This is a genomic window from Pseudofrankia sp. DC12 (assembly GCF_000966285.1).
Lineage (GTDB): Bacteria > Actinomycetota > Actinomycetes > Frankiales > Frankiaceae > Pseudofrankia.
Genome location: NZ_KQ031391.1, coordinates 2097240 through 2154910, shown reverse-complemented (window position 1 = coordinate 2154910; position 57671 = coordinate 2097240). Strand labels below are relative to the sequence as shown.

Sequence of the window (57671 nt, the reverse complement as noted above, 5' to 3'; positions counted from 1 at the left end):
GGTCTTGACCCCGGGATCAGCGCTGGTAGCGAGGCCAGCGGCTACGGGCTTCCCGCGGGGACCGCAGATGGCCCACCGGTGGTGGTGGTGCTGCATGGCGCGGGCTCCGGCACCCAGACGCCGGTGCTGCTGCGGCTGGCCGAGCGGCTCGGCGCGGCGGGCATCACCGTCGCTCGGCTCGAGATGCCCTACCGCGTCGCCGGCCGCAAGGCCCCGGACCGCGCCGCGCGCCTGGACGCCGTCCTGGCCGCAGCCTTCGAGGCGCTGGGCCGCCCGCCCCGGCTGGCCCTGGCGGGGGCGTCGATGGGCTCCAGGGTGGCGGTACGGACCGCCCGCCAGGTCGGGGCGCGTGGCGTCGTCGCGCTCGGCTTCCCGCTGCGCCCTCCCGGCGCTCAGGCCTCGCCCGGCTCGGCGAAGCCGGACCGGGAGGTTCTCCGACAGGCGGAACTGTCCGGCGCCGGGGTGCCGGTCCTGGTCGTGCAGGGGGAGCGGGACTCCTTCGGCCGGCCGCTGGCCGATCCGGCCAGTGGCGTCGAGGTGGTCGTGATCGCGGGCGCCGACCATTCGTTCAAGGTCAGGGTCCGCGATGGCAGGCCAGCCGCGGAGGTCCTCGACGAGGCCACTGGCCTGGCGGCCGAGTGGCTGGTCCACCGCCTCGACGGCCGCCCGGGCCGCGCCGGCGGGTGATCGCGCCGGCCGGGGAATCCACCGGCGGCCCGGACGGTTGGCGAGTGTGCAAGCAGAGGTCACGGAGGTCTGACATTGACGCCTGAGAGCCAGCTGTACCGGCCGGTAGCCGCGCCGGTGATGATGGCGGGCGGCCTCGTCTCGCTGCCCGTCGCCGGGGGCGGTTCGCCGTCAGGCGCACTCCCGGTTGGCAGGGTATCGTCCCCGAGGAAGACCGGTGAGAGCCGCTCGGCGCAGCCGCTCGCGCGATGGGAAGACGTAACGGGCCAGAACGCCCCGACGGGGCCGGAGCTTCTGGCGGCCGAGGACATCGCGACGGTGACGGCGGCGAGCGGTCCGTGGGCCGCCCCGGCCGTTGACGCCAAGTCAGCCGTCCGGCGGCCCGCGACGCAGGTCCGGGGGGTCGTTCCCTCGGGCTCTCCGAGCGGTGAGGAAGTGATCCTGGTCGACGAGACCACCGAGGAGCGGGGCGCGCGGTTCGAGCGCGACGCCCTTCCATACCTCGACCAGCTGTACGCGGCCGCATTGCGGATGACGCGCAACCCGGCCGACGCCGAAGATCTCGTCCAGGAGACCTTCGTGAAGGCGTTCGCGGCGTTCCACCAGTTCCAGGAGGGCACCAACCTCAAGGCCTGGCTGTACCGCATCCTCACGAACACCTTCATCAACAGCTACCGCAAGCGGCAGCGCCAGCCGCTGCAGAGCCCGACCGAGCAGGTCGAGGACTGGCAGCTCGCCGAGGCGGAGTCGCACACGTCGACCGGTCTGAAGAGCGCCGAGGCCGAGGCGCTGGAGCACCTGCCCGACAGCGACATCAAGGACGCGCTGCAGGCGCTGCCCGAGGACTTCCGCATGGCCGTCTATCTGGCCGATGTAGAGGGTTTCGCCTATAAGGAGATCGCTGAGATCATGGGCACCCCCATCGGCACGGTTATGTCCCGGCTGCATCGGGGTCGGCGCGGTCTGCGCAACTCGCTGGAGGAGTACGCCAGGGAGCGCGGGCTGGTTCCCGCCGGCTCCACCGGGAGCGAGGGCGGTGTTTCGTGAGCTGCGGCGAACCGCACGAGATCGACTGTCGCAAGGTTCTCGACGCGGTGTTCCTGTATCTCGACAACGAGTGCGACAGCAGTCAGCAGAACCTGATCCGAGCTCATCTGGACGAGTGCTCGCCGTGCCTGCGCGAGTTCGGCGTCGAGCAGGAGGTGAAGCTGCTCGTTGCCCGCAAGTGCGGGGGAGAGCGCGCGCCCGACTCGCTGCGGGTGAGCCTGATGGCCCGCCTCCGCTCGGTCCGCGCCGAGGCTGCCTCGGGGCCGGCCGCCTCGGACCTGTACGCCGAGTAGCCCGAGTAACGACGAACGCCCCGCGGCCACAAGCCGGCGGGGCGTTCGTCGTTGTTGATGCCCGCCGGGCGGGCCCAGCGCCACCCAGCCACGATCCCGACCCTGGACAGGGCGGCCCCTGGACCTCCAGGGGCCGGAGATCGGGATTGGGGAGGGCGCTCTAGGCGCCCGATCCAGGCAGATCCGGGGTCCCTCCCGGATCGGCGAAGCCGATCTGGGAGGTCCGCGAAGGGCACTCCGGGCCCGGTTCCGGCCGATTGCCCTACGCGTTCGGGCGCTTGCCGTGGTTGGCCTTGTTCTTCGCCCGGGCGCGCCGCTTACGCTTCTTCTTCGCCATGCCGCGATCTCCTCTCTGAGTCGTCGCCGCCGTGTCGCTCGTCGCTGACATCAGCGGCCATCGTGCCACGCCGCGGCGTGGCCGTGACGCCCGCCGCCGGGCCGGCCGGCAGGGCGGCGACCGGCTCGCGACCACCGCGCGCCGTGGCTGGCCTGGTGCCCGGGTCGCCGTCGCCGTCGCCGTCGCCGTCGCCGTCGCCGTCGGCCTGCGTCTGGCGGCGGTCGCGGCGTCGATCGCGAGCCGCCCTGCGGGCCTGCAGGGTCCGGCTCGCCCGGACCGGAGCGAGCCCGGCGAAAAGCCCGACCCCGGACGCGATCAGCACGTCGCCGGCGCTGAGCGCCGTCGGTGCTCCCCAGAACGGGAACGCGATCACGTCCCCCAGATACGGCAGCCGGGTGTCGTGGTCCGCGAGCACGTAGTGGTCCGACCGGGCCACGTCGGCCCGGGTCATCCCGGCGGAGCTGATCGCCGCCGTCGAGACGGGCATGCGGCCGTGGTTGGCGCCGATCACGGCCACGTTCAGCGCGAGCCCGACGAAGACCAGGAACAGCCCTGGAATCCGCCGGTTGGCCGCGGAGAGGATGGCGGCGAGCAGGGCCGCGGCCAGCCAGCCGACGGTCTGGAACCGGGGCGCGACGACGGCGACCAGGAGCGCGAGGACGATGACGACGGCCAGCCAGGCGAGCCGCACCTGGACCCGCCCGAGCGCGTCCAGGGTCCCCCCGCGCAGCCGGGCGATCAGCAGACCGGCCAGCAGGGCAAGGACGAGGAGAACGAACACACCCGTAGTCTCCTAGCCCGTCAGCTACTACCCCGCATCGACTTGCCGTCGCCGCAGGTATTTGTCGGTTTTTCCCGGCACCGCCCGGCCGGCGGGCGCGGCCCGGGCGTCCCGCGGAGACCCGGGACGCGGTGGCCCAGAGCCCTGGCCGGATGATCTCTGCGTTCCCCTGTGCGCCTGGCGTTACCAGGGCGTGTCCGCCGATCGACGGGGATGGGGCTGATCTGACACACCGGCGCCACGGTCGGATCGGCGCGGGGGAGGCGGTCTACGCTGGCAAACGGATCGGCAGGGGTCCGGGGCTCCGCGGGACCGCCCAGCCGACCCGACCACGCTGATCCGGGTGACGCCGATCTGGGCGAAGGTCTGCCGGGCCATCCGCCCGACAGCCCCGGACGGGCCGGTTGAACACCCGAGCGCCCCGACCCGTGCGCGTCCCGCGCACCCGTGCCCCGGAAGGGATGACCATGGCCGAGGAAGTCCGCGCCGAGATGGTGGCGAACGTCTGGAAGGTTGTCGTCGGAGTGGGCGACGCCGTCGCCGCCGGGGACGCGCTGGTGATCCTCGACTCGATGAAGATGGAGATCCCGGTCATCAGCGAGGACGGCGGCACCGTCGCTCAGATCGCCGTTCAGGAGGGCGACGTCGTCCAGGACGGCGACCTCATCGCCGTCGTCGAGCCCCTGCCAGTCTGACGGCCGCCGGGCCCAACGTCCGGGCCGCCCTGCGTGGGATCCGGGCAGCGCGTCTGTGCGTCGGGCCGCAGTGCCCCGGGACCTGGCCTGGCCCTGCGCCGTGGTCGTGGTTTCTGCCCGGCCGGCGACCGCGAGGTAGGACTGATGTCTCGGAGGGCCGGCCTGCGGCCTGAGCCCTCCGGAAGCCGGCCGCGGCATCCGAAACCCGCGGCCCGGGGGCCGGCGCAGGTCAGCGAGGCGAGGTGCTGATGCCGTGCTCGGCGCAGCGGGCGGTCCAGCCGGTGGGGACGACCTGGACCACGAGCCGACGCCGGCAGATGGGGCAGTAACGCGGCGGCTCCAGCGCGCGGGCCGTGGCGCAGTCGTCGTGCGCGCCGGCCCCGGCCGGTTCGCCGCAGCGGTCGCAGAAGGCCGGGGTCGCCGGCGGCGTCGCCGTGGAGGCCGGTGTGTGGTGCTCGGCGGTCACCTGAGCTCGCTCCCGCGGCTAGAGGGTCGCCTGCAGCGACCTGATCGGCATCGAGAGCCGGTCGAGCATGGCCAGGTCGACGGTGGGGGACTGGCCCAGCGTGGTCAGGTAGTTGCCCACGATCACCGCGTTGATGCCGCCCAGCATACCGTCCTCGGTGAGGTCGCCCAGGGTGATCTCCCGGCCGCCCGCGTACCGCAGGATCGTGCGCGGCATGGCCAGCCGGTAGGCCGCGATCGCGCGCAGCGCGTCCTTGGCCCCGACCACCGGCAGGTCGCCGAAGGGGGTTCCCGGCCGCGGGTTGAGGAAGTTCAGCGGCACCTCGTCCGGCTCCAGCGCGGCGAGCTGCGCCGCGAGCTCGGCCCGCTGGGCCAGGGTCTCGCCGACGCCCAGGATCGCGCCGCAGCACAGCTCCATCCCGGCAGCGCGGACCAGCTGGCAGGTGTCGAGCCGCTCTTCCCAGCTGTGCGTCGTGACGACGTTCGCGAAGTGCGAGCGGGCCGTCTCCAGGTTGTGGTTGTAGCGGTGCACGCCCATGGCGACCAGCTCGTCGACCTGCTCCTGCGTCAGCATGCCCAGCGAACAGGCCACGTTGATCTCGACGGCCGCGCGGATTGCCGCGACGCCCTCGCGGACCTGGGCCATCAGGCGGGCGTCCGGGCCGCGCACGGCCGCGACGATGCAGAACTCGGTCGCGCCGGTGGCCGCCGTCGCCCTCGCGGCCTCGACCAGGCTCGGCACGTCCAGCCAGGCCGAGCGGACCGGCGAGTCGAACTTGCCCGACTGCGAGCAGAAGTGGCAGTCCTCCGGGCAGCCGCCGGTCTTGAGGCTGACGATGCCCTCGACCTCGACCTCGGGGCCGCACCAGCGCGTGCGCACCTCGTGCGCGAGCGCCAGCAGCTGCGGCACCGCCTCGTCCGGCAGCTCCAGCACGGCCAGGACCTGCGCCTCGTCGAGCCCGCGGCCTTCGACCAGAACCTGCGCCCGGGCGGTGGCGAGCAACGCCGCCACGTCGGCCGGTAGCTCGGTCGCCGGCTGCTGGGCCGTCGGGCTGACGGTGGTCACGGGAGGGGTCACAGGTTCACTCCAGCCGCCGGAACCGGCATTCGGTTCAGTGAGCATTGGGGTCAGTGGGCATTGGGGTCAGTGGGCATCGGGTCAGTGGGCATCGGGGCAGTGGCGGTACGTAAACGCGGGCGTCGGGACGTCTGGGAGCCGTGCCAGGCCCGCCCATTCTCCGGCCCAGCCCGGCCCTGGCGCGCGTTCCTTGGACGTGGTCTCTCGCACTCGCCTAGGGAAGGTGCCCGGCGTGGAAGGCGACGGGGTCGAAGGTGCCGCCCAGAGAGGGCGCGAGCGACCGGCGGGCCAGCGCCCGGAAGCCGGCGTGGTCGAGCTGGCCGGCGCCCGCCGGGAGCGCGCCGGCCAGGGGCCGGCCGGCGACAGTCTCCAGGTCGGCGAGGTTCGCGCGTTCGGCGAGCTCTGGCCGCACCGGCCAGCTGCCGATGACCACGCCGGCGAGCTCCAGCCCGCGGTGCGCGAGCGCCTCGAGTGTCAGCGCGGTGTCGCTCAGGGTGCCCAGTGCTGGTCGGGTCACGACCAGCACTGGTGCACGCAGCAGCCGTGCGAGGTCGGCCAACGTGCGGCCATCGTCGTCGTAGCGCACCAGCAGCCCGCCAGCCCCCTCGACCAGGACGAGCCGGTGATCGACCGACAGCTTGGCGACGGCGTCGGCGACGCCCGCGAGGTCGACGGCGGGAAGGCCGCCGCGCCGCGCCGCCGTCGCCGGTGCCAGCGGGTCCGGGTAGCGGGCCAGCTCGTGGAGCTCGGTGAGCCCGGTCAGGTCCCCGACCAGGTCGACGTCGCCCGGCTCGCCAGGCGCGACGCCGGTCTGCGCTGGCTTGACCACCGCGACCGAGCCGCCGGGATCGCCGCCGGCCACGCGCCGGCCGCGATCGAGCGCGAGTGCCGCCACGGCGGCCGTGACGACGGTCTTGCCGACCCCCGTGCCCGTGCCGGTGACGACGAGGACGCTCATGTCCGCTGCGCCGCCCGAGCGGCGGACAACGCCGTGGCGAACAGCGCCACGTCGTCGTCGGTCAGGTCGGCCCGCGCGGACAGCCGCAGCCGGCTCGTGCCCGGCGGGACCGTCGGCGGCCGGAAACAGCCGACGGCGACACCGTGCTCACGGCAGGTCTCCGCCGCCGCCACCGCCCGCTCCGGCTCGCCGAGCACGACCGACACGACGGCCGCCGCGGGTGCCGGCGCGTCGGCGATGCGGGCCAGCTCGCCCGCCCGCGCGCGGGCCCGAGCGGCCAGCGCCGGGGTGGCGACCAACAGCCGCAACGCACCGAGGGCTGCGCCGGCGGCGGCCGGCGCGAGCCCGGTGTCGAAGATGAACGTCCGGGCCGTGTCGATGAGGTGATCGCGGACCTCGATTGGCCCGAGCACCGCCCCGCCCTGGCTGCCCAGCGACTTCGACAGGGTGACGGTGGCCACGACGTCCGGCTCACCGGCGAGCCCGGCGGCCGCGGCCGCGCCCTCGCCGCGGGTGCCGACGACGCCGAGCGCGTGCGCCTCGTCCACCAGCAGCACTGCGCCGTGGCGACGGGTGGCCGCGTGCAGCTCGGCCAGCTGGGCCAGGTCGCCGTCGGCGGAGAAGACCGAGTCGGTGACGACCAGCGCCCGTCGGTAGGAGCGCCTGGCCAGCGCCGCGTCGACGGCGGTGACGTCCAGATGCGGGACGACCGCCACCTCGGCGCGAGAGAGCCGGCAGGCGTCGACGATCGAGGCGTGGTTGTGCTCGTCGGAGACGACGAGGTCACCGGCCGAGGCCAACGCCGTCAGTGCGCCCAGGTTCGCCGCGTAGCCGGAGGCGAAGACCAGGCCCGCGGCGAAGCCGCAGTGCGCGGCCAGCTCCGCCTCCAGCTCGGCGTGCAGCTCGGTCGTGCCGCTCACGAGCCGGCTGCCGGTCGAGCCGGCGCCCCAGGCGCGCAGCGCGGCCACGCCGGCCTCGATGACGTCGGGGTGCCGGGCCAGGCCGAGGTAGTCGTTGCCGGCGAGGTCGAGGCGGATCCGGTGGTCCACCGCGGGCCGGGGCAGCACCGACCGACGCAGGCCCGCGATGCGCCGGGCCTGGGCGTTCGCGTCCAGCCAGGCCAGCGGGGCGGGCGGCGCGCTCAGTCGCTCGTGCACGGTCACGTCCGCGACTGTATGTCGGCTTCGCTGGGGCACGGGTAGCGCGCCGGGCACAGAACAGCCGGGCCTTCGCTGTGCGGGACAGCCGTTGCCGGCGGATCCCGCCGCGGCCTCGGCAGCTGGCCCGGGGTGGGCGGGTTGCCGCTGGTCAGGCCCCGGGCCGGGCCGCCGGGCGCGGCCACCCGGTTCGACCAGGGGCGGCGTCGCCCCGTCGCGGCCGATCCGACCCGGCGCGGAGATCACCCGGCGGCCTTGGTTGTTCAAGAGGCGGGTTCTTCTGGCAGTCTTCCGGCCGTGGGAACCCTCGCTGACATGCTCCACGCGAGCACCGACCTCCGCGACGAGGACATCGACCACCTGCACGCACTGGTCGCGGACTGGGCGCTGCTGGCCGACCTGTCGTTCGCGGACCTCCTGCTCCTGGTTCCCAGCAGGACCTCCAGCACACGGGCCGGCCGGGGCGGCCAGACCGAGTTCCTCGTCGTCGCCCAGGTGCGCCCGACCACCGGCCCGACCGCTTACCACAACGACGAGGTCGGCAGCGTCGTGATCAACCGCTGGGTGGTGCGCAACGCCTGGCGGGAGCACCGGATCGCCCGCGAGGGCGAGCCGGAGTGGGACGGCGGAGTCCCGGTGCGCACCGAGGCGATCCCGGTGCGCCACGGCGACAAGGTGATCGCGGTCCTGGCCCGGGACACCAACCTGGCCACCACCCGCACCCCGAGCGCGCTGGAGTCGGCCTACCTGCAGGGCGCGAACAACCTGGCGCTGATGGTGGCCGAGGGCCTGTTCCCGTTCCGGGGCAGCCCGGCCGAGCTGCCCGAGTCGCCCCGGGTCGGGGACGGCATGATGCGCCTGGACGGGGCCGGGAAGGTCATCTTCGCGAGCCCGAACGCGCTGTCGGCCTACCGCAGGCTCGGCTACACCGGGAACGTCACCGGCGAGGACCTGCGCTCGGTGCATCGGGCGCTGAACCTGCCGGCCACCACGCCGGCGGTGTGGCACGCGATCGGCCGGCGTCGCCCGGTCGAGGTCGAGCTGGCCGTCGGTAGCACCGTGGTGCTGCTGCGGGCGATCCCGCTTTTCCCCGGCCAGACCCGCGAGGTCCTGGTCCTGGTGCGCGACGTCTCCGAGCTGCGCCGCCGCGAGGCGCAGCTGCTGAGCAAGGACGCGACGATCCGGGAGATCCACCACCGGGTGAAGAACAACCTGCAGACGGTGGCGGCCCTGCTGCGCCTGCAGATGCGCCGGACCAAGGTGGACGAGGCCAGGGACGCCCTCGGCGAGTCGGTGCGCCGGGTGACGTCGATCGCCCTGGTGCACGAGACGCTGTCCCAGACGCTGGGGGAGTCGGTCCCGTTCGACGAGATCGCCGACCAGATCACGTCGGTCACCGTCGATCTGGCGACCACGGGGTCCAGGGCGACGACGCGCCGGGTTGGCTCGTTCGGGATGCTGTCCGGTGCGCTCGCCACGCCGTTGGCGCTTGTGCTCTCCGAACTTTTGCAGAATGCTGTCGAACATGCGTTCGATGGTTCCGCGGGCTCGATCGAGGTCCGAGTGCGCCGCACGGCCAGCCGCCTCGACGTCGTCGTCGCGGACGACGGCGCCGGCCTGCCGGACGACTTCCAGCTGGAGCACTCGCCGCGCCTGGGCCTGCAGATCGTGCGTCAGCTCGTGCTCGGCGAGATGCAGGGGACGATCCGGCTGCAGGCCGGCGCCGGTCGCGGAACCGAGGCCCTGCTGTCGATTCCACTTTCTTCAAATTGAGTGTTTGGGGCTTGCGGAGCCGGGTATCCCTCGGCACGTGGAGTCTGTCGTCGATGAGCGTGTATCGCGCGCTCACGTTGCGTCAGGCTCTTCGCCGTTCCGAGTGACGGTGAGTGCTGTGCCGGTCGAGGTCGGCATCGAGCCTGCGCCGTCGGTTTTGCCCGTGGGTCGGACCCGGGAAAACGCATCGGCCGCTCCGTCCGTGGCGCGCCGCGCGGAGACGGCGGCCGTGCGGACAGAACGGCCGAGAGTGCCGGCGTCCGAGACGCACCGGACGGGTGCGCAGCGTGACATGGGCACGGATGCAACTACCGCTGTGCCGCTCACTTCCTCGGCCAGCGCTTCTTGCTCTCTGAAGCCGGGCTCGGCAGAGCACGGCGTTGTCGGGTTCCAGCCCGTGGGCCCGTCGGCCGTGGTTGCCTCGGCCTCGCGGGGAGGGCTGCGCCCTCGGGCTTGGATCGCGGCCTCGTCGCTGACTAGCGGCCAGCGGCTTGTGACCTCAGACTTCCCGGAACGGCGACGCCGCTCCGGTGGGAACCTTCACTCAGGCGGTACGGACCCGCAGCACCTGACGCTTGAGGGCACGTCGCTCGTCTTCGCTCAGGCCGCCCCACACACCGGCGTCCTGGCCGGTTTCGAGCGCCCAGTTCAGGCAGTCGGACGTAACAGAGCAACGTCGGCAGACGGCTTTGGCTTCGTCGATCTGACGCTCTGCGGGTCCGGTGGTCCCGATGGGGAAGAAGAGCTCGGGGTCCTCGTCACGGCAGAGCGCTCTGTGGCGCCAGTCCATGCGTCCTACTCCCTCTGTCGTAGCGGGCGACACTGCACATGAGACGGCTGGCCGGCCCTCCGGGTTGCGCCACGACCTGACGGTCTCGTGCAGAGGTTCTCTCTCTGCCTGCGGCGACTGACTCGGGTGTCGGCTGGCCGACTGTGTGCCTGACGACACGTGTGCAAGCGTGCGCCCGGGTGTATGTGGTCATCCACCTCGGACATTCGCCACCCTCCCACCGGAACGGGCAGGGGCGCAAGAACCTGCAGGCGCCTTCACACCATCTCTGGCCTGCACTTGTCCGCTGGGGACACGGGCGGACCACGACCGAAGGCACTCGGGATGACTAGGGACGGCCATCTCGATGCCTGATGGCTATGGGCTGTTGGCTCCATCGGTTGGGCGTTGTCGGGATAGTCCAAGTAGGCCATGCAGGATCATACGACAGGGTTCATGCCAACTAGGCATGGTCGGCAGTTTCGGATGGGCCGGTCTGGGCGAGGCCGCGGCGGCCCCGCGGCGGCCCTCAGGCGGCCGGACGGCGGCTCGATGACGATCGTCCGCACGTACTTGTTACACAATTCTTACCTCGCCCCGCTCGCGGCGGGGCGGCCGGGTGAGGCGGGTCTCGCGCCCGACGGCCGGTGCGGGGGGCGGAGGCCCGGTCGAAGCGTCCGGACGGCACGGCCGGCGCCCGCGGTGCAGGATGGCGTCGAGGGGCGTGGTTCCGGGCGTTCGGTGGGGGAGGCTCCGTGGAGGTACTGGGGCATCGCGGCAGCCGGGATCCCGGCCCGGAGAACACCGTCGCCGCCGTTGACGCGGCCTTAGCGGCCGGCGCGGACGGGATCGAGATCGACGTCCGCCGCAGCGCCGACGGAGAGCTCGTCGTGGTCCATGACGCACGGCTGCCCCGGCTGGGCGGGCGGGCCGTCCTGCGGCGCTCCACGGCCGAGCTGGGCGCCAGAGGAGTGCCGACGCTGCACGACGTCCTGGATGTGTGGGCCGGGCGAGGCCGGATCATCATCGAGATCAAGAACCAGCCGGGCCAGCCGGACTTCGACGCACCCCGGGAGCGGACCGCGCAGGTGCTCGTCGAGGTGCTGCGTGCCCGTGGCCTGACCGGCGCGGACGCAGGCGTCACCGTGTCGTCGTTCGACTGGTTCGCCATCGAGCGGGTCCGCGCGGCGGATCTCGGGGTGCCGACCGGATTCCTGACCATGCCCCGGATGGCGGTGAGCGGCGGCCTGGCCTACGTTCGCTCGGCCGGCCACCGGGAACTGCACGCCCACACGTCCGCGGTGCTGGCCGCCCCGGACGCGGCGGCGCTCGCCCACCGGGCCGGCGTCCGGCTGGTCACCTGGACCGTCACCAGCGACCGCGCCGCGCTGCGCCTGCGCGACGCCGGCGTCGACGCGGTGATCTGCGACGACCCCGCCGACGTCGTCCGCGCCCTGCGGCGATCGGCCGGAACCGGCGCTGGCGCACCTTCGGCCGCTTCACCTGCTTCGGGCGCTTTGCGCCCTCGCCCACGTGATTCTGGGCCGAAGGTAGACAACCGGCAGTAGCGCCGATCCAGGTCGGGACCTCTGGCCGCGCCAGCGACCCAGGGAGCGGAAGGCGACCCAGGGAGCGGAAGGCGACCCGAGGCCCCGATTCTGGACAAGCGCCCGCCTCCGCACTTCAGCCCCGCCCAGAACCACCTAGGCGAGGGCGCAAAGCGCCCGAAGCAGGCAAAGCCGGGTCCCTGCCGGATCGACGAAGCCGATCTGGGAGGTCTGCAGAGGCGCGGAGCGCCGTTTCTGGCCGCTGCCCTACGCGATGACGCGCAGGGCGGCGGGGTGGGAAGTCAGCGTCACCTCGGCGTGCTGGCCGAGGTACTCGCCGTCCATCTGGAACGGGGCCTGCGGGGTGGCCCGCAGCCGTATGACGTCGAGGTCATGTTCCAGCAGCATGTTGCGGCCGTGTGGCCCACGCTCGCCCGTGAGCATCTGGCTGGTGACGCGCAGCAGGCTCGACAGGTGCAGCCGGCGCAGCCCCAGGACGTCGAGGCCGGTGTCGAAGGACGCCTCCGGGCAGGCCCGGACCGGTCGGTCGCCGAGGTAGGTCCACGGGACGGTGTTGCAGACGACGACGACGTCGAGCTCGCGGTCCGGGCCGGTGGCCGCGTCCTCGCCGGCCGGTGGGCCCTCGGCGGCGGGCGCGGTAGCGGTGCGGTCGGGCTCTACGTCGAGGGTGATGCGCGGGTGGCCCCGGCCGGCGCCGGCGCTGTAGCGGGCCACTCCGCTGCGCAGGAAGAGCCCGGCGCTGTTGCCCCGGCCGCCCGAGCGCTTGCGCTCGACCCGCCCGACGACCTCCGCGTCCAGGCCCATGCCGGCGCAGAAGGTGAACCAGCGCGACTGGTCGGACCAGCGTGCGTGGCCGAGGCCGACCCGGCGGCTCGTGCCCTCGCGCAGATGGGCGAGCAGTTCGCCGGTGGCCTCGACGGGAGAGGCGGAATATCCCAGCGCCCGCGCGAAGACATTGGTACTGCCACCGGGGACGACCGCGAGCGCCGGCGCGTCCGGGTTCGGGCCGTCGCGCAGCAGGCCGTTGGCGACTTCGTTCACCGTGCCGTCGCCGCCGAGCGTGATGACGACGTCGATTCCGGTTTCGGTGGCGCGCTGGGCCAGCTCAGCCGCGTGGCCGCGCCCCTTGGTGATGACGGTTTCCACCGCGAGGTCGGCCGACAGGGCGGTGACCAGGACGTCCCGGACCCGCTCTGTGGTCGTCGTCGCGGCGGGATTGACGACCAGGAGCCCTCGCATGACCATCACGGTAGTACCGCGTCGCTTTCCGATGCTCGTATGCGGAATGTCTCACAATGTCGGCTACGTAACAGAATGTCGCGGGCTGGGCCAGCGGTCTTGACGTCATCTGCGTGCGGCCTACTCGTCAACTTCCCGAAACTGCCGGTTTGACTCGTGTCGGCTCGGGATTGACCGTCACGCCGATCTGTCCGTGCCCGCCACGGCTCGGGCCGAACCGGCAGCCGGGCCAGAACGCTGGAATCGGCGTGGATACGGGTGTGAGTGGGTCTCGCCGGGCCGTAGGGTCATCGGCATGGGAAGAGCCGAGACGCCGGGCGCCAGGGGCCGGGACGCCGGGTCAGCGCAGCGGGCCGACGCGAGCGCGGCCGGGCTGGTTCCAGCCGCGGCGGCACCGACCGACGTCCTGGCCGCGGTCCGGGCGACCTTCGTGGCCTTCGCCGAGGCGCCGCGGGCGCTCGCGGCGGCGGCGGTTCTGGTCGCCGCGCAGGGCCTGCTGCTCGTCGGGCTCGGGGTCTGGCAGGTGGTCCGGGGCTTCGGCCACCACATCGACAACCTGGGCCGCGCCGAGTTCGGCGGTGTGCTCTGCCTGGTCTGCGGCGTGGTCGTCATCGGGCTCGGCCGCGCGCGGGTGGTCCGGCGGACCTCCTCGAAGGCGCCGATCGTCGTGATCGAGCTCCTGTGCCTCCCCGTCGGCTGGGCCATGATCCAGAACGGCCTCCTCGCCTACGGCGTCCCCCTGCTCGCCGTGGCCGTAGCCACCCTGACCCTCCTGGCCCTCGCAGCCTCCCGTACACCCCCCGCCGAATAGAGCCGACGGAAGACCGCGAGCAAGCAACGCAACGAGCCGCCAACCGGGAAGCGGGACGCAACCCAGGGTCCCGACCAAGCGGGACGCGGCTCAAGGTCCCGACCCTGGACTGGTGCTGCCGCCGGATTCCTCCCGAGCCCAGAACCACATTGGGGAGGGCGCTCAGCGCCCGAACCCGGCGAGCGGCCGGCGGGCGCTCCGCGCCCGTTCCGGCCGCTCGCCCTGCAGCTAGTTGTCTTCGAGCAGTCCTCGGCGGAGCTGGGCCAGGGTGCGGGCCAGCAGACGTGAGACGTGCATCTGGGAGATGCCCAGCTCGATCGCGATCTGGGACTGGGTCATGTTCCCGAAGAAACGCAGCAGCAGGATGCGCTTCTCCCGCGGCGGTAGCTTCTCCAACAGCGGCTTGAGCGACTCCCGGTACTCGACGCCTTCCAGCGACTCGTCCGGGACGCCCAGGGTGTCGGCGACGGCCGGCGCCTCGTCGTCGCCCGAGTCGGGCGCGTCCAGCGAGACGGCCGAGTAGGCGTTGGCCGACTCCAGGCCCTCGAGGACCTCTTCCTCGCTCATCTGGAGGTGGGAGGCGATCTCGGCGACCGTGGGCGAGCGCCCCAGCGACTGGGACAGCTCCGAGGTCGCCTTCGTCAGCGAGAGCTTCAGCTCCTGCAGCCGGCGCGGGACCCGGATGGCCCAGCCCTTGTCGCGGAAGTGCCGCTTGATCTCGCCGACGATCGTCGGGGTGGCGTAGGTGGAGAACTCGACGCCACGCTCCGGGTCGAACCGGTCGACGGACTTGATCAGGCCGATCGTGGCCACCTGGACGAGGTCGTCCAGTGGCTCGCCCCGGTTGCGGAACCTGCGAGCGAGGTACTCGACCAGCGGAAGGTGCATCCGGACCAGCTGGTCACGGATGGCTGCGCGCTCGGTGTCGCCTTCGGGGAGCTCGACCAGCCGGGCGAACAGCGCGCGGGCATGGGCCCGGTCCGGCGACGAGGTCCGGTCGGCCGGGCGCTCGGTGTGCTCACCGGCGTCGGACGCTGTGGTGTCAGCCTGCGGCGCGGTCGCGGTGTCCTCGTTTGTGGTGCCGTCGATCGCGGCACCCGCCCGCTCGCCATCCGTGAGATCAGTCACGTCGGTGCCCGCGGACTCGGTGTCGTCGGTGAGCTCGGGCTCCGCCGCCCGTGCGGGGCCGGTCGCCGCGGTGCCGGGCGCGCCGGGGCTGCCCGCGGCCGGGCTCGGGCTGGCGGCCGGAGCGCCTGCCTTCGTGTCGGACCGCGACGCCGGCTGGGCTGGCCGCGACCGCCGGGAACCCGCGCCCTCGGGCGCGTCGGGCACGGCCTCATCGGGGCCGCCCGCGCGCTGGTTCAGACTGGAGAACCGGTCTCTCGGGGTGGTCGGGGTGCGTCCTGCCGAGGTCATGAGGTCCCCACGGCGCCGAGCTTCGCGCCCAGCTCGCTCGGCTCGGCGCTGCGGCTGCGGACGTGACCGGCCGGCGGCTCGCCCAGGTCGGCGCGGTCACCACGCCGCTTCGCCAGCTCGATCGTGACCCGGTGGCCCGGCCCGGTGGAGCTGGAGACCTCGCCCGCGAGCGCGCTCAGCACGGTCCACGCGAACGTGTCCTTGGACGGCGGCTCGCTATCCAGGCTGTCGACCGAGACGGTGACTCGCATGAGGCCGGGGGACAGGGTGAACACGCATTCCAGCGCGGAGCCGGGGACGGCGGAGACCAGCAGCAGCGCGGACGCCTCGTCCACGGCGATCCGCAGGTCCTCGATGTCATCGAGGGTGAAGTCCAGCCGGGCGGCGAGTGACGCCGTCGCGGTACGCAGCACGGTCAGGTAGGCGCCGGCGGCCGGAATTGTGAGCTGCACAACGTCGCGCAGGCCTCCACCGTGGACGCCGCTGGAGTTGCCCGTGCCATCGGCTGAAGGCGTCGGATCCACGTTCTACCCCCAGTGCTGCGTCGTTCCGGCGGCGAGACCTCGCCGCCGGCCGTGAGTTCGAGCTCTCGTCCCCCGGATGCACGTACCTAACGCCTACATCATCCGGCTCGGCGGCCAGCTCGTCGCGGCGGGCGCCCAGCGGTCCACGTACAGCCACCGGGCGGCCAACCGACGGCCGTGCGTGCGTGGCCCGCCTAGTCGATGCGCTGGCTCAGTCGGGCCTATCGGGTCACTGGGCGGCCGAGCGGGCGCTCGACCGCGGGGTCCGGGAGCAGGGGCCCCAGCTCGTCCGCGCGGACAGCCGCTGGGAAACCGACATCCCCGTCGCTCTGGCACGGACCGTCCTGTTGGCCGTCGGCGGGCGGCCGGCGGCCGAGCGTGCCCCGCCGCGCGACCTCCGCGTGCGGTGGCCGGTGGGGCGCGCGCTGTACCCACGGTACCCACGCGAGGCGGGGTGGCGCAGGTCGGCCGATCAAACGCCGTGGGCGCGGTGTTGTCGGCTAAGTGGGGATCCGGCGATCCGCGGCCGGGTCGGCGTCGGTCGCCGCGAGCGCGGCGATACCTTCAGCGCTGAGCCGCCAGGTCGTCCAGCCCTCCATGGGCGCCGCGCCCAGCGACCGGTAGAAAGCCTGCGCGGACGTGTTCCAGCCCAGCACGTCCCATTCGAGGCGCAGGTGGCCGCGGTCGCGCGCGGTCGCGGCGAGCCGTGCCAGCAGGGCGCGGCCGTGCCCGGCCCGGCGGTGCTCCGGCGCGACGAACAGGTCGACGAGGAACGACCCGGCTCGGCCGGTCCAGGTCGAGAACGTCTCGTGCCAGATCGCGAACCCTACGACGCCGTCCGGCGCCCCCTGGAGGCCTTCGCCGCCCGAGACGGCCACCAGCGCGCCCGCGGACGGCTTCGCGCCGAACAGCGCCTCGGTGAGGTCCGGCTCGGTCATCTTCACCGCGTCCGGCTCGCGCTCGTACTCCGCGAGTGCACGGACGAGCTGGAGCAACGCCGCGACGTCCGCCGGTTGGGCTGGTCGGATCATGGTCGCCTCCTGGGGCTGGCGGGAAAACGACGTCCCCGGGAGCCTGGGGCACCCGGGGACGTCGGCAGAGCAGGCGAGATCAGGCAGCGGCCTTGGTCTCCCAGAAGACCTTGGCGATCTCGTCGATCAGGTCGATCAGCTTCTGGCCGTCGGCCGGGTCGACCGAACCCTTGGCGCCGGCCGCGCCGGCGGCCTTGGTGGCCTGCCAGAACAGGTCGTGCAGCTGCGGGTACTTCTCCAGGTGGTTCGGCTTGAAGTAGTCGGTCCACAGCACCCACAGGTGGTGCTTGACCAGGTCGGCCCGCTCCTCCTTGATGGAGAGCGCACGCGACCGGAACACCGGGTCCTCGTTGCCCTGGTACTTCTCCTGGATCGCCTTGACCGACTGGGCCTCGATCCGGGCCTGCGCCGGGTCGTAGACGCCACAGGGGAGGTCGCAGTGCGCGCTCACCTGGGTCTTGGGATGCAGCAGGCTCATGCCGCCGTCCTTCCTCGCACGATCGTCGCGTCGGGGGCACGGGCGGTGCGCGAACCGAGCGCGCCTGCGCGGGCCGATCCGTGTTTCGCGCGCCTAGCCGGCCTCGCGCGTCGCGCGCGGCAGCTGGCGTGCGGGGGCGCCGGCCCGTGTCCCCACCTTCTGGCAACCTACCTCTGTGCGGCCTTGCATTCCCGTGCGGGCGGTCTCCGTCCGCGGTGCGTCGATGGTACCGACGCTGCGCGACGGCGACGCCTGCCTGGTCTGGTGGGGCCGGGCGGCGCAGCCCGGTGACGTGGTCGTCGCCCGGCTTCCCGGCGGTCGCGGGCTGGGCGTGAAGCGCGCGCAGTTCGCCGACCCGGACGGCAGCTGGTGGCTGCGCTCGGACAACGTCGGGGTCGGCACGGACAGCGCGGCCTTCGGCATGGTCCCTGGTCAGGACGTGCTCGGTCGCGTGCTGGTGCGTTACTGGCCGAAGCCGGCCTGGCTGCGCAGGTCGGCGTAGAACGCCTGGCAGGCGGCGTACGAGGGCAGTAGCCCCGCGGCCTCGGCCTCCTTGAGTGTGGGGGCGGCCGCGTCCTTGTCCGACAGCAGCGGGGCCAGGTCGGCCGGCCAGGGCAGCGCGAGGTCGGGGTCCAGCGGGTTGATGCCGCGCTCCCGGCCGGGGGTGTATGGCGTTGAACACAGGTAGGAGACCTGCGCGCCGTCGGTCAGCGCGATGAACGCGTGCCCGAGGCCCTCGGCGAGGTAGACCCCCTTGCGGTCGACGTCGTCGAGCTGGACGGCGGCCCACTGGCCGAACGTCGGCGAGCCGACCCGGATGTCGATCACACAGTCCAGCACCCGGCCGGACACACAGGTGACGTATTTCGCCTGGCTCGGCGGCACGTCGGCGTAGTGCACCCCGCGCAGCGTCCCCGCCCTGCTGATGCTGTGGTTGCCCTGGGCCAGCCCGAGCGGGTGACCCAGGGCCTTCTCCAGCGCGTCGGCGCGGAACCACTCGAGGAAGGTGCCGCGGCTGTCGGTGTGCTGTCGTGGGGTGAAGACCCACGCGTCCGGTACGGACAGTTCGGTGACGTCCACGCTTGCGGACCGTACCGGTTCGCCCGCCTGGCCGTACGTCCAGGCCTCCCAGCGATCCGCGGGCGGCACCGTGGCTCAGAGCACCTTGGACAGGAAGGACTTCGTCCTGTCGTGCCGGGGGTTCACGAGGACCTGGTCGGGCGGCCCGGTCTCGACGACGACGCCGCCGTCCATGAACACGACGGTGTCGGCGGCCTCGCGCGCGAAGCCCATCTCGTGGGTGACGACGACCATCGTCATGCCCTCGGCGGCGAGCTGGCGCATGATCGCCAGTACCTCGCCGACCAGCTCCGGGTCCAGCGCCGAGGTCGGCTCGTCGAACAGCATCAGCTTGGGCCGCATCGCCAGCGCCCGGGCGATCGCCACCCGCTGCTGCTGGCCGCCTGAGAGCTGGGACGGGTAGGCCTCGCAGCGGTGGCCCAGGCCGACCCGGTCCAGCAGCGCGCGGGCGCGCTCCTCGACCTCCGAGCGCTTCTCCCGGCGCACCCGCAGCGGCGCCTCCATGATGTTCTCCAGCGCCGTCTTGTGGGCGAACAGGTTGAAGCGCTGGAAGACCATGCCGATCTCGGCCCGCCGCTTCGAGACCTCGCGCTCGCGCAGCTCGTGCAGCTTCCCGCCGTGCTCCCGGTAGCCGACCAGGTCGCCGTCTACCCACAGCCGGCCGGCGTCGACCTTCTCGAGGTGGTTCACGCACCGCAGCATCGTGGTCTTGCCCGAGCCAGACGGACCGATCAGGCAGAGCACCTCGCCGGGGTCGACCCGCAGGCTCACCCCGCGCAGCACGTGGTTGCGCCCGAACGACCGGTGGACGTCCTCGGCGAGCACCATCGGCGTGGTCCCGGCTGCCGTCTGGTCGGTCATGCCATCCCCCCGCTCGCGTCGTGGCTGCTGTACGCCGCGCTGACAAGGGCCGCCTGGCGCCGCGCGGCAGGGTCGTAGCGGCGTTCCAGGAAGTACTGGCCGACGCTGAGGACCGAGGTCAACGCCAGGTACCAGATGGCGGCCACGATCAGCAGCGGGATCGTCTGGTAGTTGCGGGCGTAGATCAGCTGGACCGAGTAGGTCAACTCGATGACCGCGATGACGCTGACCAGCGAGCTGGTCTTGAGCATCGAGATCGTCTCGTTGCCGGTCGGCGGAATGATGACCTTCATCGCCTGCGGCAGCACGATTCGGCGCATGGTGAGGCCGCGGCCCATCCCGAGCGCCTGCGCGGCCTCGATCTGTCCCTCATCGACCGCCGAGATCCCGGCGCGCACGACCTCGGCCATGTAGGCCGCCTCGTTCAGCCCGAGGCCGAGGATGCCGGCGACGATCAGCGGTATCAGCTTGTTCGAGTCGGCCGAGGCGAACTCGGGCCCGAACGGGATCCCCACGGCGATCCGTGGGTAGAGGGCGCCGATCGTGCCCCAGAAGATCAGCTGGAGGAGCACCGGGGTACCGCGGAAGAACCACGTGTACACCCATGAGACGCCGCTCAGCAGCGGGTTCGGCGACTGGCGCATGACGGCGAGCAGGACGCCCCCGACGATGCCGATGAGCATCGCGAAGAAGGTCAGGTAGACGGTCGCCCACAGGCCACGCAGCACCGGCTCGGTGAACAGGTGCTTCCAGACGATGTCCCACCGGAACCGGTGGTTGGTGACCAGGCCGTGGACGCCCATGGCGACCAGCAGCAGGACGACGGCCGCCGTGACCCAGCGACCCGGGTAGCGGACCGGGACCGCCTTGATGGCGGTGGCGGGCGTCGTTGGCGGGGCGCCGTCCTGGGGCGTGGCGGCTGCCGCCGCGTCGGGAACCGTGGTCCCCGACGCGGCGCCCGTCACGTTGTCAGCTGGTAGCGCCATTGATCTGCGGGCTGGTGATGGCCCCGTCCTCGACGCCCCACTTGGTGAGGATCTGCTTGTAGGTGCCGTCGGCGATGAGTGCCTTCAGCGCGGTCAGCAGCGGCTGGGCCAGGCCCGAGTTCTTGGGGACCGCGATGCCGTAGGGCGCGGTGCCGTACGGAGTGCCGACCAGCTTCAGCTTGCCCTCGGAGAGCTTCACCTGGTAGTCGGCGACAGGGCTGTCAGCCATCGAGACCTGTGCGCGGCCGGAGGTCACCGCGAGGTTCGCGCCGTTCTGGTCGGGGAACTGGCTGACGGTCACGCCCGGCTTGCCGGCGGTCTTGCAGGTGCCGTCCTGCGCGGTGGCGTCGTCGGCCTGGGTGGTGCCCTTCTCCACGGCGACGGTCAGGCCGCACAGGTCGTCGAGGGTCTTCACGGCGGCCGGCTTGTCGGCGCTGGTGAAGAACGAGGTGCCGGCCGAGAAGTAGGTGACGAAGTCGACCTTGGCCTCCCGCTCCTTGGTGTCCGTGAACGACGAGATGCCGATGTTGTACTTGCCGGCGTCCAGCGCCGGGATGATGTCGTCGAAGCCGACGTTCCTGACGTCGACCTTGGTGCCCAGCGCGGTGCCGAGCGCCTTGATCAGGTCCGCGTCCATGCCGATGACGGTCTTGCCATCGGTGTCGAAGAACTCGTTCGGCGCGTACGAGGCGTCCGCGGCGGCCGTGAGCGTCTTTCCGGCGAGGGCGGCCGGCAGCGTCGCCACGGCCGAGCTGGCCGCGCTCGGCGTGGTGTCGGCCGAGGAGCTGCTGCCGCTGCCGCCACAGGCGGCCAGCGCCGCCGCGAGGCTGACCACCGCGGTGGCGGCGAGCGTCCTGCGCACGGCGTGACGGCCGACGGCCAGCCCGCCGTCCAGGCTCCGGTGTTCTCGACTGCGCATGCCGATCCTCTCCAGATTCCAACCGATACCCGATCCGGACGGCTCCGCCGCGCCGGTCCAGACGGGCCGCCCGTGGCGGTGCGGCTCGCGGACCGTCAGGTCCCCGGCCGGCCGCCGGTGGTCGTTCGCTGGCTCGGCAGGCGCTCGGCTGCTCCCTCCCCGTCACGGCGCGCGGGCCGCGCTGCGCGGTCCTGCCAGGCCGTTTCTGGGGGCGGGCAGGCGACAGCGGCGGCGCACGTCCTGGGCAATCACCCAAGCCTGGTGGCGTGTCAGTGGTGCTACAGGGATGCTTCGTTCATGTTTCAAGACATTTCTCTTGCATGTCGTTCATGTAAGCGTCGGCCGCGGTCGGGCGATCGCACCTGCCGGGCCGGTCGCCAAGGAACGCCCACGACGTGCAATATTTGAACGGTGCCCCGGGCGACCCCCGGTTCCACCCCCGCCTCCTCACGCCGGAGGCGGCGGCTCCCGCTGCTCGCCGACCATCGGTCTGCTCCCCGGAAGCCGCGATGTCCATCCGGAGGGATGCCACCGGAACCCCGGAGTCGGGCCCGCCCGACCACGCTGGGCGACCCCCGGAATGACCGCACGAGCACCCGCCTTGTCAGTCGACGGGCGAGCTCAGCACTTCCTGGACCTCCACCAGCATTAGCCCCGAAGCCGCGCCAAGCACAGCTACCACGCCAGGCGACAGGGCGCCCGCAAACAGGAGCACTTCCGTGACAGCGACCGCAGACCACCAGACCTTCGACCAGATCTCCTCCTCCGTCGCCGGCGCCTCCGTCGCCGTCAGCCCGCGGGTGTCCGACGACGACCCGGTCTTCACGCTGCACCGTGGCGGCAAGATCGCTCTTGAGGTGACCTCCCCGCTGGAGAACGCCGACGACCTCTCGATGGCCTACACCCCCGGGGTCGCCCGGGTGTGCCTGGCGATCGAGGAGACGCCGGCGCTGGCGGAGGACTACACCTGGCGCGGCAACCTGGTCGCCGTCGTCACGGACGGCACCGCCGTGCTCGGGCTCGGCGACATCGGCCCGGCCGCGGCCATGCCCGTCATGGAGGGCAAGGCCGCGCTGTTCAAGCACTTCGCCGGTGTCGACTCGGTGCCGATCTGCCTGGACACCAAGGACGTCGAGGAGATCATCAACACGGTCGCCGCGATCGCCCCGAGCTTCGGCGGGATCAACCTGGAGGACATCTCCGCGCCGCGCTGCTTCGAGATCGAGCGCCGGCTGCAGGAGCGCCTGGACATCCCGGTCTTCCACGACGACCAGCACGGCACCGCGATCGTCGCGCTCGCCGCCCTGGAGAACGCGGCCCGGCTGACAGGGCGGGGCCTTGAGGACCTTCGGGTGGTCGTCTCCGGCGCGGGCGCCTCCGGGATGGCCGTGACCAAGATCATTCTCGCGGCGGGCATCGGCGACATCGCCGTCGGCGACCGCAAGGGCATGATCCACACCGGCCGGGCCGACCTGACCCCGGTCAAGGCCGAGCTCGCCGCGCTGACCAACAAGGCGGGGCTGTCCGGCTCGATCGAGGCGGCGCTGGCCGGGGCCGACGTCTTCATCGGGCTGTCCTCGGGCACGGTGGCCGAGGAGGCCGTCGCGACCATGGCGCCCAACTCGATCATCTTCGCGATGGCCAACCCCGACCCGGAGGTTCACCCCGAGGTCGCCCGCCGGTACGCCGCCATCGTCGCCACCGGGCGCAGCGACTTCCCGAACCAGATCAACAACGTGCTCGCCTTCCCCGGTGTCTTCCGCGGGGCGCTCGACGTGCGGGCGAGCCGGGTCACCGAGGGCATGAAGCTCGCCGCGGCCCGGGCGCTCGCCGACGTGATCGCGGACGAGCTGGCCGTGGACCACATCATCCCGAGCCCGTTCGACCGGCGGGTCGCTCCGGCGGTCGCCGCCGCGGTCGCCGCCGCCGCGAAGGCCGAGGGAGTCGCGCGGCGATAAGGCGAAGAGGCCAGAAACGGCGCTTCGCGCCTCTGGCCTCTTCGCCGGCTCGGGCGCTGAGCGCCCTCCCCAGCGTGGTTCGGGGGCGGGGCGGAGTGCCGGGGTGGGACCTTGTCCAGGGTCAGGACCTTGGCAGGGTGCGGGGTGAGTTGATCGCCGGGTGCCCGGCTCCTTCAGAGGAGCCGGGCACCCGGCGTTCTTCGTTGGGTGGACGTCAGACTCGGCCGCAGGCGGTGCAGGGGGCCTTCGCGGCTACGTCCTCGACCAGGCGCAGCGCGCCGCAGCCGGTGTAGGAGCAGGCGACGAAGTCGCCGTGCGGGACGACGAACACGGGCAGGCCGTCGTCTGAGTAGAGCCGCGGCTCTGGCGACGGCTCGTCGGCGGGCTCCCGGCGCCGCCAACGCGGGCCGCGCGCGCGCCGGCCCGCCGGCGCCGGGGGCGCAGAGGGCACCGTGGCGGGGCCGGTCACGGGCGGCACCGCCCTGGCGGCGGCTGGTCCGGTCGGGGGCGACGTCGGTTCAGGAGCCACCACGGTCACGAGTCCAGCACATCCGGCGCCGGGCCGCGACCGGCACCCCCCGAGAAGTCACGGGCCGCTGTGGCCGCGGCGTGGGCGCGCCGTGGCCGTCCGCCGCGGACGTTGGTCCAGGACGGCCTGACCTCCTGGCGTCCGCCCGAACGTGGCGCGTCTTGGCCGTGAGTGCTGAGGTGGCACCTGTAGGGCGCCGGCCGTAGGTTTTGTCCGTGCTTGCCGCCGCTGCAGTGTCCATCAACCCCGACGACCCACTGGCTGGCCTGGCCGTGGGGGAGCAGCCGGAACCGGCCGCCCCGGACGGCTGGACGACGGTCTCGGTCCGCGCCGCGGCGCTCAACCACCACGACCTGTTCAGCCTGCGCGGGGTGGGCCTGCCGGCCGAGCGGCTGCCGATGATCCTCGGCTGCGACGCAGCCGGTGTCACCGCGGACGGGACCGAGGTCGTGATCCACGCGGTGATCGGCGACCCGGCCGCCGGCGGCGGGGACGAGACGCTCGACCCGAAGCGCTCGCTGCTCTCCGAGCTGCACCCCGGCACGCTGGCCGAGCAGGTCGCCGTCCCGGCCCGCAACCTGGTGCCGAAACCCGCGTCGCTGTCGTGGGAGGAGGCGGCCTGCCTACCGACGGCATGGCTGACCGCCTACCGGATGGTCTTCACGAAGGCTGGCCTGCCCGCCGACGGTGGCGGCAGGCTGCTCATCCAGGGCGCCGGCGGCGGCGTCGCCACCGCCGCCATCCTGCTGGCCAAGGCCGCCGGCCATACCGTCTTCGTCACGTCCCGTGACGAGACGAAGCGCAAGCGGGCGCTCGACCTGGGCGCCGACGCCGCGCTGGAGACCGGAGCGCGGGTGCCGGCGCGGGTGGACGCCGTCATCGAGACGGTCGGCGCCGCCACCTGGGGGCACTCGCTGAAGTCACTGCGCCCTGGCGGGACGGTGGTCTGCTCCGGGGCGACCAGCGGCCCGAATCCGCCCGCCGACCTGACCCGGATCTTCTTCCTGCAGCTCAACGTCCTGGGCTCGACGATGGGCACCCGCGACGAGCTGGCCGCCTTGGTCGCCTTCCTCGACCGCACCGGTGTTCGCCCGCTGATCGACGACGTCCGCCCGTTGTCCGATGCTCGGGCCTCCTTCGAACGCATGGCTCAGGGCGAGCTCTACGGCAAGCTCGTGCTGACCGTCTGACCGAGAAGCCCGGCCGCCACGGCCGGCTCTCGGAACCGGTGGTCAGACGGGCGCCACGCGGATGCGTGCGTCGCCCGCGGCGAGGGCACTGAGATCGTCGGGGTCGCTGGTCGTGATCACTACCGGGCTTGCGCCCGCGACTCGCTCGGACCAGTTCGGTGCCGACCGGCGCCGGGAAGGTGCTGACCCGCCGACAGCAGCGCCGGTGCTCCTCCCGTCGTCGACTACGGCCGCACGAGGCCGAGCGGCCGCACGAGGCCCAGGTCGAAGTGCGTGACGAGGCCCGGCTCGGCGTCGCAGACGTCCGGGATCGAGTTGATGGCGGCCATCGCGGTCCAGGTGTAGCCCGGGTGGGCACAGGCTCCGTTCGGGCCGGGCATGCCTTCAAGAGTGAGCTCCGTCGACGGGTCGCCTTCGATGAGGATCCGGTAACGGGTCTTGCCGCAGTTCCAGCTGGGTTCGATGTCGTCGCTGAGTGCGTAGAACGCGTGGAACACCACCAGCGGCACGCCATCCGTCCACGCCGACCATTCGTGGTGCTGAGCGGCGACCGTGCCGGCCCGGACGACGCCCGTCTCGTGCGGGATGTCCTTCGTGGCAGTGGCGATCTCCAGCTCGGACGTCACCTTCTCGACCGTCTTCCCGAGCCCTTCCACGATCATGGCCATGGACTGGGCGAAGACGGGGACGGCCTGGCCTAACATGTTCGGCACCGAGAGGAATTCATCCGGGGTGTGGCCGAACCCCATGATGTCGACATGGTCCGAGGCGTCGGTGAGGACGTCGACGATCTCGTAGATCTCGATTTTTCTGATCTTGCTCGTGATCCGGGCCAGGGTGAGTGGGAGGAGGTCGCCCGCGTAGCCAGGATGAATGCCGGCGGCATGGAAGGACGTCCCGCCGTCTCGACAGGCGGCCTCGATCTTCTCGACGCCCGGCCGATTGCTCTCGGTCGGGTAGAAGTAGCTGCTGGTCGCGACGACGTTCTTGCCGGAGCGCAGGAGACGGCAAATCACGTCGATGTCGGCGCGCGCCGGTGTGTAGAAGACGCAGTCGGCCTGGAGCGCGATCGTCGCCGCCACGTCGTCGGTCGCGAGAACGCCCGTCGGGGCGGCACCGACGATGTCGCCGGCATCCTTGCCGACCTTGGCCGGGTCGGTGACGAGCACGCCGACGAGATCGAAGGCGGAGTTATCCGCGAAGTGTCGGACCGCAACACTTCCGACGCGGCCAGTCGTCCATTGAATGACGCGGTAGCGGTCCTGAGGCATCGATCCTCCTGAACGACGTAAAAACGCTTGAGGCACGAACGGTGTATCGAACGAGCCCGATCTCGCACGAAAGCCCTGTACGGCATGAGCGCTGTACTCATGAATTTCGTACTCATGAGTCTTGTAGGGCATGAAACCGTCAATGGCATTCGGTGCTGACGATATCGCGTCGGTCACGGGAGTTCCAGATCCGCGGTGGGCAGCGGCGGCCGGGGCCGGCCGCCGCACCGGAGCGGGCGCCGCGCTGGCCCGCGGCGAGGCGCCCAGGTACGGGAAACGAGGCCAGCCCGTGGGGCGCGGGGTCAGAGATCGGGGTCGTCGTCGGGGCGGGCGAGCCAGGTCGCCAGGGACTCGACGGCGGACTCGTGTTCGGGGTGCAGGTCGACGAAGGTGCGCAGTGAGTCGGCGAGCCATTCGAGGGTGACGGTCTCCTCGCCGCGCCGGGCAGCAAGTTCTTCGATGCCCCGGTCCGTGAAGTACATACGATTCCGTTCTTCTCGCCCGGCGGTTTCCGGCTGGACCCGATCAGCGCTCGGGGGTAGCGAGAATCTTGAAGAGCATGTTGTTGACGTCAGTCAAGGTCTGGATGTCGACAGTGCGATGCCGGGCGCTCAGGCTAGCCTTGGCTACGAAGGTCACCAGTCCCAGAACGGCCCACTGGCCATCCCCCAGCGCGACACAGAAACCATCGTCGGTCGCATCGGTCACGACCAACGCGACGAGAACCGTCGGCTCGTCCGCGATCTCGTTGTAGACCGTGGAACTGATAATCAGCACGGCCTGTGCGGTCAAGCCGCTGCCGGCCGTCCAGATCTCGCCGCGTCGAGGTGCCGTCACAGCGCCGTTGGGCTGAGGCTGGGAAGCCCAGCTTCGGCCAGCGCCGCCTGGTTCGCGGCGCCGAAGGCGAGAGCCGCAGCGGCGACTCCTGGCTTGGCCCGCATCCAGGCTCCGTGCGCGGCGCACCGGCGCCGCATGTCCTCGGTGCTCAGCACACCCTCGACCCAGGCGTTCATCGAGGTCTGTTCGGCCTCGGCGTACCGCTTGACGGCCTCGTACACCTCATCTGACAGCCGAAGTGTGATCGTACGAGCCATGCCGGCATGCTAGCAGCGACTGACAGCAAGATCCGCAGGTTTGGCTCGTGCGCACTCTGGTTCTGACCAGACAGTGTCGCCTTGTGCAGTGTCATAGTGATCAGTCCCGCGGAGTGGGCAACTGGCGCGGCAGCTACGGAAGGCGAGCCTGACCGGCCGGAACGGGCGGAGCGTCCGTTCCGGCCGACCGCCTAAGCCGCGAAGGCGGCCTCGACGAGGGCCTTCTGCTCCTTCTCGTGGACCTTGGACGAACCCGAGGCCGGGGCCGCGGACGCCTTGCGGGAGACGCGGCGCAGCCGGAGCCCGGCCGGGAGGTGCTCGGGCAGGTGCAGGGCGACGTGCGGGTAGGCGCCCTGGTTCGCCGGCTCCTCCTGCACCCAGACCACGTCGGTCACGTTCGGGTAGCGGCGCAGCGCCTCGGCGACCTCGGCACCCGGGCTCGGGTAGAGCTGCTCGACCCGCAGCAGCGCGAACTGGTTCCTGTCGTCGCGGCGGGACCGCGCGTCGGCCAGGTCCCAGTGGACCTTGCCGGCGGACAGCAGCACCCGGCGGACGGCCGCCGGGTCGGTGACCGTCGCGTCGTCGATGACCGGCTGCCAGCTTCCGGCCGTCAGCTCCTGAACAGTTGCCGTCGCGGCCTTCAGCCGCAGCATCGACTTCGGCGTGAACACCACCAGCGGGCGGCGGACCGGCGAGAGCGTCTGGCGGCGCAGCAGGTGGAAGTAGCTGGCCGGCGAGGAGGGGGCCGACACCGTCATGTTGTCGTCCGCGCAGAGGGTCAGGAAGCGCTCCATCCGGGCGGAGGAGTGGTCCGGGCCCTGGCCCTCGTAACCGTGTGGCAGCAGCAGCGTCAGCGCGGTGCGCTGGCCCCACTTGGCCTCACCGGCCGAGAGGAACTCGTCGATGATCGACTGGGCGCCGTTCGCGAAGTCGCCGAACTGGGCCTCCCAGAGGACCAGCATGTCGAGGCGGGCGACCGAGTAGCCGTATTCGAAGCCCATCGCCGCGTACTCGGACAGCAGCGAGTCGTACGCGTAGAACGTGCCGACCTGGCCGCCGTCGGCCCGGCGCAGGGTGCGCAGCGGGGCGTGGTCCTGGCCGGTGTAGCGGTCGACGAGGACGGCGTGGCGCTGGCCGAAGGTGCCGCGCCGGCTGTCCTGGCCGGTCAGCCGGACCGAGCGGCCGTCGAGCAGCAGGGAACCGAGCGCGATCGTCTCCGCGCAGGCCCAGTCGATCGAGCCGTTCTCGATCATCTGGGCCCGCCGCTCCAGCTGGGGGCGCAGGCGCGGGTGGACGGTGAAGTCGGCCGGCAGGTTCACCTGGGTGTCGATGACCTGCTTGACGACCTCCAGCGGCACCGCCGTGGAAACGGCGGCGGCGGCAGCCGCGTCCTCGGCGGTGATGACGATCCGCGGCTGGGGGGTGGCCTTGTCGCCGGTCGTGTCACGGGTCTCGGCGAACGCCTTCTCCAGCTCCAGGCGGTAGGTCTTCATCGCCTCCTCGGCCTGGTCGCGGGTGATGTCCCCGCGGCCGATGAGGGCCTCCGTGTAGAGCTTGCGCACCGAGCGCTTGGCCGCGATCTCGTCGTACATGAGCGGCTGGGTGAACGACGGCTCGTCCATCTCGTTGTGGCCGCGGCGCCGGTAGCAGATCATGTCGATCACGACGTCCTTGTGGAACGCCTCGCGGTAGTCGAACGCCAGCGCCGCCACCCGGACGCACGCCTCGGGGTCGTCGCCGTTGACGTGGAAGATCGGCGCCTGGACCATCCGGGCGACGTCGGTCGCATAGACCGACGAGCGGCTCTCGGTGGGCGACGTGGTGAAGCCGACCTGGTTGTTGATCACCAGGTGGACGGTGCCGCCGGTGCGGTAGCCCCGCAGCTGCGAGAGGTTCAGGGTCTCGGCGACCACGCCCTGGCCGGCGAACGCCGCGTCACCGTGGACGAGGACCGGCAGGACGGTGAAGCCCTCGATGCCCTTGTTCAGGATGTCCTGCTTGGCGCGCACGGCGCCTTCCAGGACCGGGTCGACCGCCTCCAGGTGCGAGGGGTTCGCGACGACCGAGACCGGGATCCGCTTGCCCTCCCGGCACTGGTAGTGGCCCTCGGCGCCCAGGTGGTACTTCACGTCGCCCGAGCCGTGCGCGGTCTGCGGGTCGAGGTGGCCCTCGAACTCGGCGAAGATCTGCCGGTAGGACTTGCCGACGATGTTCGCCAGCACATTGAGCCGGCCGCGGTGCGCCATGCCGATGACGACCTCGTCCATGCCCGCGCCCGAGGCCCGGGAGAGCACCTCGTCCAGCAGCGGGATGGCCGACTCGGCGCCCTCCAGGGAGAACCGCCGCTGGCCGACGTACTTGGTCTGCAGGAAGGACTCGAACGCCTCGGCGGCGCCCAGGCGCTCCAGCACGTGCAGCTGCTCGGCCGGGTCGGGCCGCTCGGCGGAGCGCTCGACGCGGGCCTGGATCCACTTGCGCTCGTCCGGCTCCTGGATGTGCATGTACTCGATGCCGACGCGTCGGCAGTACGAGTCGCGCAGCACGCCCATGACGTCGCGCAGGCTCATCATCCGGTGCGCGGCGAACCCGGCGACCGGGAACTCCCGGTCGAGGTCCCACAGCGTCAGGCCGTGGCTGCGGATGTCCAGGTCGGGGTGGCTGCGGATGGTGAACTCGAGCGGGTTCGTGTCCGCCATCAGGTGGCCGCGGACGCGGAACGCATGGATCAGCTCCTGCACCCGAGCGCTGTGGTCGAGGTCGCCCTCGTGGCTGGTCGGGATGTCGGTGATCCAGCGGACCGGCTCGTACGGGACCCGCAGCGAGCGGAAGATCTCGTCGTAGAACTCGTCCTCGCCGAGCAGCAGCTGGTGGATCCGGCGCAGGTACTCGCCTGACTGGGCGCCCTGGATGATCCGGTGGTCGTAAGTGCTGGTCAGCGTGGTGACCTTGGAGATCGCCATCCGGGCCAGCGTCTCGGTGGACGCGCCGGCGAACTCGGCCGGGTACTCCATCGCGCCGACGCCGATGATCGTGCCCTGGCCCTCCATCAGCCGCGGCACGGAGTGCACGGTGCCGATGCCGCCCGGGTTGGTCAGGCTGATCGTGACGCCGGTGAAGTCGTCGGTGGTGAGCTTGCCCGTCCGGGCCCGGCGCACGATGTCCTCGTAGGTGCCCCAGAACTGGGCGAAGTCCATCGCCTCCGCCGCCTTGAGCGCGGCGACGACGAGCTGGCGGCCCTTCGCGGTGACCAGGTCGATCGCGAGGCCCAGGTTGACGTGCTCCGGCTGGACCAGCGCCGGCTTGCCGTCGACGGTCGCGAACGAGTTGTTCATCTCCGGGAAGGCCTCGAGGGCCTTCACCATCGCGTACCCGATGAGGTGCGTGAAGGAGATCTTGCCGCCGCGGGAGCGGGCCAGGTGCCGGTTGACGACGATCCGGTTGTCGATCATCAGCTTGGCCGGGACGGCGCGCACCGAGGTCGCCGTCGGCACGTGCAGCGACGTCTCCATGTTGGTGACGACCCGGGCGGAGGCGCCGCGCAGCGTGGTCGTCGCCGTCCCGGCGGGCACGGCGGCAGCCGCCGGCTTCGCGGCCGGCGCGGCCGCGGGGGCGACAGTGGCGGCGGCGGGCGCTGGCGCGGCCTCGGCCGGCGCGGCGCTGGCCGCGGCCTCGGCTGGGGTCGGGGGCAGCGTCCCGACGGCCGCGCGGGCGCTTTCCGGGTCCGTGTGGTCGGTCGCGGTGGGCGCGCCCGGGTGGTAATCGGAGAGGAACTCACGCCATTCGGGGGACACACTCTCCGGATCCGCCAGGTACTGCTGGTAGATCTCGAAGACAAGCCACTCGTTGGTTCCGAAGTCCGGTCCTGACACGGGTACCGCCGGTGCTGTCACGGGGCCAATCGCCTCTATCCACGGTCTGACTTCACTAGCTTTTGCAAGATCGAAATTGCGACCTCTTGCGGAAAGGCAACCTTCGAAAGGCCCTTCCGCTACCGTCTGTCAGGCTACTCGCCAGGGTCGAACGCCCCCACGCGGCCCATTGCGGCATATGAGTATCCGGCCGGCGGTCAAGCCCCCGGAGCCGCCATTCGGGGCTCGCGGTGGCCAGACGTGGTCGCGTGACTCCCTTGTGGCGTCGAGGGCCGGGTGTCCCTGCGTGTCCCGGCCCGCTCGTCTCCTCGTCTCCTCGCCGGGCCGTGTCGTCGCCGCTCGTGGTGACGCGGCTACCCGCGGCTTGCCGATGCCGCGCGATGTGAGTTTCCCGGCATCGCCGCGGCGGCAGCAACCGCGGCCGACGCCGTGGCGTGTTGACAGACCCGCCAATGGCCGCCGCGCCGGCGGACGAAGGCGGCCGTATGCGACGCTCCCGCCATGGCGGGAGACGGGCAGGCGACGACGGAGGAGCTGGGCCCCGCGCGGCCCGCGACCGGGCCGGCCCCGGGCGGCTACCGGGTGGGTATCGACGTCGGCGGAACGTTCACCGACCTCGCGGCCGTCGGGCCGGACGGGCACACGCTGTACGCGAAGGTGCCATCCGTCCCCGCGGATCCCTCGCTCGCGGTCCTCGCGGCGTTGTCCGTGGCCTTCGAGCAGCGATCCCGGACCACCGGGCAGACCGGGACAGCGGCGGCTCAGGGCGGCTGGATCGAGCGATTCGCGCACGGCACCACGGTCGCCACCAACGCGCTGCTCGAACGGGCCGGCGCGCGAACCGCGCTCGTCACCACACACGGCTTCCGGGACGTCGTCGAGATCGGCCGGCAGAACCGGCCGTCGCTCTACGACCTGACCAGGGACCGGCCGGCGAGCCTGGTCCCGCGCGAGCTGCGGTTCACCGTTCGCGAGCGGTGCGGGCCCGACGGCGTGTTGGAGCCCCTCACCGCCGCCGAGATCGACCGGGTGGCCGGTCGGGTGGCGGGCGTCGAGGGGCTCGCGGCGGTGGCCGTCTGCCTGTTGTTCTCGTTCGCCTGGCCGGGGCACGAACGGGCGCTCGCCGACGCCCTGCGGGCCCGGCTGCCAGGGGTGACGGTCGTGGCGTCCAGCGAGGTGCTGCCGGCGTTCCGCGAGTACGAGCGGTTCGCGACCGCCACCGCCGACGCCTACCTCACGCCGAAGCTGTCCTCCTACCTGACCCGGCTACGCGGCCGGCTGGCGCGGGCGGGGATCGGCGAACCGCTGGTCATGCAGTCGTCGGGCGGGGTCGCGGCGCTCGCCGACGCGGCCGCGCACGCCGCCACCTGCGTGCTGTCCGGCCCGGCCGGCGGTGTGGTGGGAGCGGCCTACGTGGCCGGGCTGTCCGGGGTCCGCGACCTGTTGACGTTCGACATGGGCGGCACCTCGACCGACGTCGCGCCGGTGCTCGACGGCCAGGCGCTGACCACGTCCGAGTCCGTCCTGGCCGGCGTCCCGATCATGCTCCCGACGGTGGACGTGCACTCCGTCAGCGCCGGTGGTGGATCGATCGCCTGGGCCGACTCCGGGGGCGCCCTGCGGGTCGGGCCGGCGTCGGCCGGCGCGGACCCGGGACCTGCCTGCTACCAGCGTGGCGGGCGCGAGGCGACGGTCACCGACGCGGACCTCGTGCTCGGCTATCTCGGCGACGGCGCGAGCCTCGGCCGGGGTCGGCGCGCGATCGGCGCCGAGGCCGCGCCCGGAACGGCGGAGCCGGCCTGGGAACGAGGCGACCAGGACGACCCCGAGGTCACTCTGTCGCTGGCCGCCGCCACCGCCGCGGTGGAGCGCCTCGGCGCCCGCCTGGGCCTGTCCGCGCTGGCCGCCGCTGCCGGGGTGGTCGCCGTCGCGGACGCGGAGATGACGCGGGCGCTGCGGGTCGTGTCGGTCGAGCGCGGACTGGACCCGCGCGCGCTCGCGCTGGTCGCCTTCGGCGGTGCCGGCGGGACCCATGCCTGCGCCCTGGCCGAGGCGCTCGGGATGACGACCGTGCTGGTCCCGCGGGCCGCCGGGGTGCTCTCGGCCCTGGGCCTGGCGCTCGGTGACGTCCGCCGCGACCACGCCGCCCCGCTGCGCGGCCGGCTCGGCGAGGTCGACCTGGCCGGCGCGTTCGACCGGCTCACCGTGGCGGCGCTCCAGGCCGCCGAACCCACCGGTCCGCCGGAACGGCCCCGCGAGCCCGCGGACGGCCGGTCGGCGGGCAGCGCAGCGGCCGGCGGGCCGGACGGTGGCCTTCTGCTGGAGCGGCTGGTGGACTGCCGTTATGTCGGCCAGGCGCACGAGCTGACGGTCTCCGCCGGTCCGGCGCGGCCCGCCGGTGGGGGAGACGCGGCGCCGGCCGAGGCCGCGAACCGGGCGCTGGTGACGGGCGTGCGGGCCGCCTTCGAGGCCGAGCATGCCCGCCGGTACGGCCATCTCGCGCCGGAGCGGGACGTCGAGGCCGTCGCCGTCCGGCTGGTCGCGACCTTGCCAGGGGTTCGACCGGCGCTCACCGCCGAGCCCGCCGACGCGGCGGCCAGCCGCTCACGTCGCAAGGTCTGGCTCGGCGCCGGCTGGCAGGAGGTCGACGTCGTCGCCCGGGCGGCGCTCGGGCCGGGCGACGAGCTGCCCGGCCCGGCCGTCGTCGAGTTCGACGAGGCGACCACGCTTGTCCGCCCCGGCTGGACGGCGCGGGTCGACGCCGTCGGCAGCCTCGTCCTCCAGCACGGCCGTGACGATGGGTGACCGGAATTGGGCATAGTCGGGACTTTCGCCCCGTCGGTTGTCGCCGGGAACAGTGCGCCAGCCTGCGCCGTTACGATGGGCAAGCCGGTCCGCATCATGGCCCCCGGACCTAAAAACTGTCGCTACGAGCGACCTTGCCCCGTGAGGCGACCTGGCGGGCCGGTGTCAACGATCGAAGATCGCGTCTTCTCCCAGAGGAGGCGCGATCTTTGTTTTTCGGGCGGCTGGGATCCTGCTGGCCAATTACACGCAGCTACGATTCGGCCGGGACTGGCCGCCGATCAGGGGGCGAGCGGTCGCTCCGGCGTCCGCTATGCGGCGTATGTCTGGGCGCCTCTTCTAGATCACCGAGGCTCTCCCGAATTGGCCAGCAGGGTCGGCTGGTAGCTCAGAGCGGCTGGTAGCTCAGGGCTGGCGGTAGTGGTCCCAGCCCTGTGGACCCGCGAAGGGCGCACCGTCCACCAGGACGCCGGAGCCCTCGGTGACGTGGCCGACGAGGCGGGCACCGGTTGGCAACGCGGTGTCCGGCGGGAGGCAGGCGACGAAGGCGTTGTCGTCACCGCCGGTGAGGACCCACCGCAGTGGGTCCGCGTCGAGCGCCGCCGCGGCGGCCCGCAGCGGCTCCGCGACCTCGAAGGCTCTGGCCCACAGCTGCACCTGGACCCCCGAGGCGGACGCCAGGTGGCCGACGTCGGCGAGCAGCCCGTCGCTGACGTCGCACATCGCCGTCGCGCCGGCCGCGGCCAGTGCCAGCCCGTCCGCGTAGGGCGGCTGCGGGCGCCGGTGCGCGTCGAGCAGCTCGCGCGGGCCGGCCGCGCCGGAGCCGAGCAGCTCCAGGCCGGCCTGGGCCCAGCCGAGCCGGCCGGCCACGGCGACCTGGTCCCCGGGGCGCGCCCCCGAGCGGCGGACGGCGCCCGCCCCGCCCAGGTCGCCCAGCGCGGTGATCGCCAGCAGGACCCGGTCGGCGGAGCTCACGTCGCCGCCGGCCACGAACGCCCCGATCTCCGCGCACTCGTCGCGCAGTCCGTCGGCGAGCCGCAGCGCCCAGGAGACCGGCAGGTCACCGGGGGCGGCGAGGCCGACGAGCAGACCCGTGGGCCGGGCGCCCATGGCCACCACGTCGCTGAGGTTCTGGGCCGCCGCCTTGCGGCCGACGTCGTAACCGGTCGAGTAGTCGCGGCGGAAGTGCCGGCCCTCGAGGAGCAGGTCGGTCGTCGCCACGACCCGGCCGTCGGGTGCGGCGAGCAGGGCCGCGTCGTCGCCGGGCCCGATCAGCAGCCCGTCGTGCGGTGGGAACCTGGCGGTGATCGCCCTGATCAGGCCAAACTCCCCAAGATCGGCAAGGACTCCGGTCATCGGGTCACGGTCGTCGGGTCACGGTCGTCGGGTCACGGTCGTCGGGTCGCGCGGTCATCGGGCGACGGGGGCGAAGCCGGGCGGGCGCACGTCGGAACTCTAACGTCGCCGGCCGCCCGCGTGCCGTTCCCGGCTGGCTGGCCGGCCGGCCAGCGGCGGACGGCGCGCGGAATGGCCGGCCGGCGGGTGTCCACCGGCCGGCGCGGAATGAGGGCAGGCGGTTTGGGATGAATTGCCCAGTGACCCCGGCGGGACCGACCGTATGCGGTCAAATGACGACCAGCGGCGCGGGGCCGGTCCTGGCGCGATTCAGTTGAGCCTCTCGGGAATTTCTGTCGGCGCGACCGGCGCGGCTGGAGAAATCTCCCGGTGCGGCGCCGGAATCGCGGGCCGAAATAGCCGGGGCGTCGATCGTCACTATGCCCCGGACGCACGCTGACTGTTCCGCCGCGTTAGGGTCGGCGCGATTGCGGTCTCCGTCGCCCAGGCTGACCTGACCACCGGCGGGCCGTCCGCCCGGGCGCGTCCTGGCCCACAATGGTGCCAGACGACGCGGCAGGCACAAGGACCTGGCTGGCGTCAACTGTTCCGTTCCAGCGGCAGGTTCGGCGTTCATCGGCCGGGTCTTGACGGAATGCCGGCGATGGCAACATCGCTGACATCTGACCGTCATATCGCGCTGGGACTCTGACGCCCGTGCCGCTCGACTCCCTCTGCCGCCCGAATGACCCGGCGGCGCCGGTCGTGGACGCCTCGCGGCCCAGCCCGCGCGGCCGGACCCCGCCGGCCCCCTCGGGGGTGGTTGCGCGGGCCGCGCCGGCGGCCCGCCGGCGGCCCGGGCGCAGGCGACGGTAGGGCGCCGGTGGCGCTGCAGCCAGGGAAGGGAAAGGTCGACGGCAAGCACTACCTGCCTTCGACCCCGGAGACGGTCCGGTGGGGGGAGTTGCCGACTGCCCGCACCCGCCCCGTCCTCACCGTCGACAACGGGGCGACGGTCACCATCGACACGGTCAGCCAGGAGGGAATCCTGGAGGACCAGGGCCGTGACCCGGACACGTTCTTCGCCCGGCACGGCGTCACCGCCTCCGAGGTGCTCGAGGACGCGCGGGCCATCGCCGCGTCCGGTATCCCGCACCGCTTCGGGGTCGACGGCCCGCACGTCGTGACCGGGCCCGTACACGTGCGCGGCGCCGAGCCTGGCGACGTACTGCGCGTCGAGATCCTCTCGCTGCTGCCGCGGGCCCGGTACGGGCTGATCTCCAACCGGCACGGGCAGGGCCTGCTCGCCGGCGAGTTCCCCGAGGGCCCGATGCCGGACCAGGACGCCGACGCCCGCCACTGGCAGGGCTTCCGCACCGTCGGCAGCTTCTGCGCGGTAGAGCGCCGGCGGGGCAAGCTGTTCGGCGTGCTCGACGCGACGGCCGGCGGCGCCCGGGTCCGCTTCCCGCTCAACCCGTTCGTCGGGATCATGGCGGTCGCCGTCGATCTCGGCGGAGAGCCGGGCAGCGACGGCGCCGACCCGGAGGCCGGTGCCGCCACTGTCCCGTCCACCTCCGTCGGGCTGCACGGCGGCGCCCTGGACTGCGGCGACCTCGGCCTCGGCGCCCGCCTCTACCTGCCGGTCCAGGTGTCCGGCGCGCTGTTCGCGGTCGGCGACCCGCACTACGCGGCCGGCGCCGGCAAGATCGGGCTGACCGCGTTGGAGGGCCCGCTGCGGGCCACGTTCCGGCTGTCCGCACTGCGGGAGCCGGCGGCGAGGGCGGCACTCGGATCGCTGCGGGAGCCGTTCGTCGAGACCGAGTTGTCCTGGCTCACACTGGGCCTGGATGTCGACCCCACCGAGGCGATCCGGCGGGCGGCCCGCTCGGCGGTGCTGTTCCTCTCCAGCCGGCTCGGCCTGGACCGGGCCTCGGCGCTGGCCTACCTGACGGCCGCGGCCGACTTCGGGATGAGCCAGGTTGTCAACGGCGTGCAGACCGCCTACTGCCGGATCCGGCGGTCGGACTTCACCGAGCCACCGCCGCCCCGGCCGCGGCTGCCACGCGCCGCGCTCGGCCGGCTGGTCGGCAACGACGACGGTGCCGGCTACGACGGTGCGAGCCATGACCGTGCCGGTTATGACGGTGCGAGCCATGACGGTGCGAGCCATGACGGTGCCGGTTATGACGGCCTGGATGGCGCCAGCCGCGACGGCGGCGGCTACGACGCGGACGGCGAGGCGCTCGACGGCGCGGCGCGCACCCAGGATGACGGCGATGCCCCACGCGAGGACGAGCGTGTCGGCCTCCCGCGGGCCGCCGTCCGCCGGAAGAAGGTCAACGACCCGCCGCCGCCCGCCGGCGCCGGCGCCGACGAGCGAGATGGGCAGGATGAGGCGGAGCGAGACCCCGCCGGGACGGACGGCGGACCGGCCGCTCCGGCGCCGCGGGCCGCCGATCAGGTTCCCGGCTCGCTGCCTCGGCAGGTCACCTCGAGCTCGTCGCGCCGGCCACTGCGCCGCAGCGAGACGCCGACCCCACCGTCGACGGGCTAGTCGAGGTCGTCGTCGAGCCCGTCCTGGTCGGACAGCGCGATGGGCCGCCAGCCGGCCGTCGGGGCGGTGGCGACCGGGCTGCTCGCGCCCGAGCCGGCGGCGGTCGTGCCGTCCTCGCGGGCCGGCGCGGACTTGTCCACCGGTGTGATGCCGGCGGCGGCGAGGCGGGGCCACAGGCTGGCCAGGGCGGCGGCTGGGTCGGTCTCGAAGTCGGACTGGCGGACCCGCCAGAACGGCCAGCCGGCCCGGCGCAGCTGGCGTTCCCGGGCGAAGTCGTGCGCGACCCGCGCCGTCGTCTCGACCGCGTCCCCGTCGCACTCGACGGCCAGCCGGGCGCGGCCGCCGGCGACCACCAGGTCGATCCGCCGGCCGTTGACCTCGACCTGCGGGGCCACCCGGTAGCCGGCGCTCGTGAGCTCCCGGAACACCCGCTGCTCGAACAGCGAGTCGAACCGGGGATGCGGGATGTCCGGGGCGACCTGGTCGAGCCGCGGCGGCTCCTCTGCCTCGTTCTCGTCAGCGTGGCTGTGCGCCAGTACGTAGGACAGGTAGCTGTGCCGCAGGTCGCCGGGGTCCAGGTCCTCGAGGCCGGCGGAATGGAACAGCCAGACCTGGTCGCGGGCGCGCGAGGCGGCGACGTTGAACCGCCGCTGGTACTCCTGGCGGGTCAGCGCGATGGCCGGCGCGCCCGGCGCGACGACCATCGACAGGAACACGACGTCCCGCTCGTCGCCCTGGAAGTCCGGCGGGGTGCCGACCCGGAGCCTGCGGCGCAGCTGCTCGGCGGCCGGCAGCCGGGCCGCCAACAGGGCGCGGACCAGCTCGGCCTGGCCGGTGCCCTGCAGGACGACGACGCCGAAGGAGGCGCCGTCGTAGCGCGGGTCGGCCGCGCACTCCAGCAGGTGCGCGACCAGCGCCTCGGCCTCCGCCGGGTTGCGCAGCCCGGCGCCCGCACCCGTGGTGTAGCCGTGCGGGACGTGCCGGGACCGCAGCGGCGGCAGGCGGTCGGCGCCGAACTGGCGCAGCGGCACCAGTGGCGCGTCCCGGTAGAACATCGCCGACGACCACTCGATGATCTCCGGCATGCAGCGGAAGTGCTCGCGCAGCCGGATGACCTCGCCGAACCGGGTCCGCAGCAGGCTGAACAGGCTGGAGCGCGGGGTGAACGAGACCCGTAGCCAGGCGGGCAGGTCGGGCAGCAGTGCGTCCAGCCGGCGGAAGACCGGGTCCAGCTCGTCGGCGTCGTCGGGTGCCCAGGCGTCCGGCGCGGCCAGCGCGCCGGCCTCGGCTGTCCGCTCGGGACCGCTGCCGCTCGAATCCGCGACGACTGCCCCGCGGCCCAGGGTGACCGGCGGGGTGCACTGCCGGTCATCACCCACGATGATCACCCGTGGGGCGAGCCACAGCAGGAACAGGCTGTCCAGTCCGGCCTGGCTGCCCTCGTCGACGATCACGACGTCGAAGCTGTCGCGCACCGCGGGGATGGTGGACAGGACCGCGCCGATCGGCATCACCCAGGCGGGCACGGCCGTCTGGGCGACGGCCATGGCCTCCCGTGCGGCCTGGCGGTAGCGCTCGGCGTGCCGCCCGGACCGGCTGCCGGCCCCGACGGCGTCGGCGTAGGCGCGCAGCGCGGCCGACTCCCGGGTGCCCATGCGTTCCAGGCAGTGCTGCCACGCCTTGGCGCCGGCGAGCTGGGCCGTCGCGGCGGCCACGGCGTCCTCGGCGGCGTCGAGCTGGGCGTCGAAATCGGGTGCGTCACCGGTACGGCCGGGCCCGGCGGCGCCCGCGTCGGCGAGCCAGCCGGCGGCCAGGCCCCACGACCAGGCCGCCTCGAAACGCGCGAGCCGGCGCCGCCAGTCGGCATCGCTCGCGGACGTCGCCGGGTCGGGACCGCCGGCCTCGGCGACCAGCAGCTCCGCGAGCGCCGGGTGCGCGGCCGTCAGGCGGCTCAGCAGGTCCGCCCGCCGCGTGGAGGCCCGGCGGGCGGCGGCCGCGTCGAGCAGCCGGTGGCGCGCGGCGCCGTAGGCGGCCGGGTCGCGGGTCGCGAGGCTGGCCGCGACCTGGCGCAGCTCGGCCGGGAAGCCGGGCCGCTCGGCGGCACTCAGCACCTCTGCGCGCAGCTGGTCGAGGTCAGCCTGAGCCTGGGCGGCGGCGAGGCGCAGCCGGGCGATCGCGGCCGCGTCGACCAGATCGTGCAGCGCGTCCGTCGAGCTGAGGTCGACCAGGCCGGAGCCGACCGCGAGCCTGTCGGCCTCAGATCGGGCCGAGCTGGGGGTCGTCTCGGCCTCCAGCGCCGCGAGCAGGGAACGGGCCCGATCGCGCGCCGTGACCACGGCGACGATCGCGCCGAGCGCGTCCTGCGCCTCGATGAGCCGCGCCAGCCGGGCCTCGGGCGCCGCGGCGTCCCCGGCCGGCTCGTCGACTGCGCCCCTCGGCTCGAAGCCGACCATGACACCGGCAAGCGCCCAGGCCCTGGCCGCGGCGTCGATCGCGACCTCGGCCCGCAGCCTGGCGAGCACCAGGTCGAGCAGCTCGGCTGTGGTCGGTGCGAGGCCGTCGACCGTCGTTCCCTCGAGCAGGTCCGCCGCGTCCTTCTGTGCCCGGGACCGGAACATCCGGCGCAGGTTGCCGCCCTCGTCCAGATGGCCCCGCAGGGCCTCGCCGGTGGCGAGCAGCCTCGCGGCGGGCGTGGCGGTGGGGTCGGCGGGAACCACCCCGGCGGCCGCGGCGGCGGTCACGTCGGCCGGCAGGCTGACGGCCCGCAGCCCGAGCGTGGCGAGCGCCTCGGTCGCCGCGTCGAGGGCTGACCCGGCCGACGTGACCTTCGTCCAGACGGCGGCGTCGCGGCCGACGAGGGCCGCGTCGAGCGCGCGCGGCAGCCAGGGGGCGTGCCGGGCGGTCCGTCGCGCTCCCTCCAGCGTGCGGGTGACGGTGCCGACCGCGGCGGTGAGCCGGTCCAGGCCCGCCGTGTCGAGGACGCCGAGCGCGGCGGCGACCGCGCGGACCGCCGACCCGGTGGCGGAACGGGTGGCCGCGGCGGCCTCCGCCGCCGTGGCCCGCTCCCTGTCCACCAGCCGTTCGATCGCCTCGACGGAGGGCAGGGACATCGGGCCGAGGCCGAGGTCGTCGCCGGTCAGATCACCGGGCTCGGGCGTGGTACCGGGATCGGGGAAGGAGCTGTCGGCGGTCCGCAGCAGCGTCCACAGCTCGGTGGCCTCGGCCGCGCTCAGCGGCGGCGCGGGCGGGGCGTCCGGCGGGACCTCCCCGGCGCCGGCGTCCCGGCCGTTCGGCCGAGCCTCGCCCGGGGCGCCGCCTGCCCGCAGCCGCGCGTCCCCACGGGGAACGGGGCTCGGAAGCCAGCCGTGGTCGTCCTGCTCGCGGCGGACCCTGGCGGCGATCGCGCCGCGGGTGCCCGACCAGCCGGGGGCGACCTCGCTCGCGGGATGGCCGATGGCCTCGGCGGCCCGCTGCAGCTGGATGGCCGCGGCAAGCTCGTCGCGGCGGGCCACGGCGGCGTCCCGGCGGGCCCGGGCGGTGTCGATGCGGCGGGCCTGGCCGGCGGGGTCGTAGGCCGCCTTCTCGGCCGCCAGCGCGCTGACGCTGACCGTGAGCTCGTCCGTGCCGAGCCCCTCGGCGTCGGTGAGCGACACGCACAGGCGCCGCAGCGACTCGGGCAGCTTGTCGCGCAGCACGCGCAGCGCCTGCGCCTTCTGGCTGGTCACCAGGACGCGCTGGCCCTCGGCGAGCAGCGCCGAGACCAGGTTGGCGATGGTGTGGGTCTTCCCGGTGCCCGGCGGCCCCTCGACGACGACGCCGCTGTCGTGCCGCAGCCGGGCCACGACGTGCGCCTGCTCGGGGTTCGCCGGCAGCGGGAACAACGGGTCGTCCGACAGCCGGCCCGGGCTGGCGGCGCCCTCGGCGGCCAGCCACGCCAGCCGCTCGTCGGCCTCCAGCGTCTCCACCAGCTGGACGAGGCCCAGCGGCGGGCGGCCGTCGCCGCGCAGCGCGTCGAGCATCTGCTCGTAGTACGTCAGCAGCGCCGCCTGGCCGCGGGCACGGAGCACGATCGCCGGGGCGAGGTCGATGCGGGGCCGGTCGGTCGGCGGGCCGGACGGCTGCCACGACGGGTGATAGCCGTCGTGGCCGACGTCGAGCGCGACCGCCAGCCAGTCCCGCAGCAGCCGTTCGTCGTCCGCGCCGAGCGGCGCCGCCGGGCGGGCCCGCAGCCGCTCGTGCAGCGCGTTTGTGCGCTCCTCGTGGAAGACGGCGAGGCCGTCGAGCAGCGGGCCGTCCTCCAGCCTCGTCGCGACCCCGGCTGGGACCCGCAGCCGGATCGCCGAGCTCACCGGGTCGATCTCGACGGCCAGCCGGGTGGTCAGCAGGTGGCGCCGCAGCGTCCGGCCATCGGGGGCCCGCCAGGACAGCAGCCCGGTGGCGAGCACCAGCTCCAGCCCGTCGCCCTCCTGGGCGAGCCGGCCGGCGACGCTGTGCAGCGTGCCGTGCAGGGTGCGCCGGTCCGCGTCGGCCCGGGCCCGGCTGGCCCAGATCTGCCAGGTCGGCAGCCAGTCCTGGTAGGCCGCCGGCACCTCCGGGCGGTCGACCAGGCGGACCGGCTCGGCGAACCCGTCCGTGACCGGCTGGCCGCCCGGGCGCAGCGGGATGGCGTCGGGCCAGACCCCGTCCGGCCAGCCGCCGGGCTCCCCGCCGGACCAACGAAGCTGGTCAGGGGCCCGCAGGCTGGTCTCGCGCAGCGGCGGCGAGTCCGACGGGAGGTCGCCCGGCTCGGGCAGCACGACCCAGCCGGCCAGCGCGTCCGGCAGCGGAGGCGGCGAGGGCAGCACGGCCGCGGCCGGAGCCTCCAGCACGACCTCGCCGGCGGTCGCGTGCTCGAACAGCGACAGGCCGCCGGGCAGCTCGGCCAGCCACAGCGCCAGCGGGTTGTCCTCGACCCGCGTCACCTGGTCGGCCTGGGAGAGCGCCACCTCGTGCAGGAATCGCACCATCCGGTGACACCGGTTGGTAAGCATCGCGAAACGTTCCCGCTGCGCCGCCGCCGTCTCCATCCACCCCTCCCGCCTGGATCCCCGAATCATCCTCCACGTCGCCGTCGTGCCCGCCGGCTGCCCGGGCTCGGCTGGCTGGGCGGCCGTCCGGCGTGCCCCCGGAGGGACGGCTTGGGCCGGCCGTGGCCGGCGTGGGCGCAGCCAGCCGGGTGGTGTCGTCCGGAGGTGGCCCGGGCCGGGGGCGCCGCCGCCGGCTGATCGAGGAGGCGGGAGAATGAGCGCCGCCCGGGTGGCGATGGCGCCGCCGTAGGGCCAGCGCGGTTCGGGAGGCGTGGCGCGCGTGGCGGGTTCGGCGGATGGCGGTGGCGAGCTGGACGGGACGCCCGTCTGGAGCGGTCCGGCGGCCGCGTCGGCGGCTCCGTTCTACGTCGACCTGCACGTGCACTCGAAGTACTCGCGGGCCTGTAGCCGGGACTGCGACCTGGAGCATCTGGCCTGGTGGGCGGCCCGCAAGGGCATCCGGGTCGTCGGTACGGGGGACTTCACCCACCCGGCCTGGGCCCAGGAGCTCGAGGACAAGCTGGTGCCGGCCGAGCCGGGGCTGTTCCGGCTGCGGCCCGACCTGGAACAGGACGTGCTGCGCCGGCTGCCCGTGTCCTGCCGGACCGCGACCCGGTTCCTGCTGTCCACCGAGATCTCGACGATCTACAAGAAGGGCGACCGGACCCGCAAGGTCCACCACCTTCTCTACGCCCCCGACCGGGAGGCGGCTGCCCGGATCACGGCGGCGCTGGCCCGGATCGGCAACCTCGCCGCCGACGGCCGCCCGATTCTCGGGCTCGACTCGCGGCACTTGCTCGAGATCACCCTGCAGTCCGACCCGGGCAGCTACCTCGTCCCGGCGCACGTCTGGACCCCGTGGTTCGCGGTCCTCGGCTCGAAATCCGGGTTCGACGCCGTCGACGACTGCTATGACGACCTCGCCCACGAGGTCTTCGCCCTGGAGACCGGGCTGTCCGCCGACCCGGAGATGTTCTGGCGGATCTCCGGGCTCGACCGGTACCGGCTCGTCTCCAACTCGGACGCGCACTCGCCGCCCATGCTCGGCCGCGAGGCCACCGCGCTGTCCTGCGACCTGGACTATTTCGCGATCAAGGACGCGCTGCGGACCGGCGCCGGCTACACGGGAACCGTCGAGTTCTTCCCGGAAGAAGGCAAGTATCACCATGACGGCCATCGGGCCTGTGGCGTGCGGTTCACCCCGGCGGAGACCAAGGCCGCCGGCGGTGCGTGTCCGTCCTGCGGCAAGCCGCTGACCGTCGGCGTGCTGCACCGCGTCGACGCGCTCGCCGACCGGGAGACGCTGCACGTACCGGCCACGGCCGGGCAGGTGCGCTCGTTCGTCGCGTTGCCGGAGATCGTAGGCGAGATCCTCGGAGTGGGGCCCAAGAGCAAGGCGGTCGCGACCCAGGTCGGCTCGCTTGTCGAACGGCTCGGCCCGGAGCTGGGCATCCTGGGCGACGTCGAGCTCGCCGCGATCGGGGCGGCCGGCTCGGCGGAGCTGGTCGAGGCGGTCGGCCGGCTGCGCCGCGGCGAGGTGCTGCGGGAGGCCGGCTTCGACGGTGAGTACGGCGCGATCCGGATGTTCGCCCCCGGCGAGCTGGGCGGGCAGACGGCGACCCTGTTCGACCTCGCGTCGTCCGCTCCGGCCGCGAAGCCCAGGCGAGTGGCGGTGCCACCGCCACGTCGGCCGTCGGAGCCCGCGTCGTCGCCGACCGTCCCGTCGGAACCCGTCCCGTCCGCGCCCTTAGTCTCGGAGACCCGCACGTCGCAGGAAGCGTCGGCGGAGCCTGCCGGCGAGCCGGGGACCCTGGAGACGGCGGGGCTGTCCCCCGCCGCCGGCGGCCCGGCCAGCGTCCTGGACGGGCTGGACCCGGACCAGCGCGCGGCGGCGGCCGTGACCGGTGGGCCGTTGGTGATCCTGGCCGGGCCCGGCACGGGCAAGACCCGGACGCTGGTGCACGCGATCGCCCACCGGGTCCGCGAGCGAGGTGTTCCGGCCGGGGAGTGCCTCGCCGTCACGTTCACCCGGCGGGCGGCCGACGAGCTCGTCGAACGGCTCGACGGGCTGCTCGGGCCGGCGAGCGGCGGCGGCCTGGACGGCGGCCTCGGTGGCGGCCAGGCGCGCGACCAGCGCGTCACCGCCACGACGTTCCACGGGCTGGGCCTGCTGGTCGTCCGCGAGCAGCACATCCGGCTCGCCCGGGGGCCGCAGGTCCAGGTCGCCGACGACGCGGTCCGCGTCGAGCTGCTGGCCGAGGCGCTCGGGGACGCCGCCGGCACGGTCGCCGCCAGGGCCGCGGCCGCGCGCCGGATCGGCGAGCTCAAGCGGCGCCGGGCGCTGGGGGACCAGGTGCGCGGCGACGAGCTGTCGGGCGTGCTCGCCCGCTACGACGCCGCGCTGCGTGAGCGTGACCTCGTGGATCTCGACGACCTGCTGGCGCTGCCGCTAGCGCTGCTGACCGCCGAGCCGGAGCTGGCGGAGGGCTACCGGCGCCGGTTCCGGCACGTCTGGGTCGACGAGTACCAGGACGTCGACGAGGCCCAGTACCGGCTGCTGCGGGTGCTGTGCCCGCCGGCCGGGAACCTGACCGTGATCGGTGACCCGGACCAGGCGATCTACTCCTTCCGGGGCGCTGACGTCGGGTTCTTCCTGCGCTTCGAGCAGGACTTCCCGGCCGCCCGGCGCGCCGCGCTGACCCGCAACTACCGCTCGACCGGGACGATCGTCGCCGCCGCCCGCTCGGCGATCGCGCCGGCCAGCTTCGTCCCCGGCCGGGAGCTGGTCGCCGTCCACCCGGACGGTCCGGACGCGCCAGCGCCATCGGCTGGCGAGGCGAACCTCGCGGGGCTCGGACCGGACCGGCGCGGCCAGGCCCCCGCCGGGCCCGGTGGGGCGCCGGTGCTGGTCCGGGCCTGCGCGAGCGAGGCGCAGGAGGCGCTCGCCGTCGTCGACACGATCGAGGCGGCGCTGGGCGGCACCTCCTTCCACTCGCTCGACAGCGACGTCTCGGGCCAGCTCGGGACCGACCGGCCCGACGGCCCGGCCGGCGGCTACCTGTCGTTCGCCGACATCGCCGTGCTGTACCGGACGGCCCGGCAGGCCGAACCGGTCATGGCGGCGCTGGCCAGGCGGGGCCTCCCCTTCCAGCGGCGTTCGCACGGGCCGCTCGCCGACGCGCCCGGCGTTGCCGTGCTGCTCGCCGAGCTGCGGGCCGAGCGCCGGGACGGCGCTCCCCGGTCCGTCTCGGCCGCCGTGCGTGACGCGGCTGCCAGGGCGGCCGTTCGTGCCACCGCCCGCGGCACAGTTCTCGCCGCGGTCCTGGCCGCCGACCGGCCGGAGCCGTCGTTGGCGCCGGCGCGCGAGACGGCTGGCCCACCGGGGGTCGCGTCCGAGGCGGAGATCAGGGTGGGCGTCGAGCTGCTGGCGCCGGCCGCGGCCGCGGCGGGGGACGACCTGGTCGGCTTCCTCACCTCGGTCTCGCTGGCCACCGAGTCCGACACCCTCGACCCCCGCGCCGACCGGATCTCCCTGCTCACCCTGCACGCCGCGAAGGGCCTGGAGTTCGGCCTGGTGTTCATCGTCGGGTGCGAGGACGGCCTGCTTCCGATGACCTGGGGCCGGCCGCCGCGCTCCGGCGACAGGGCTGGCCACGCCGGCGGGCCGGACGATCCGGCCCGCGGCCCGCTAGCCGAGGAACGGCGGCTGTTCTTCGTCGGCATTACCCGGGCCCGCGGCCGGCTCGTCCTGAGCCACGTGACCTCGCCCGCCGGTGCCACGGTCAGGCGGGCCCCGTCGCCGTTCCTGGCCGACCTCGACCCGCGTCTGCTCGACCGCCATTCGGGCCGTCCTGGACAGCTCCCGCGGGCCCGTCCGGCCGGCGAACAGCTGCGGCTGCTCTGACCTCGGCGGACGCACGGCGAGGGGAACGGCACGGCTGCGGGTGGGTTGGCTCAACCCGCTCCCCACGAGCGCCCGCGCCGGCCTCCCCGATCGGTCCAGTGCTGGGCGCGCGAGGTATGAAGGTTGGCGACACCAGGGCGCATCCCCCCAAAGAGCCCCCGGAACGCCCGGAAGGGCGAACGAGATCTACGGAGTGCTGCGATCCTGAACCGACCGACCGAACCGTCGAGCGCCGCACCGTCTCTGGCCGGGCAGGACGACCTCCCCGCCGGCGACGTCATGGTCGAACGGGTCCCGAGAGACGTACCGATGACCGCGCAGCCGGCGATCGCCTCGCCCGAGGGCGCCGACGGCGGACCGCCAGCCGCGAGGACGCCGCGGTGGCCACTCGCGGTCATCGCGGCAGGCATGGTCACGCTGTTCCTGCTGCAGGCGCCGGGGCGCCTGGTGGCCGACACCAAGATGAACGTGCCACTGGACCCGCTGCGGTTCATGGAGTGGGCGACCCACCTGTGGAACTCGTCGGCCGACTTCGGCTTCCTGCCGAACCAGTACATCGGCTACCTGTTCCCGATGGGGCCGTTCTTCCTGCTCGGGAAGGTCATGGGCGTCCCCGCCTGGATCACCCAGCGGCTGTGGATGGCGCTGATCCTCACGGTGGCGGCCTGGGGCCTGGTCCGGCTCGCCGACGCGCTGCGGATCGGGCGGCCGTGGACCAGGGTGGTCGCGGGCGTCGGGTACGGCCTCTCGCCCATGTTCATCGGGAAGATCGGCGCCTCGTCGGTCGCGTTGACCGGCGCGGCGATGCTGCCCTGGATCACGCTGCCGCTCGTGCTCGCGTTGCGCCCGGACGGCGCCGGCGGCATCGACACCGGTACAGCGGCCGGAACCGGCCCGGACGCTTCGGCCGCCGCGGCCCGCCGGCTGTCACCGCGCCGGGCGGCGGCGCTGTCGGGTCTGGCGATCGTGTGCACCGGCGGTGTCAACGCGTCCGTCACGCTGTGCGTCCTGGTCTGCCCGGCGGTGCTGCTCGTGTTCGCCGGCGGGTCGCGGCGCGCCTGGGCACTGCGGGCGTGGTGGGTGCTCGCCGTGTTCCTGGCGACCGCCTGGTGGCTGCTCGCGCTGATGACGCAGAGCCGTTACGGGCTGAACTTCCTGCCGTTCACCGAGACCGCGGCGACCACGACCTCCCCGACGTCGGTCGCGGAGGCGCTGCGCGGTACCACGGACTGGCTGGCCTACCTGCGCGTGCCGGCGCCCTGGCTGCCGGCCGCCTCGGTGGACGTGACGAACCCGGTCGCCGTGGTCGGCTCGGCCGTGGCCACCGCCATCGGACTTTGGGGGCTGGCCCGCCGGGACCTGCCCGCGCGCCGCTTCCTCATCGTGAGCCTCGCCGCCGGCATCGTCGCCGTGTCGGCCGCCTACCCCGGCCAGCCGGGCAGCCCGCTGGCCGACGGCGTCCGCCACCTGCTCTCGGGGCAGCTCGGCTTCCTGCGCAACGTCTACAAGTTCGAGTCGGTCGCCCACGTACCGCTGGCGCTGGGGATCGCCCATGCCCTGCACGTCGTCAGCGGTACACACGGCCAGGCGAGGTCTGCCGACGCGGCGGGCGAAGTCCCAGCCTGGCGCCGCCGCCTGGCCGCGGCCCTCGGCCGGCTGCGCCGCCCGGCCAGGCTCGAGCACTCGTTGCCGCGGCTGCGCCCGCGCTCGGCCATCGCCGGTGTTCTCGTCCTCGCCGCCGTGGGAACGGGCGTCATGCCGGCCTTCGAAGGCCAGATGTTCCAGGCCGGCACGTTCAAGGAGGTGCCCGGCTACTGGCACCAGGCGGCGGACTGGCTCGCGAGCAACCCGGCCGGTGGCACCACGCTGGTCCTGCCCGCCAAGCCGTTCGCGGAATACGACTGGGGGCGCCCGCTCGACGAGCCGATGGCCTTTCTGGCCAGCACCCCCTGGGCGGCCCGCTCGCTGATCCCGCTGGGGAACGCCGGGATGACCAGATGGATGGACGGCATCGAGCAGGAGCTGGCGCTCGGGTCGGCCTCCGGCCTCGCGGACGCGCTCGCCCGCGCGGGCGTCGGCCAGGTGCTAATCCGCAACGACATCTCCGACGAGGACTGGGACAACCCGCCGTCGACGAGCGAGATCTACCGTGCGCTGGCCAACTCGGGCCTGCGTCGCGCCGCCACGTTCGGGCCGATGAAGACGGCCAGGCCGAGCGCCCGGGATCGGCTGATCGCGGGGAAGGCGAAGCCCACCCAGAAGGTCCCGGCGCTGGATGTCTGGGTCGTTCCGAACGGCGCCACCCAGGTCACCGCCTACCCGGCTGACACCACCATGGTGGTGTCAGGCGGCTCCGAGGCCACGGTGCAGATGGCCGCGCACGGGGTCCTCGGCACCGATCGCGCCGTGGTGCTCGCGAACGACCTCTCCGGCCTGCCGGGCGCACCCGACGACGCCACGACGCCGTCCGGCGGCCTGGTCCCGCCCGTACCGGCCAGCGACATCATCGGGCCCACCACGGCGATGGTCACGACCGATACCCTGACCCGCCGCGAGACCGACTTCGGCGTCATCCACAACGCGACGTCCTACCTGCTCGGCCCGGACGAGAACGCGGCCGGGGAGACCGGGCCGCCGCACCAGTGGCTGGACGAGCCGGCCGACGGCCACCAGACCGTCGCCGCCTACGAGAACGGGGTGCAGGTCAGGGCCTCCTCGTACGGGTCGAAGCTGGTCGCCAGACCCGACGTCTCACCCGCGGCGGCCGTCGACGGCCTGCCGTTCACCTCCTGGTCCGTCGTCGCCGACCCGTCCAAGGGCTCCGTCGGCGGCTGGATCGAGGTGGACGTCCCCAAGGCGACCTCCGTGCCGTACATCGACGTGCAGCTGCTGGAAGAGGGGTCCTGGCGCCCGGCGGTCCAGGCCCTGCGGGTGACGACGAGTACGGGTTCGGTCGTCACCACGGTGCGCTCGGACGAGACGACGCAGCGATTGGCCGTCCCCGCCGGGGCGAGCACGTCGTTCCGGGTCACGTTCGAGAAGGTCACCCAGAAGTCCGGCTCGACCTACGGCGCCGGCATCCGCGAGCTCAAGCTGCCCGGGGTGGCCATCCAGCGCTACGTCCAGACCCCGTCGGACACCGCGGGCCTGTTCACGGCTGGTGTCGGGCAGGTCGCGTACACGTTCGACCGCGAGGCGGTGGACGTCACGGAGCCGTTCGGCGGCTCGGAGGAGCTCAGCCTGCACCGCCGGTTCGACGTGCCGCGGCCGATGACCTTCGCCGTCCTGGGGACCACGACGGGCGTTCCGTCGCTGACGGTCGGTTCGGCCGTCCCGGCGCCCGCGTTCGAGCTGCCCTGCGGGAAGGGCCCGGCGGTGATCGTCGACGGGACCCGCTACGAGCTGCGGGTCGAGGGCCAGCAGTCCGACATCGCCGCCGCGAAACCGCTGGGGATCGGGGTCTGCACCCCGGACGGGACGATCCCGCTGTCGGCCGGGCAGCACGACCTTCAGATTGACGAGGCCGGCACGGGCCTGCTCATGTCGTCGCTGACCCTGGTTGGCGCGGGTGGCCAGATCAGCACCGACAAGGCGCGCTCGACGACGGTCACCAGCTGGGGGTCCGAGCGCCGGACGGTCCAGATCGGGTCCGGCACGAGGGCGCTGCTGGCGGTCCACGAGAACGCCAACGCGTCGTGGACCGCGACGCTGGGCGGGCAGCGGCTCACCCCGCTGCGGCTGGACGGCTGGCAGCAGGGGTGGATCGTGCCGGCCGGCTCCGGCGGCACGATCGTGATCGAGAACCTGCCGGGCTACTCCTACCGGACCCGGCTGTTCGTCGGTGGTCTCCTGGCACTGCTCCTCATCGCGCTGGCGCTGCTGCCCGGCCGGTGGCGGCTGCGGCGCTCGGTGGAGCCCGACGACTACCCGCGGTTCCTGAACCCGTGGACGATGCCCGTGGTAGGTCGCCTCGCGCGGGTGCCCGGCTGGCTTGCCGGCGGCCTGCTCGGCACGATCGCCGTGTTCCTCGTCGCCGGACCGGTCGCGCTCGCCGTGCCGGTCCTGGTCCTGGTCGGGCGGCGCTACCCACCGGCACTCGGGTGGACCACCCTGCTGTTCATGATTGCCTCGGGCGTGGGCGTCGCGGTGCGGCCGGACGCCGTTCCCACCTCCCATGCAGGTGCGTTCGGCCCGTTCGTCCAGACCTGTGGGGCGATCGCCCTGGCGGCCGTCGTGGCCGCGCTCGCGCTGCGCGGCAGTGCCCCGCAAGCCGAGCTGGCCGAGCCGGCCCCGCCAGGCGAGCCCGCGGATCCGTCTCCACCGACCGCGGCGCCGCCGCCGGTGGTCGCCCCCGCGGTCGGCAACCCGGCGGAGACGACGGACACGCACTGGATTCGGCGGCGTACGTGATCCAACGGACCACGGGGCGCCGGGGCCTGACCCGCCGGCAGCTCATCGGTGCCGCCGGCCTCACTGTCGCGTCCGTCGGTGCCGCGGTGGCCTGCGACGAGCCGGGCGGCCCGCCGGCCCCGGCGCCGAGCGGGGGGCCACCGCTGACGACCGTCTTCGGCGCCCCGGGGTCACTCGACGGCCTGAAGGGCTATCCGTCGACGACCCTGGTCGAGGTGCCCGAGCTGCGCTTCGGGGCCGGGCAGGCGGCCTTCATGTCGACCGTCGCCGGCGACGGCTCGGTGTTCGTCGGCACGACCCCGTTCAGCGACGACCAGGCGCGGCCGACCAGCAACGACATGGAGATCGGTGTCTTCACCCCGTCCGCGCGGCAGTTCACCCGGATGGTCATCCCGACGACCACGGGCCAGACCACGACGGCGAGCACCGACCGCAACTTCCGGGGGATCGGCGGCGCCGACGTCAGCGACGTGCTCGTCGTGTCCGACCCCGGGGGCACACCGCGCGTGCTCTTCGTCTCCGCGCTGCCGTTCCACGGCTGGGACACCCGGACGTCGGGCCAGTACCCGTCCGTCGGGCAGCTGGTGCTGGGCACCGAAGGGTGGCGGTACGAACGAACGCTGTCCTGGACCGCCGACGAGCTTGCCGGCCGCGCCGAGCCGTGGACCGCCACCCAGGCCTACCCCCAGGTCAGCCCGGCGCCGCGGACGCCCCGAGGCCCGGTCTCGCTCGCCCGGCTGCCCCGCTCCGGGCACGTCGTGGTGGCCCAGTACTTCGGCGACCCCCGCGGCGGGACCGACTCCGGTGCGCTGGCTGTGCTCGATCTGGACGGCCGGCTCAAAGCCTGGTGGCAGTACCCGCCGACGCAGCCGCTGGGCGTGCCGGTGGTGGTGAACCCCCGCGAGGTCGCGGCCGACCCGACCAGCGAGCTCGACGACGAGCGGTTCGTGCTCATCAGCGACTGCCGGGACGGTGACCACAAGACTCAGCCGTTCCCGATCCAGGAGTTCTCGTACTCGGCCTCGGCCGGGCAGATCGTCCCGCGCAGCGGGGCGGTGCGCGCCGTGCAGGACGGCTCCCGGATGGAGACCGCCTGCTTCGACGACGCCGGGAACCTGTACGTGGCGCGGACGAAGGCCGACGGGCTGAGCGCCGCCACGATGGCCGTCTATCCCAAGCTGGGCAGCGAGCGTGGTCTGGTACGCCGGGCGCCCGCCGTCGGTGACTGGACCCAGACCTTCGGCGTCGAGTGCGCCCCCGACTACCTGGTGTCCGGGACGGATCGTGGGGGGCTGGTGCGCAGCCTGACCATCGACCCGGCGACCGGCGTCGTCCTCGCCGTCGCGGTTGGCGGATTGCTCCAGGCGGTGCGCCCGGCCGGCTCGGGCGACCAGATGACCTTCACGATCGCGGCCTCGGTCGACCTGGGCCTCGCCAAGCTGCGCGAGTCGTCGAAGTGGTACGTCGGGGTGCGCCGCGGCGCCGTCGACGCCGACCGCCGGATCCTCTGGCTGCCGGTCAACCAGCTGGTGCTCGACGGCCTCAAATGGCCGTACAAGCCGTTCCGGCTCGACCAGTGGCTGGCCCGGGTCGACCTGCGAGTCCTGCTCGCTTCCTGACCCGGGGGCGAGTCTGCGACGAACCGCCAACGCGACCCAGGTGCTGCCCACGGGCAGGCGTGGCCCCACGCGTCCACATCGGCCAACCGCAGGCGTTTGAGGGCGCTTCGCGCCCGAAGGCTGGCGCGAAGCGCCTGCCTTACTTCTTGCGGAGGATCATCGCCAGGTTCCAGGTGACGATCTCGCGCAGGCCCGGGATGCGCAGGATCGCCCGGCCCCAGTCGGGCAGGTAGCGCGGCATCGCGTCGACGATCTCGACATCCATCCGGGTCTTCGCCCACGCGAGGGCGTCGGTGACGTAGACCGGGAACAGGCTGCTGCCGTAGACGTTCTTCGGCGGGTGGCCGCGCAGGCGCTCGAACCGGGCCGCGGCGCGGTGGCCGCCGAGGTAGTGCCAGGGCGCGGTCTCGTGCCCACCCCAGGGCGACAGCCACGAGGTGTAGCTCAGGAAGATCAGCCCGCCCGGCTTGGTGATCCGGACCAGCTCGCCGCACATCTTCCACGGGTCCGGGACGTGCTCGAGCACGTTGGACGTGTAGGTCAGGTCGATCGAGCCGGTGCGGAACGGCATCTCCAGCGCGCTGCCGCGGACCCGCCCCGGGACCTCGATGCCGGCCGCGCCCATCTCGGACACGTCGGGCTCGACCCAGTAGTAGCGGGCACCGGCGGCCATGAAGGCCGACCGGAAGTAGCCAGGGCCGCCGCCGACGTCGAGGACGAGCTTGCCGGCGATCGACGTGTACCGCTCCAGCTGGCGGACCGAGTCGGCCGCGATCAGGGAGTAGAAGCCGGCCGGGTCCACCGGCTCCTTGCGGTGGGCCAACAGGAGCTTGGCCGAGCGCTGCAGGCCCCAGCCGGGGTATGGCAGCGCGACGACCGGCGGGTCCTCCGGCGCTACCTGGGTCTTCAGCTCGGCGGCGGCGCCGGCCTCCTCGACCGGGGCGGCCGAAGCCGCGCCGGACCATGCAACGGGCACCGTCTCAGGCATGCGGGCGACGATAACACCGCTTCTGTGCCCGGTTCGTGGCCGGCTGCCTCGCGCCGCCGACATGATCGTTTCCGTGGTCGCCTCGCGGGAGGGCGTCAGCCGTCGGCGGCGGCCAGCCGGCTGACGGGGAGCCGGTCACTGACCAGGCGGATGTCGTCGTCGCGGACGGTGCGCAGGGCCGCGAGGTAGTCGGCCCGGGCGATCTCGACGGCGCCGAGGGTGCGCAGGTGGTCGGTGGCCAGCTGGACGTCGTGCAGCCGCCCACCGGCGGCGGCGAACCGGGCGTCCAGGTCGAGCAGGGCGACCTTGGACGCGTCGGTGCGGGCGTGGAACATCGACTCGCCGACGCAGACCCCGCCGACGAGGATGCCGAACACCCCGCCGACGAGCTCGTCGCCGTCCCAGACCTCCAGGCTGTGCGCCCAGCCGAGCGCGTGCAGCCGCGCGTAGCCGGCGCGCAGCTCGTCGGTGATCCAGACCTCGGCCCCGGTCCGCCGGCAGCGTTCCACCACCTCGTCGAACCGGCGGTCGAGCGTCGTCGTCCAGCCACACGACCGGGCCCGGCGGCGCAGCGAGCGGCTCGCCCGTACCGTCCCGGCGGGGATCACGGCTCGCGGGTCGGGGCACCACCACGGCAGCTCGGGCATCCGGTGCCGCCGGCGCAGCAGCTGCGTGAGCCGCGGCGGCACTCCGGGCGGTAGGTCCTCGCTCGGCGGCGGGAGCGGCCACGGGAAGACGCCGGCCCGGTACGCACCGATCAGCGCCGCCGGGGTGGCACCGCCGCCGATGACGACCGGGCCGTCCGACGGGCCCGTCGTCAGAGGCAACGTGTCCCACCAGCTCGGGCCAGGCGGGCTGGGCCGCGCGGTCAGCGTCACCGGTGCGCGGCCGGCGGTTCGCCGGCCCGGCCCGGGACGGCCGAGAGCAGCGCCGTGATGTCGACGGCCGGGCTCGGCTCGCCGATCAGGAAGCCCTGCGCGAGGTCGCAGCCGAACTCGCGCAACAGGTCGAGCGCCCGCCCTGTCTCGACGCCTTCGGCGACCACCCGCAGCCCGAGCTGATGCGCGAGGTCGATGGTCGAGCTGACGATCTTGCGGGCCACGTCGTCGCACTCCAGCCGGCTGACGAACGACCGGTCCAGCTTGAGCACGTCGACGGGGAAGTCGCCGCCCAGGTAGCCGAGCGTCGAGTAGCCGGTGCCGTAGTCGTCGAGCGCGATGCGGACACCCTGGTCGTGCAGCTGGCGCAGGACGGCGGCGGCGCGGGTCCGGTCGAGCATCAGCGTCGTCTCGGTCAGCTCCAGCTCCAGGGCGTCGGCGGCCAGGCCGTGGCGGGCGAGCAGGCCCTCGACGTGATCGGGGAACGCGGCGTCGAGCAGGTCGGTGGCGGAGATGTTGACCGCCGCCGTGACGTCCAGGCCGATCTCCCGCCAGTACGCCAGCTGGGTGCAGGCCCGTTCCAGGACGGCGTTGGTCAGCGAGCTCATCAGCCCCGCGTGCTCGGCCAACGGCACGAACGACGCCGGGGTGAGCAGGCCGCGCTCCGGGTGGCGCCAGCGCGCCAGGGCCTCCACCGAACGGACGCGGCCGGTGGCGATCTCCACCTTCGGCTGGTAGTGGGCCTCGATCTGATGCTCCCCGATGCCGACCCGCAGCGACTCGGTCATCGTGAACTCGAGCAGCGGGTCGAGCGCCTCCCTGGGGTCGAAGTGCTCGACGCCGGTGTGATGCCGCTTGGCCGTGTACATCGCGATGTCGGCCCGGGCGAGCAGCTCGTCGGCGTTCGCCGCCTGTTCCGGGTAGATGGCGGTGCCGATGCTGGCCGTGACCGCCACCGTCAGCACGTCGACCCGGAAGACGTCGGCCAGCGCCGCGCGCACCCGGTCCGCGACCAGCTGGGCGCCGACGCTGTCGGTCCGCTCCAGCAGCACGGCGAACTCGTCCCCGCCGAGCCGGGCGAGCGTGTCCCCGGGGCGCAGCGCCAGGGCGATCCGGGCGCTGACCTCGGCGAGCAGCTGGTCGCCGACGCGGTGGCCGAGCGAGTCGTTGACCAGCTTGAACCGATCGAGGTCGAGCAGCAGCAGGGCGAGCGGGCGGCCGCTGGTGTCCGCCCCGGCGATCGCCGCGCGCAGCCGCTCGTCCAGGCCGCGCCGGTTGAGCTGCTGGGTCAGGTGGTCTGTGTGGGCCTGCTCCTTCGACTCGGCCAGCCGCTGGACCTCGCGCAGGCTGAACGCCGCGCGGCCGAGGCCGGTGACGAGCGTCGCCGCGGCGAGAACCACCGCATACAGCGGCAGCTGTTCGGTCGCCCCGGCCACCAGGATGCCGATCGCGGTGAGCGTGAGCACCGACGGGACGATCATGATGGCCCAGCCGGTGGCCCGCACCCTGGGCGCCCGCGGCTGGCGTTGCCAGGCCGCGAAGGTCAGCATCAGCGCGGACAGCGCCCAGAAGGTGTCCGGCGGCCCGCCGGGGGAGAAGCCGCCGGAGACTGTCGCCTTCGATGCCATCGTCGAGTCGGCGGCGGCGAAGCACAGCAGGCCGCAGCCGAGCAGCCACCACACCCGCCCAGCCCGCCGGCCCAGGACGCCGAAGACGCTCACCACCAGCAGCACCAGCAGCAGGTCGGCGAGCGGGTAGATCAGCGCGACCACGACCTGGCCCGAGCTGAGCGCCGGGTCGTGGTGCTCCACCGCCTCCTTGAGCGCGCCGGTGAGCGCGGCGAACCCGAGCAGCCCGACCAGGCTGTCGAGCAGCATGCTCAGCGGCAGCCGCAGCACCCGGTGGCGCAGCAGGAGTACGACCGAGGCGTAGCAGGCGGGGTAGAAGGCGAGCCAGCCGATGTCCGCGACCGAGGGGGCCATCGTCAGCTGCTGGCCGTCGTGCAGGTGCTGGGTGAGGCTGAAGGCCAGCGTGGCGGCGCCGTAACAGGCGAGGCCGCCGCCGAGGATCGCCCAGGGCAGCCGGTCGCCGCGGACCAGTACCGCGCGGGCCACACAGAACCCGGAAGCGGCCAGGGTGAAGGTGTCGCGCAGTGGCCAGGCGACCGTCTTCAGGGCCGACCACCCGGCGAAGGAGGCGACGGCCAGCAGCCCGGCCGTCAGGACCATGAGCAGCTGGGCGACCCGGATCAGCCGGTACCTGCGCGACGGGGGCCCGACGGGGATCATGCGGGGTGCTCGCCGTCGCCCGCGTTCCGGTCGCGCCGCCAGCCGGCGCCCAGTGGACGGCGTGGCGTGAGCGGGCCAGGACGTCGGCCTGGCCCGCGAGCACCGGTCCTTGCGCCGGCGCCCGTGACGTGGCGCTGGACCTGCTGGCGGACCGGGTTCGACATGCCCTAATTGTCGCCCATTCAGATTCGTTCCAAGCCGCCGGTGTTCTCTGGCGACACCGGTCTGTGCCGGTGTTGGGATCGGTCTTCTTGGACTGAACCACGCGCCGTTCACGCGGCCGCACCGGCGGGGCCGCGGCGTCCCATCGGCGCCCGCCGCGGCATAGGTTGGGAGCAGGGACCACGTAACGCGGCCGGATCGTCCCGTCGCGACACGACCTCGTCGCGACACCCATCTCACCCCGACACTCGCCTCACCCCGACACCCGCCTCACCCCGACACCCGCCTCACCCCGACACCCGCCTCACCACGACTCTCGGCCCACCAAGGCGCCTGCCTGCGCAGGGCGCCCGCCGCACCGCGACTCGACCTCCCGTTGCGGCCTCTGGTCACGACACAGCGCGGTGTGGGCCGTGCGCACCGCCGGCCGCGGCCCGTGGTAATTCCGCGAGTTGTTCACGGTGTTCTTTGCCGAGTACCCCGAGTGACCGATTTCGTATTGCTCGTGCGTACTCGGTGAGGTGCGTTACTCAACCAGCGACTTAGGTCGCAACCGATGGGAAGGGCCACGCGCGGTGCGAATTGGACTCCAGATTCCCGACTTCACCTGGGCCGGCGGCCCGGCGCGCCTCGGCGCCGACCTCACTGAGATTGCCAGGACGGCCGACGCGGCCGGCTTCGACAAGCTCGCCGTGATGGATCACTTCTTCCAGATCGCGTTCGTCGGACCATCCGAGAACGACATGCTCGAGGCGTACACCACGCTGGGCTACCTGGCCGCGGTCACCGAGCGGGTCA

General features: G+C 73.3%; 43 protein-coding genes (2 of these 43 cut by a window edge). 16 read left to right on the top strand and 27 right to left on the bottom strand.

The window, feature by feature from the left end:
- The 3 genes from FRADC12_RS08685 to rsrA all read left to right on the top strand — a co-directional run.
- A protein-coding gene (locus tag FRADC12_RS08685) for an alpha/beta hydrolase family protein (protein WP_232303681.1) crosses the window boundary here: on the top strand, positions 1 to 687 show its 3' portion. The gene continues 66 nt to the left of window position 1, outside the view; the window shows 687 of its 753 coding nt (coding positions 67-753); its start codon lies beyond the left edge, outside the window; its stop codon occupies positions 685 to 687.
- Between the two features lie 318 nt (positions 688 to 1005).
- The gene (locus FRADC12_RS08680) at positions 1006 to 1734 is read left to right on the top strand and encodes a sigma-70 family RNA polymerase sigma factor (RefSeq protein WP_283215119.1); all 729 of its coding nucleotides are present in this window, start codon (positions 1006 to 1008) and stop codon (positions 1732 to 1734) included.
- Positions 1731 to 2027 carry a mycothiol system anti-sigma-R factor gene (gene rsrA, locus FRADC12_RS08675; RefSeq protein WP_045876279.1) on the top strand — a complete coding sequence of 99 codons (297 nt, stop codon included), beginning with the start codon at positions 1731 to 1733 and terminating at the stop codon, positions 2025 to 2027. Before FRADC12_RS08680 ends, rsrA begins: the two co-directional genes overlap by 4 nt.
- Before the next feature lie 262 nt (positions 2028 to 2289).
- Here the strand turns inward: rsrA and FRADC12_RS34830 are convergent, their stop codons facing one another.
- On the bottom strand, positions 2290 to 2364 hold the full coding sequence (locus FRADC12_RS34830; protein WP_374113482.1) for a 50S ribosomal protein bL37: 75 nt from the start codon (positions 2362 to 2364) through the stop codon (positions 2290 to 2292).
- Positions 2345 to 3145 carry a DUF5317 domain-containing protein gene (locus FRADC12_RS34825; RefSeq protein ID WP_045876278.1) on the bottom strand — a complete coding sequence of 267 codons (801 nt, stop codon included), beginning with the start codon at positions 3143 to 3145 and terminating at the stop codon, positions 2345 to 2347. The genes FRADC12_RS34830 and FRADC12_RS34825 overlap by 20 nt, the downstream gene beginning before the upstream one ends.
- 467 nt (positions 3146 to 3612) lie before the next feature.
- Between FRADC12_RS34825 and FRADC12_RS08665 the strand changes: the two genes are divergently transcribed.
- Positions 3613 to 3840: a biotin/lipoyl-binding carrier protein gene (locus FRADC12_RS08665; protein ID WP_045879275.1), complete on the top strand. Its 228-nt coding sequence runs from the start codon at positions 3613 to 3615 to the stop codon at positions 3838 to 3840.
- 229 nt (positions 3841 to 4069) lie between these two features.
- On the opposite strand, the gene bsaP is transcribed toward FRADC12_RS08665, so the two are convergent.
- From bsaP to FRADC12_RS08645, 4 genes are all read right to left on the bottom strand, one after another.
- Positions 4070 to 4306, bottom strand: coding sequence for a biotin synthase auxiliary protein BsaP (gene bsaP / locus FRADC12_RS08660; RefSeq protein WP_045876277.1), 237 nt, complete (start codon positions 4304 to 4306; stop codon positions 4070 to 4072).
- 18 nt (positions 4307 to 4324) lie between these two features.
- Positions 4325 to 5383, bottom strand: a complete 1059-nt coding sequence (bioB, locus tag FRADC12_RS08655; protein ID WP_045876276.1) for a biotin synthase BioB — start codon at positions 5381 to 5383, stop codon at positions 4325 to 4327.
- A 214-nt stretch (positions 5384 to 5597) separates the two neighbouring features.
- Complete coding sequence (gene bioD / locus FRADC12_RS08650; RefSeq protein WP_045876275.1) at positions 5598 to 6341, bottom strand: dethiobiotin synthase; 744 nt, start codon at positions 6339 to 6341, stop codon at positions 5598 to 5600.
- On the bottom strand, positions 6338 to 7498 hold the full coding sequence (locus FRADC12_RS08645; RefSeq protein WP_045879274.1) for an 8-amino-7-oxononanoate synthase: 1161 nt from the start codon (positions 7496 to 7498) through the stop codon (positions 6338 to 6340). The genes bioD and FRADC12_RS08645 overlap by 4 nt, the downstream gene beginning before the upstream one ends.
- 315 nt (positions 7499 to 7813) lie before the next feature.
- Here FRADC12_RS08645 and FRADC12_RS08640 point away from each other — a divergent pair, with 315 nt between their 5' ends.
- Entirely contained in the window at positions 7814 to 9271 is a 1458-nt protein-coding gene (locus FRADC12_RS08640) for a sensor histidine kinase (RefSeq protein ID WP_198153108.1), read from the top strand.
- A gap of 544 nt (positions 9272 to 9815) precedes the next feature.
- Here the strand turns inward: FRADC12_RS08640 and FRADC12_RS29390 are convergent.
- Positions 9816 to 10061 (bottom strand): WhiB family transcriptional regulator, encoded by a 246-nt coding sequence (locus tag FRADC12_RS29390; RefSeq protein ID WP_084010526.1) that lies wholly within the window; start codon positions 10059 to 10061, stop codon positions 9816 to 9818.
- A gap of 734 nt (positions 10062 to 10795) precedes the next feature.
- Here FRADC12_RS29390 and FRADC12_RS08635 point away from each other — a divergent pair.
- Complete coding sequence (locus FRADC12_RS08635; protein WP_045876273.1) at positions 10796 to 11608, top strand: glycerophosphodiester phosphodiesterase; 813 nt, start codon at positions 10796 to 10798, stop codon at positions 11606 to 11608.
- 246 nt (positions 11609 to 11854) lie between these two features.
- Here FRADC12_RS08635 and FRADC12_RS08630 read toward each other — a convergent pair whose 3' ends face one another.
- Positions 11855 to 12847, bottom strand: coding sequence for a diacylglycerol/lipid kinase family protein (locus FRADC12_RS08630; protein ID WP_045876272.1), 993 nt, complete (start codon positions 12845 to 12847; stop codon positions 11855 to 11857).
- A 295-nt stretch (positions 12848 to 13142) separates the two neighbouring features.
- Between FRADC12_RS08630 and FRADC12_RS08625 the strand changes: the two genes are divergently transcribed.
- Positions 13143 to 13658: a hypothetical protein gene (locus tag FRADC12_RS08625; protein ID WP_052710768.1), complete on the top strand. Its 516-nt coding sequence runs from the start codon at positions 13143 to 13145 to the stop codon at positions 13656 to 13658.
- 228 nt (positions 13659 to 13886) lie between these two features.
- On the opposite strand, the gene FRADC12_RS29385 is transcribed toward FRADC12_RS08625, so the two are convergent.
- The 4 genes from FRADC12_RS29385 to sodN form a co-directional block, all read right to left on the bottom strand.
- Positions 13887 to 15074, bottom strand: a complete 1188-nt coding sequence (locus FRADC12_RS29385) for an RNA polymerase sigma factor SigF (RefSeq protein ID WP_084010525.1) — start codon at positions 15072 to 15074, stop codon at positions 13887 to 13889.
- Positions 15071 to 15598 carry an ATP-binding protein gene (locus FRADC12_RS08615; RefSeq protein ID WP_045876271.1) on the bottom strand — a complete coding sequence of 176 codons (528 nt, stop codon included), beginning with the start codon at positions 15596 to 15598 and terminating at the stop codon, positions 15071 to 15073. Before FRADC12_RS08615 ends, FRADC12_RS29385 begins: the two co-directional genes overlap by 4 nt.
- A 500-nt stretch (positions 15599 to 16098) precedes the next feature.
- Entirely contained in the window at positions 16099 to 16629 is a 531-nt protein-coding gene (locus tag FRADC12_RS08610) for a GNAT family N-acetyltransferase (protein ID WP_045876270.1), read from the bottom strand.
- 79 nt (positions 16630 to 16708) lie between these two features.
- Complete coding sequence (gene sodN, locus FRADC12_RS08605) at positions 16709 to 17107, bottom strand: superoxide dismutase, Ni (RefSeq protein WP_045876269.1); 399 nt, start codon at positions 17105 to 17107, stop codon at positions 16709 to 16711.
- A gap of 193 nt (positions 17108 to 17300) precedes the next feature.
- On the opposite strand from sodN, the gene FRADC12_RS08600 reads away from it, so the two are divergent.
- Positions 17301 to 17609 carry a S24/S26 family peptidase gene (locus FRADC12_RS08600; RefSeq protein ID WP_232303680.1) on the top strand — a complete coding sequence of 103 codons (309 nt, stop codon included), beginning with the start codon at positions 17301 to 17303 and terminating at the stop codon, positions 17607 to 17609.
- Here the strand turns inward: FRADC12_RS08600 and FRADC12_RS08595 are convergent.
- From FRADC12_RS08595 to FRADC12_RS08580, 4 genes are all read right to left on the bottom strand, one after another.
- Positions 17570 to 18187, bottom strand: coding sequence for a dTDP-4-dehydrorhamnose 3,5-epimerase family protein (locus tag FRADC12_RS08595; RefSeq protein WP_045876267.1), 618 nt, complete (start codon positions 18185 to 18187; stop codon positions 17570 to 17572). The two genes, FRADC12_RS08600 and FRADC12_RS08595, sit on opposite strands and share 40 nt — an antisense overlap.
- 75 nt (positions 18188 to 18262) lie before the next feature.
- Positions 18263 to 19048, bottom strand: coding sequence for an amino acid ABC transporter ATP-binding protein (locus tag FRADC12_RS08590; protein WP_283215118.1), 786 nt, complete (start codon positions 19046 to 19048; stop codon positions 18263 to 18265).
- Complete coding sequence (locus FRADC12_RS08585) at positions 19045 to 20013, bottom strand: amino acid ABC transporter permease (protein ID WP_232303679.1); 969 nt, start codon at positions 20011 to 20013, stop codon at positions 19045 to 19047. Before FRADC12_RS08585 ends, FRADC12_RS08590 begins: the two co-directional genes overlap by 4 nt.
- Before the next feature lie 4 nt (positions 20014 to 20017).
- On the bottom strand, positions 20018 to 20953 hold the full coding sequence (locus FRADC12_RS08580; RefSeq protein WP_045876266.1) for an ABC transporter substrate-binding protein: 936 nt from the start codon (positions 20951 to 20953) through the stop codon (positions 20018 to 20020).
- Positions 20954 to 21672: 719 nt separating this feature from the next.
- Here FRADC12_RS08580 and FRADC12_RS08575 point away from each other — a divergent pair.
- A complete protein-coding gene (locus FRADC12_RS08575; RefSeq protein WP_045876265.1) occupies positions 21673 to 22911 on the top strand; it encodes an NAD(P)-dependent malic enzyme in 1239 nt (412 codons plus the stop codon).
- A 214-nt stretch (positions 22912 to 23125) separates the two neighbouring features.
- On the opposite strand, the gene FRADC12_RS08570 is transcribed toward FRADC12_RS08575, so the two are convergent.
- Positions 23126 to 23380 (bottom strand): hypothetical protein, encoded by a 255-nt coding sequence (locus FRADC12_RS08570; RefSeq protein ID WP_045876264.1) that lies wholly within the window; start codon positions 23378 to 23380, stop codon positions 23126 to 23128.
- Positions 23381 to 23655: 275 nt separating this feature from the next.
- Here FRADC12_RS08570 and FRADC12_RS08565 point away from each other — a divergent pair, with 275 nt between their 5' ends.
- Positions 23656 to 24630: a zinc-binding dehydrogenase gene (locus FRADC12_RS08565; RefSeq protein WP_045876263.1), complete on the top strand. Its 975-nt coding sequence runs from the start codon at positions 23656 to 23658 to the stop codon at positions 24628 to 24630.
- 224 nt (positions 24631 to 24854) lie between these two features.
- On the opposite strand, the gene FRADC12_RS08560 is transcribed toward FRADC12_RS08565, so the two are convergent.
- The 5 genes from FRADC12_RS08560 to FRADC12_RS08540 form a co-directional block, all read right to left on the bottom strand.
- Positions 24855 to 26078, bottom strand: a complete 1224-nt coding sequence (locus FRADC12_RS08560) for an NAD(P)H-dependent amine dehydrogenase family protein (protein WP_198152832.1) — start codon at positions 26076 to 26078, stop codon at positions 24855 to 24857.
- A 125-nt stretch (positions 26079 to 26203) separates the two neighbouring features.
- On the bottom strand, positions 26204 to 26383 hold the full coding sequence (locus tag FRADC12_RS08555) for a DUF6104 family protein (RefSeq protein WP_045876261.1): 180 nt from the start codon (positions 26381 to 26383) through the stop codon (positions 26204 to 26206).
- Positions 26384 to 26426: 43 nt separating this feature from the next.
- Positions 26427 to 26738 (bottom strand): hypothetical protein, encoded by a 312-nt coding sequence (locus FRADC12_RS08550; protein WP_045876260.1) that lies wholly within the window; start codon positions 26736 to 26738, stop codon positions 26427 to 26429.
- Positions 26735 to 26995: a toxin-antitoxin system HicB family antitoxin gene (locus tag FRADC12_RS08545; RefSeq protein WP_045876259.1), complete on the bottom strand. Its 261-nt coding sequence runs from the start codon at positions 26993 to 26995 to the stop codon at positions 26735 to 26737. The genes FRADC12_RS08550 and FRADC12_RS08545 overlap by 4 nt, the downstream gene beginning before the upstream one ends.
- 191 nt (positions 26996 to 27186) lie before the next feature.
- The gene (locus FRADC12_RS08540) at positions 27187 to 30885 is read right to left on the bottom strand and encodes a multifunctional oxoglutarate decarboxylase/oxoglutarate dehydrogenase thiamine pyrophosphate-binding subunit/dihydrolipoyllysine-residue succinyltransferase subunit (RefSeq protein ID WP_045876258.1); all 3699 of its coding nucleotides are present in this window, start codon (positions 30883 to 30885) and stop codon (positions 27187 to 27189) included.
- 480 nt (positions 30886 to 31365) lie between these two features.
- Between FRADC12_RS08540 and FRADC12_RS08535 the strand changes: the two genes are divergently transcribed.
- Positions 31366 to 33669, top strand: coding sequence for a hydantoinase/oxoprolinase family protein (locus FRADC12_RS08535; RefSeq protein WP_084010524.1), 2304 nt, complete (start codon positions 31366 to 31368; stop codon positions 33667 to 33669).
- A 405-nt stretch (positions 33670 to 34074) separates the two neighbouring features.
- Here the strand turns inward: FRADC12_RS08535 and FRADC12_RS08530 are convergent, their stop codons facing one another.
- Positions 34075 to 35025, bottom strand: coding sequence for a thiamine-phosphate kinase (locus tag FRADC12_RS08530; RefSeq protein ID WP_045876257.1), 951 nt, complete (start codon positions 35023 to 35025; stop codon positions 34075 to 34077).
- 862 nt (positions 35026 to 35887) lie between these two features.
- On the opposite strand from FRADC12_RS08530, the gene FRADC12_RS08525 reads away from it, so the two are divergent.
- Complete coding sequence (locus FRADC12_RS08525; RefSeq protein WP_045876256.1) at positions 35888 to 37558, top strand: acetamidase/formamidase family protein; 1671 nt, start codon at positions 35888 to 35890, stop codon at positions 37556 to 37558.
- Here the strand turns inward: FRADC12_RS08525 and FRADC12_RS08520 are convergent.
- On the bottom strand, positions 37555 to 42624 hold the full coding sequence (locus FRADC12_RS08520) for a PDDEXK-like endonuclease domain-containing protein (RefSeq protein WP_045876255.1): 5070 nt from the start codon (positions 42622 to 42624) through the stop codon (positions 37555 to 37557). The two genes, FRADC12_RS08525 and FRADC12_RS08520, sit on opposite strands and share 4 nt — an antisense overlap.
- Before the next feature lie 310 nt (positions 42625 to 42934).
- Here FRADC12_RS08520 and FRADC12_RS08515 point away from each other — a divergent pair, with 310 nt between their 5' ends.
- The 3 genes from FRADC12_RS08515 to FRADC12_RS08505 all read left to right on the top strand — a co-directional run bounded on the left by FRADC12_RS08515 (position 42935) and on the right by FRADC12_RS08505 (position 52557).
- Positions 42935 to 46528, top strand: coding sequence for a UvrD-helicase domain-containing protein (locus FRADC12_RS08515; RefSeq protein ID WP_349305931.1), 3594 nt, complete (start codon positions 42935 to 42937; stop codon positions 46526 to 46528).
- A 309-nt stretch (positions 46529 to 46837) separates the two neighbouring features.
- Positions 46838 to 50938, top strand: a complete 4101-nt coding sequence (locus tag FRADC12_RS08510) for an alpha-(1->3)-arabinofuranosyltransferase domain-containing protein (protein WP_045876254.1) — start codon at positions 46838 to 46840, stop codon at positions 50936 to 50938.
- On the top strand, positions 50935 to 52557 hold the full coding sequence (locus FRADC12_RS08505; RefSeq protein ID WP_045876253.1) for a hypothetical protein: 1623 nt from the start codon (positions 50935 to 50937) through the stop codon (positions 52555 to 52557). Before FRADC12_RS08510 ends, FRADC12_RS08505 begins: the two co-directional genes overlap by 4 nt.
- A gap of 139 nt (positions 52558 to 52696) precedes the next feature.
- On the opposite strand, the gene FRADC12_RS08500 is transcribed toward FRADC12_RS08505, so the two are convergent.
- The 3 genes from FRADC12_RS08500 to FRADC12_RS08490 all read right to left on the bottom strand — a co-directional run bounded on the left by FRADC12_RS08500 (position 52697) and on the right by FRADC12_RS08490 (position 56711).
- Positions 52697 to 53545 (bottom strand): class I SAM-dependent methyltransferase, encoded by an 849-nt coding sequence (locus FRADC12_RS08500; protein ID WP_232303678.1) that lies wholly within the window; start codon positions 53543 to 53545, stop codon positions 52697 to 52699.
- Between the two features lie 95 nt (positions 53546 to 53640).
- Positions 53641 to 54423, bottom strand: a complete 783-nt coding sequence (gene aat / locus FRADC12_RS08495; protein ID WP_045876252.1) for a leucyl/phenylalanyl-tRNA--protein transferase — start codon at positions 54421 to 54423, stop codon at positions 53641 to 53643.
- On the bottom strand, positions 54420 to 56711 hold the full coding sequence (locus FRADC12_RS08490; protein WP_045876251.1) for a putative bifunctional diguanylate cyclase/phosphodiesterase: 2292 nt from the start codon (positions 56709 to 56711) through the stop codon (positions 54420 to 54422). The genes aat and FRADC12_RS08490 overlap by 4 nt, the downstream gene beginning before the upstream one ends.
- 737 nt (positions 56712 to 57448) lie before the next feature.
- Here FRADC12_RS08490 and FRADC12_RS08485 point away from each other — a divergent pair.
- Positions 57449 to 57671: the start of an LLM class F420-dependent oxidoreductase gene (locus FRADC12_RS08485; protein WP_045876250.1), read on the top strand. Its footprint extends 650 nt past the window's final position; 223 of the gene's 873 nt are visible here — the first part of the coding sequence; it begins with the start codon at positions 57449 to 57451; the stop codon falls past the right edge of the window.

Bases quoted from the DNA above. Each gene is read 5' to 3' on its own strand.
- sodN (WP_045876269.1), bottom strand. From the start codon at position 17,107: ATGAGCCTGCTGCATCCCAAGACCCAGGTGAGCGCGCACTGCGACCTC.
- FRADC12_RS08580 (WP_045876266.1), bottom strand. From the start codon at position 20,953: ATGCGCAGTCGAGAACACCGGAGCCTGGACGGCGGGCTGGCCGTCGGC.
- FRADC12_RS08500 (WP_232303678.1), bottom strand. From the start codon at position 53,545: ATGCCTGAGACGGTGCCCGTTGCATGGTCCGGCGCGGCTTCGGCCGCC.
- FRADC12_RS29385 (WP_084010525.1), bottom strand. From the start codon at position 15,074: ATGACCTCGGCAGGACGCACCCCGACCACCCCGAGAGACCGGTTCTCC.
- FRADC12_RS29390 (WP_084010526.1), bottom strand. From the start codon at position 10,061: ATGGACTGGCGCCACAGAGCGCTCTGCCGTGACGAGGACCCCGAGCTC.
- FRADC12_RS08545 (WP_045876259.1), bottom strand. From the start codon at position 26,995: ATGGCTCGTACGATCACACTTCGGCTGTCAGATGAGGTGTACGAGGCC.
- FRADC12_RS08665 (WP_045879275.1), top strand. From the start codon at position 3,613: ATGGCCGAGGAAGTCCGCGCCGAGATGGTGGCGAACGTCTGGAAGGTT.
- FRADC12_RS08530 (WP_045876257.1), bottom strand. From the start codon at position 35,025: ATGACCGGAGTCCTTGCCGATCTTGGGGAGTTTGGCCTGATCAGGGCG.
- FRADC12_RS08625 (WP_052710768.1), top strand. From the start codon at position 13,143: ATGGGAAGAGCCGAGACGCCGGGCGCCAGGGGCCGGGACGCCGGGTCA.
- FRADC12_RS08590 (WP_283215118.1), bottom strand. From the start codon at position 19,048: ATGACCGACCAGACGGCAGCCGGGACCACGCCGATGGTGCTCGCCGAG.
- FRADC12_RS08610 (WP_045876270.1), bottom strand. From the start codon at position 16,629: ATGATCCGACCAGCCCAACCGGCGGACGTCGCGGCGTTGCTCCAGCTC.
- FRADC12_RS08520 (WP_045876255.1), bottom strand. From the start codon at position 42,624: ATGGAGACGGCGGCGGCGCAGCGGGAACGTTTCGCGATGCTTACCAAC.
- FRADC12_RS08510 (WP_045876254.1), top strand. From the start codon at position 46,838: ATGACCGCGCAGCCGGCGATCGCCTCGCCCGAGGGCGCCGACGGCGGA.
- FRADC12_RS08640 (WP_198153108.1), top strand. From the start codon at position 7,814: ATGCTCCACGCGAGCACCGACCTCCGCGACGAGGACATCGACCACCTG.
- FRADC12_RS08490 (WP_045876251.1), bottom strand. From the start codon at position 56,711: ATGATCCCCGTCGGGCCCCCGTCGCGCAGGTACCGGCTGATCCGGGTC.
- FRADC12_RS08555 (WP_045876261.1), bottom strand. From the start codon at position 26,383: ATGTACTTCACGGACCGGGGCATCGAAGAACTTGCTGCCCGGCGCGGC.
- FRADC12_RS08535 (WP_084010524.1), top strand. From the start codon at position 31,366: ATGGCGGGAGACGGGCAGGCGACGACGGAGGAGCTGGGCCCCGCGCGG.
- bioD (WP_045876275.1), bottom strand. From the start codon at position 6,341: ATGAGCGTCCTCGTCGTCACCGGCACGGGCACGGGGGTCGGCAAGACC.
- FRADC12_RS08630 (WP_045876272.1), bottom strand. From the start codon at position 12,847: ATGCGAGGGCTCCTGGTCGTCAATCCCGCCGCGACGACGACCACAGAG.